54 protein-coding genes and 4 tRNA genes (1 of these 58 only partly in view) are annotated in these 49,782 nt (G+C 60.3%); 55 read left to right on the top strand and 3 right to left on the bottom strand.

The window, feature by feature from the left end:
- Window positions 1–171: 171 nt before the first annotated feature.
- The 50 genes from AWB75_RS22010 to dsbD all read left to right on the top strand — a co-directional run bounded on the left by AWB75_RS22010 (window position 172) and on the right by dsbD (window position 40,477).
- Window positions 172–257: transfer RNA gene (locus AWB75_RS22010), tRNA-Tyr, on the top strand.
- Between the two features lie 30 nt (window positions 258–287).
- A tRNA-Gly gene (locus AWB75_RS22005) sits at window positions 288–361 on the top strand.
- 16 nt (window positions 362–377) lie between these two features.
- Window positions 378–452: transfer RNA gene (locus AWB75_RS22000), tRNA-Thr, on the top strand.
- A gap of 62 nt (window positions 453–514) precedes the next feature.
- Window positions 515–1,705 (top strand): elongation factor Tu, encoded by a 1,191-nt coding sequence (gene tuf, locus AWB75_RS21995; RefSeq protein ID WP_061126160.1) that lies wholly within the window; start codon window positions 515–517, stop codon window positions 1,703–1,705.
- 67 nt (window positions 1,706–1,772) lie between these two features.
- Window positions 1,773–1,848 (top strand) — tRNA-Trp (locus AWB75_RS21990).
- 36 nt (window positions 1,849–1,884) lie between these two features.
- Window positions 1,885–2,265 carry a preprotein translocase subunit SecE gene (secE, locus tag AWB75_RS21985; protein ID WP_008343790.1) on the top strand — a complete coding sequence of 127 codons (381 nt, stop codon included), beginning with the start codon at window positions 1,885–1,887 and terminating at the stop codon, window positions 2,263–2,265.
- 1 nt (window position 2,266) lies between these two features.
- Window positions 2,267–2,824, top strand: a complete 558-nt coding sequence (gene nusG / locus AWB75_RS21980; RefSeq protein ID WP_035970531.1) for a transcription termination/antitermination protein NusG — start codon at window positions 2,267–2,269, stop codon at window positions 2,822–2,824.
- 147 nt (window positions 2,825–2,971) lie between these two features.
- Window positions 2,972–3,403, top strand: coding sequence for a 50S ribosomal protein L11 (gene rplK, locus AWB75_RS21975; RefSeq protein WP_008343796.1), 432 nt, complete (start codon window positions 2,972–2,974; stop codon window positions 3,401–3,403).
- Complete coding sequence (rplA, locus tag AWB75_RS21970) at window positions 3,404–4,102, top strand: 50S ribosomal protein L1 (RefSeq protein ID WP_061126166.1); 699 nt, start codon at window positions 3,404–3,406, stop codon at window positions 4,100–4,102.
- Window positions 4,103–4,405: 303 nt separating this feature from the next.
- The gene (rplJ, locus tag AWB75_RS21965; protein ID WP_061126176.1) at window positions 4,406–4,903 is read left to right on the top strand and encodes a 50S ribosomal protein L10; all 498 of its coding nucleotides are present in this window, start codon (window positions 4,406–4,408) and stop codon (window positions 4,901–4,903) included.
- 83 nt (window positions 4,904–4,986) lie between these two features.
- Window positions 4,987–5,361 (top strand): 50S ribosomal protein L7/L12, encoded by a 375-nt coding sequence (gene rplL, locus AWB75_RS21960; RefSeq protein ID WP_061126165.1) that lies wholly within the window; start codon window positions 4,987–4,989, stop codon window positions 5,359–5,361.
- Between the two features lie 368 nt (window positions 5,362–5,729).
- Window positions 5,730–9,836: a DNA-directed RNA polymerase subunit beta gene (rpoB, locus tag AWB75_RS21955; protein ID WP_061126164.1), complete on the top strand. Its 4,107-nt coding sequence runs from the start codon at window positions 5,730–5,732 to the stop codon at window positions 9,834–9,836.
- Window positions 9,837–9,857: 21 nt separating this feature from the next.
- Window positions 9,858–14,105 carry a DNA-directed RNA polymerase subunit beta' gene (gene rpoC / locus AWB75_RS21950; RefSeq protein WP_061126163.1) on the top strand — a complete coding sequence of 1,416 codons (4,248 nt, stop codon included), beginning with the start codon at window positions 9,858–9,860 and terminating at the stop codon, window positions 14,103–14,105.
- Between the two features lie 564 nt (window positions 14,106–14,669).
- A complete protein-coding gene (locus AWB75_RS21945) occupies window positions 14,670–16,523 on the top strand; it encodes a Kelch repeat-containing protein (protein WP_159462797.1) in 1,854 nt (617 codons plus the stop codon).
- A gap of 277 nt (window positions 16,524–16,800) precedes the next feature.
- Window positions 16,801–18,648: a DNA helicase RecQ gene (gene recQ / locus AWB75_RS21940; RefSeq protein ID WP_061126161.1), complete on the top strand. Its 1,848-nt coding sequence runs from the start codon at window positions 16,801–16,803 to the stop codon at window positions 18,646–18,648.
- A gap of 216 nt (window positions 18,649–18,864) precedes the next feature.
- Window positions 18,865–19,245 (top strand): 30S ribosomal protein S12, encoded by a 381-nt coding sequence (rpsL, locus tag AWB75_RS21935; protein ID WP_006053290.1) that lies wholly within the window; start codon window positions 18,865–18,867, stop codon window positions 19,243–19,245.
- Window positions 19,246–19,430: 185 nt separating this feature from the next.
- On the top strand, window positions 19,431–19,901 hold the full coding sequence (rpsG, locus tag AWB75_RS21930; RefSeq protein WP_006053291.1) for a 30S ribosomal protein S7: 471 nt from the start codon (window positions 19,431–19,433) through the stop codon (window positions 19,899–19,901).
- A 119-nt stretch (window positions 19,902–20,020) separates the two neighbouring features.
- Entirely contained in the window at window positions 20,021–22,123 is a 2,103-nt protein-coding gene (gene fusA, locus AWB75_RS21925) for an elongation factor G (RefSeq protein ID WP_061126175.1), read from the top strand.
- A 54-nt stretch (window positions 22,124–22,177) separates the two neighbouring features.
- On the top strand, window positions 22,178–23,368 hold the full coding sequence (gene tuf, locus AWB75_RS21920; protein WP_061126160.1) for an elongation factor Tu: 1,191 nt from the start codon (window positions 22,178–22,180) through the stop codon (window positions 23,366–23,368).
- Window positions 23,369–23,501: 133 nt separating this feature from the next.
- A complete protein-coding gene (gene rpsJ / locus AWB75_RS21915) occupies window positions 23,502–23,813 on the top strand; it encodes a 30S ribosomal protein S10 (RefSeq protein ID WP_006998489.1) in 312 nt (103 codons plus the stop codon).
- Window positions 23,814–24,021: 208 nt separating this feature from the next.
- On the top strand, window positions 24,022–24,681 hold the full coding sequence (gene rplC, locus AWB75_RS21910; RefSeq protein WP_061126174.1) for a 50S ribosomal protein L3: 660 nt from the start codon (window positions 24,022–24,024) through the stop codon (window positions 24,679–24,681).
- Window positions 24,681–25,301 (top strand): 50S ribosomal protein L4, encoded by a 621-nt coding sequence (gene rplD / locus AWB75_RS21905; RefSeq protein ID WP_061126159.1) that lies wholly within the window; start codon window positions 24,681–24,683, stop codon window positions 25,299–25,301. The genes rplC and rplD overlap by 1 nt, the downstream gene beginning before the upstream one ends.
- Window positions 25,298–25,612, top strand: coding sequence for a 50S ribosomal protein L23 (rplW, locus tag AWB75_RS21900; protein ID WP_035967599.1), 315 nt, complete (start codon window positions 25,298–25,300; stop codon window positions 25,610–25,612). Before rplD ends, rplW begins: the two co-directional genes overlap by 4 nt.
- Window positions 25,613–25,614: 2 nt before the next feature.
- Window positions 25,615–26,442 carry a 50S ribosomal protein L2 gene (rplB, locus tag AWB75_RS21895; RefSeq protein WP_061126158.1) on the top strand — a complete coding sequence of 276 codons (828 nt, stop codon included), beginning with the start codon at window positions 25,615–25,617 and terminating at the stop codon, window positions 26,440–26,442.
- Between the two features lie 10 nt (window positions 26,443–26,452).
- Window positions 26,453–26,728 (top strand): 30S ribosomal protein S19, encoded by a 276-nt coding sequence (rpsS, locus tag AWB75_RS21890; RefSeq protein ID WP_008343850.1) that lies wholly within the window; start codon window positions 26,453–26,455, stop codon window positions 26,726–26,728.
- Window positions 26,729–26,740: 12 nt separating this feature from the next.
- Window positions 26,741–27,070: a 50S ribosomal protein L22 gene (gene rplV, locus AWB75_RS21885; protein ID WP_007730533.1), complete on the top strand. Its 330-nt coding sequence runs from the start codon at window positions 26,741–26,743 to the stop codon at window positions 27,068–27,070.
- A gap of 11 nt (window positions 27,071–27,081) precedes the next feature.
- Window positions 27,082–27,876, top strand: coding sequence for a 30S ribosomal protein S3 (gene rpsC, locus AWB75_RS21880; protein ID WP_014192478.1), 795 nt, complete (start codon window positions 27,082–27,084; stop codon window positions 27,874–27,876).
- A gap of 2 nt (window positions 27,877–27,878) precedes the next feature.
- A complete protein-coding gene (rplP, locus tag AWB75_RS21875; protein ID WP_035967605.1) occupies window positions 27,879–28,295 on the top strand; it encodes a 50S ribosomal protein L16 in 417 nt (138 codons plus the stop codon).
- Window positions 28,296–28,305: 10 nt separating this feature from the next.
- The gene (gene rpmC, locus AWB75_RS21870; RefSeq protein WP_061126173.1) at window positions 28,306–28,500 is read left to right on the top strand and encodes a 50S ribosomal protein L29; all 195 of its coding nucleotides are present in this window, start codon (window positions 28,306–28,308) and stop codon (window positions 28,498–28,500) included.
- Window positions 28,497–28,769: a 30S ribosomal protein S17 gene (gene rpsQ, locus AWB75_RS21865; RefSeq protein WP_008343854.1), complete on the top strand. Its 273-nt coding sequence runs from the start codon at window positions 28,497–28,499 to the stop codon at window positions 28,767–28,769. The genes rpmC and rpsQ overlap by 4 nt, the downstream gene beginning before the upstream one ends.
- A 302-nt stretch (window positions 28,770–29,071) precedes the next feature.
- The gene (rplN, locus tag AWB75_RS21860; protein WP_006998478.1) at window positions 29,072–29,440 is read left to right on the top strand and encodes a 50S ribosomal protein L14; all 369 of its coding nucleotides are present in this window, start codon (window positions 29,072–29,074) and stop codon (window positions 29,438–29,440) included.
- Between the two features lie 9 nt (window positions 29,441–29,449).
- Entirely contained in the window at window positions 29,450–29,758 is a 309-nt protein-coding gene (rplX, locus tag AWB75_RS21855; protein ID WP_061126157.1) for a 50S ribosomal protein L24, read from the top strand.
- A gap of 14 nt (window positions 29,759–29,772) precedes the next feature.
- On the top strand, window positions 29,773–30,312 hold the full coding sequence (gene rplE / locus AWB75_RS21850; protein ID WP_014192474.1) for a 50S ribosomal protein L5: 540 nt from the start codon (window positions 29,773–29,775) through the stop codon (window positions 30,310–30,312).
- A 7-nt stretch (window positions 30,313–30,319) separates the two neighbouring features.
- The gene (gene rpsN / locus AWB75_RS21845) at window positions 30,320–30,625 is read left to right on the top strand and encodes a 30S ribosomal protein S14 (RefSeq protein WP_061126156.1); all 306 of its coding nucleotides are present in this window, start codon (window positions 30,320–30,322) and stop codon (window positions 30,623–30,625) included.
- Window positions 30,626–30,639: 14 nt separating this feature from the next.
- A complete protein-coding gene (rpsH, locus tag AWB75_RS21840) occupies window positions 30,640–31,035 on the top strand; it encodes a 30S ribosomal protein S8 (protein ID WP_061126155.1) in 396 nt (131 codons plus the stop codon).
- An 18-nt stretch (window positions 31,036–31,053) separates the two neighbouring features.
- On the top strand, window positions 31,054–31,587 hold the full coding sequence (gene rplF / locus AWB75_RS21835) for a 50S ribosomal protein L6 (RefSeq protein ID WP_061126154.1): 534 nt from the start codon (window positions 31,054–31,056) through the stop codon (window positions 31,585–31,587).
- Window positions 31,588–31,599: 12 nt separating this feature from the next.
- Window positions 31,600–31,965: a 50S ribosomal protein L18 gene (gene rplR / locus AWB75_RS21830; RefSeq protein ID WP_061126153.1), complete on the top strand. Its 366-nt coding sequence runs from the start codon at window positions 31,600–31,602 to the stop codon at window positions 31,963–31,965.
- Window positions 31,966–31,979: 14 nt separating this feature from the next.
- Window positions 31,980–32,498: a 30S ribosomal protein S5 gene (rpsE, locus tag AWB75_RS21825; protein ID WP_008343875.1), complete on the top strand. Its 519-nt coding sequence runs from the start codon at window positions 31,980–31,982 to the stop codon at window positions 32,496–32,498.
- Window positions 32,499–32,508: 10 nt separating this feature from the next.
- Window positions 32,509–32,691: a 50S ribosomal protein L30 gene (gene rpmD, locus AWB75_RS21820; RefSeq protein ID WP_006400644.1), complete on the top strand. Its 183-nt coding sequence runs from the start codon at window positions 32,509–32,511 to the stop codon at window positions 32,689–32,691.
- Between the two features lie 30 nt (window positions 32,692–32,721).
- Window positions 32,722–33,156 carry a 50S ribosomal protein L15 gene (rplO, locus tag AWB75_RS21815; RefSeq protein ID WP_061126152.1) on the top strand — a complete coding sequence of 145 codons (435 nt, stop codon included), beginning with the start codon at window positions 32,722–32,724 and terminating at the stop codon, window positions 33,154–33,156.
- A 42-nt stretch (window positions 33,157–33,198) separates the two neighbouring features.
- On the top strand, window positions 33,199–34,545 hold the full coding sequence (gene secY / locus AWB75_RS21810; protein ID WP_008343935.1) for a preprotein translocase subunit SecY: 1,347 nt from the start codon (window positions 33,199–33,201) through the stop codon (window positions 34,543–34,545).
- A 5-nt stretch (window positions 34,546–34,550) separates the two neighbouring features.
- Window positions 34,551–34,769: a translation initiation factor IF-1 gene (infA, locus tag AWB75_RS21805; protein ID WP_004521905.1), complete on the top strand. Its 219-nt coding sequence runs from the start codon at window positions 34,551–34,553 to the stop codon at window positions 34,767–34,769.
- Window positions 34,770–34,789: 20 nt separating this feature from the next.
- Window positions 34,790–34,906, top strand: a complete 117-nt coding sequence (gene rpmJ / locus AWB75_RS21800) for a 50S ribosomal protein L36 (RefSeq protein WP_004199844.1) — start codon at window positions 34,790–34,792, stop codon at window positions 34,904–34,906.
- A 41-nt stretch (window positions 34,907–34,947) separates the two neighbouring features.
- Window positions 34,948–35,313, top strand: a complete 366-nt coding sequence (gene rpsM / locus AWB75_RS21795; protein ID WP_008344037.1) for a 30S ribosomal protein S13 — start codon at window positions 34,948–34,950, stop codon at window positions 35,311–35,313.
- 28 nt (window positions 35,314–35,341) lie between these two features.
- On the top strand, window positions 35,342–35,746 hold the full coding sequence (rpsK, locus tag AWB75_RS21790) for a 30S ribosomal protein S11 (protein ID WP_035506748.1): 405 nt from the start codon (window positions 35,342–35,344) through the stop codon (window positions 35,744–35,746).
- Window positions 35,747–35,895: 149 nt separating this feature from the next.
- Window positions 35,896–36,519, top strand: coding sequence for a 30S ribosomal protein S4 (gene rpsD / locus AWB75_RS21785; RefSeq protein ID WP_061126151.1), 624 nt, complete (start codon window positions 35,896–35,898; stop codon window positions 36,517–36,519).
- A gap of 134 nt (window positions 36,520–36,653) precedes the next feature.
- On the top strand, window positions 36,654–37,631 hold the full coding sequence (locus AWB75_RS21780; RefSeq protein ID WP_061126150.1) for a DNA-directed RNA polymerase subunit alpha: 978 nt from the start codon (window positions 36,654–36,656) through the stop codon (window positions 37,629–37,631).
- A gap of 140 nt (window positions 37,632–37,771) precedes the next feature.
- Window positions 37,772–38,167, top strand: coding sequence for a 50S ribosomal protein L17 (gene rplQ, locus AWB75_RS21775; protein WP_008344047.1), 396 nt, complete (start codon window positions 37,772–37,774; stop codon window positions 38,165–38,167).
- A gap of 155 nt (window positions 38,168–38,322) precedes the next feature.
- A complete protein-coding gene (gene cutA / locus AWB75_RS21770; RefSeq protein WP_061126149.1) occupies window positions 38,323–38,655 on the top strand; it encodes a divalent-cation tolerance protein CutA in 333 nt (110 codons plus the stop codon).
- On the top strand, window positions 38,648–40,477 hold the full coding sequence (gene dsbD, locus AWB75_RS21765; RefSeq protein ID WP_061126148.1) for a protein-disulfide reductase DsbD: 1,830 nt from the start codon (window positions 38,648–38,650) through the stop codon (window positions 40,475–40,477). Before cutA ends, dsbD begins: the two co-directional genes overlap by 8 nt.
- A gap of 38 nt (window positions 40,478–40,515) precedes the next feature.
- Here dsbD and hemB read toward each other — a convergent pair whose 3' ends face one another.
- Entirely contained in the window at window positions 40,516–41,511 is a 996-nt protein-coding gene (hemB, locus tag AWB75_RS21760; RefSeq protein ID WP_061126147.1) for a porphobilinogen synthase, read from the bottom strand.
- Between the two features lie 256 nt (window positions 41,512–41,767).
- Window positions 41,768–42,430 carry a ribosome biogenesis GTP-binding protein YihA/YsxC gene (gene yihA, locus AWB75_RS21755; RefSeq protein ID WP_061126146.1) on the bottom strand — a complete coding sequence of 221 codons (663 nt, stop codon included), beginning with the start codon at window positions 42,428–42,430 and terminating at the stop codon, window positions 41,768–41,770.
- Between the two features lie 362 nt (window positions 42,431–42,792).
- On the opposite strand from yihA, the gene AWB75_RS21750 reads away from it, so the two are divergent.
- The 5 genes from AWB75_RS21750 (at window position 42,793) to msrQ (ending at window position 48,824) form a co-directional block, all read left to right on the top strand.
- On the top strand, window positions 42,793–43,455 hold the full coding sequence (locus AWB75_RS21750) for a c-type cytochrome (RefSeq protein WP_061126172.1): 663 nt from the start codon (window positions 42,793–42,795) through the stop codon (window positions 43,453–43,455).
- A 173-nt stretch (window positions 43,456–43,628) separates the two neighbouring features.
- On the top strand, window positions 43,629–45,863 hold the full coding sequence (locus AWB75_RS21745) for a cytochrome c biogenesis protein ResB (RefSeq protein WP_061126145.1): 2,235 nt from the start codon (window positions 43,629–43,631) through the stop codon (window positions 45,861–45,863).
- A 4-nt stretch (window positions 45,864–45,867) separates the two neighbouring features.
- Entirely contained in the window at window positions 45,868–47,073 is a 1,206-nt protein-coding gene (gene ccsB, locus AWB75_RS21740; protein ID WP_061126144.1) for a c-type cytochrome biogenesis protein CcsB, read from the top strand.
- Between the two features lie 122 nt (window positions 47,074–47,195).
- On the top strand, window positions 47,196–48,176 hold the full coding sequence (gene msrP / locus AWB75_RS21735) for a protein-methionine-sulfoxide reductase catalytic subunit MsrP (protein WP_061126143.1): 981 nt from the start codon (window positions 47,196–47,198) through the stop codon (window positions 48,174–48,176).
- 3 nt (window positions 48,177–48,179) lie between these two features.
- Window positions 48,180–48,824: a protein-methionine-sulfoxide reductase heme-binding subunit MsrQ gene (msrQ, locus tag AWB75_RS21730; protein WP_061126142.1), complete on the top strand. Its 645-nt coding sequence runs from the start codon at window positions 48,180–48,182 to the stop codon at window positions 48,822–48,824.
- A gap of 61 nt (window positions 48,825–48,885) precedes the next feature.
- On the opposite strand, the gene lysA is transcribed toward msrQ, so the two are convergent.
- Window positions 48,886–49,782, bottom strand: partial view of a diaminopimelate decarboxylase gene (gene lysA / locus AWB75_RS21725; RefSeq protein ID WP_061126141.1) — the 3' portion only. Its footprint extends 366 nt past the window's final position; only the last 897 of its 1,263 coding nucleotides appear in the window; its start codon lies off the right edge, out of view; it ends in the stop codon at window positions 48,886–48,888.

Genomic DNA, 49,782 nt, shown 5'->3' with positions numbered 1-49,782 from the left:
TGTGAAAGTAGGTAATCGTCAGGCTCCTCATGCCCTAACGCCAAAACCCCACCCCGCAAAGGTGGGGTTTTTGCGTTTCAGCTCTCTCTAATAGTGAGAGCCTCGATTGTTTCGGTCGTAAGAAACGCTTGACAATGGCGTGTTGTTACCCCATAATCGATAGTTCTCTGCGGAGGGGTGCCCGAGTGGCTAAAGGGGGCAGACTGTAAATCTGTTGGCTTACGCCTACGTTGGTTCGAATCCAACCTCCTCCACCAGAATTTAAGCGGTAAGGGAATCCAACCCTCGCGGGTGTAGCTCAATGGTAGAGCAGAAGCCTTCCAAGCTTATGACGAGGGTTCGATTCCCTTCACCCGCTCCAGTGTCGGTTTTGTAGTGCCCATGTGGCTCAGTGGTAGAGCACTCCCTTGGTAAGGGAGAGGTCGGCAGTTCGATCCTGCCCATGGGCACCAGTTGTATCAGTCTAGTAAGTTGCGCGCGGCGCAAGGTGCGAAAATCCTGTTAGGAGTCGAAAATGGCCAAAGGTAAATTCGAGCGGACCAAGCCGCACGTGAACGTGGGCACGATCGGTCACGTTGACCACGGCAAGACCACGCTGACGGCAGCAATCACGACGGTGCTGACCAAGAAGTTCGGCGGCGAAGCCAAGGCGTACGACCAGATCGACGCAGCGCCGGAAGAAAAGGCGCGTGGTATCACGATCAACACCGCGCACGTCGAGTACGAAACGGCTAACCGCCACTACGCACACGTCGATTGCCCGGGCCACGCCGACTACGTGAAGAACATGATCACGGGCGCCGCGCAGATGGACGGCGCGATTCTGGTGTGTTCGGCCGCTGACGGCCCGATGCCGCAAACGCGTGAGCACATCCTGCTGGCCCGCCAGGTCGGTGTGCCGTACATCATCGTGTTCCTGAACAAGTGCGACATGGTGGACGATGCCGAGCTGCTCGAGCTCGTCGAAATGGAAGTGCGCGAACTTCTGTCGAAGTACGACTTCCCGGGCGACGACACCCCGATCATCAAGGGTTCGGCAAAGCTCGCGCTGGAAGGCGACACGGGCGAGCTGGGCGAAGTGGCGATCATGAGCCTGGCCGACGCACTGGACACGTACATCCCGACGCCGGAACGCGCGGTTGACGGCTCGTTCCTGATGCCGGTGGAAGACGTGTTCTCGATCTCGGGTCGCGGCACGGTGGTGACGGGTCGTATCGAGCGTGGCGTCGTGAAGGTTGGCGAGGAAATCGAAATCGTCGGTATCAAGACGACGGTGAAGACGACCTGCACGGGCGTGGAAATGTTCCGCAAGCTGCTCGACCAGGGTCAGGCGGGCGACAACGTCGGTATCCTGCTGCGCGGCACGAAGCGTGAAGACGTGGAACGCGGCCAGGTTCTGGCCAAGCCGGGTTCGATCACGCCGCACACGCACTTCACCGCTGAAGTGTACGTGCTGAGCAAGGACGAAGGCGGCCGTCACACGCCGTTCTTCAACAACTACCGTCCGCAGTTCTACTTCCGTACGACGGACGTGACGGGCTCGATCGAGCTGCCGAAGGACAAGGAAATGGTGATGCCGGGCGACAACGTGTCGATCACGGTGAAGCTGATCGCCCCGATCGCCATGGAAGAAGGTCTGCGCTTCGCCATCCGCGAAGGCGGCCGTACCGTCGGCGCCGGTGTCGTTGCGAAGATTATCGAGTAAGAGCCAGGAATCTTCTCGGTAGTTAGTGGTTTCGGGGTTGGCGAAGTCCGCCGGCCCCAAATGGTTTAGGGGTATAGCTCAACTGGCAGAGCGTCGGTCTCCAAAACCGAAGGTTGGGGGTTCGATTCCCTCTGCCCCTGCCAAATTCTTGCGCCACGTGGCGCTGTGTTTAAGGTGTTATGGCGAATCCTTCCGTCGAAACTGTAAATACTTCCGGCGACAAGTTGATGTTGGTGGCGGGCGTATTGTTGGTGTTGGCCGGGTTCGTTGGATTCTTCTGGCTCTCTGGCCAAGAATGGTACGTCCGCGGCGCAGCGCTTGCTGTCGGTGTCATCGCGGGCGTCGCGGTCGGTCTTCTCTCTGCGCCGGGCAAGGGGTTTATCGCCTTCGCCAAAGACTCCTACAAAGAAGTCCGTAAGGTTGTTTGGCCGACTCGCAAAGAGGCCACGCAAACGACGCTGGTGGTCTTCGCGTTTGTTTTGATCATGGCCATTTTTCTTTGGCTTAGCGATAAGTCGATCGAATGGGTGATTTTCTCGGCGATTCTGGGGTGGAAATGATATGAGCGATACTCCGACATCCCCGAGTGGAAAGCGTTGGTACGTGGTGCACGCCTACTCCGGCATGGAGAAGAGCGTGCAACGTGCGCTTCAGGAGCGCATTGAACGAGCAGGTATGCAGGATCAATTCGGTCAGATTCTCGTTCCGACCGAAGAAGTCGTTGAAGTGAAAGGTGGTCATAAGTCGGTCACCGAGCGTCGTTTCTTCCCGGGTTACGTCCTGGTTGAAATGGAAATGACGGACGAGACGTGGCACTTGGTCAAGAACACGGCCAAGGTCACCGGTTTCATCGGCGGCACGCGCAATCGGCCCAGCCCGATCTCGCCGCGTGAAGTCGAAAAAATCATGTCGCAGATGCAGGAAGGTGTCGAGAAGCCGCGGCCGAAGACGCTTTTCGAAGTGGGCGAAATGGTACGCGTGAAGGAAGGTCCCTTCACCGACTTCAACGGCAACGTCGAAGAAGTGAACTACGAGAAGTCCAAAGTTCGTGTATCCGTCACGATCTTCGGCAGATCGACGCCGGTCGAACTCGAATTCGGCCAGGTCGAAAAGACTTAATCGAATACATCGCGCGTAGCCCTATGGCTATCGCGCGATTCGCGCTTACGGTCCGCGTCATGACCGTTGAGGAGCGTCAGTAGCCGGCAACGTCGAACGCGCGCTATCACTCACCGAACGCTCACGCGTTCAGCAGAGGTTTTCAACATGGCAAAGAAAATCATCGGCTTTATCAAGCTGCAGATTCCTGCAGGTAAAGCCAACCCGTCGCCGCCGGTCGGTCCGGCACTGGGCCAGCGCGGCCTGAACATCATGGAGTTCTGCAAGGCGTTCAACGCGCAGACTCAAGGCATGGAGCCGGGTCTGCCGGTGCCGGTTGTCATTACGGCATTCGCGGACAAGAGCTTCACGTTCATCATGAAGACGCCGCCGGCTACCGTTCTGATCAAGAAGGCAGCCGCTGTGCAGAAGGGTTCGAGCAAGCCGCATACCGACAAGGTCGGCAACATCACCCGCGCTCAAGCGGAAGAAATCGCGAAGACCAAGATGCCGGATCTTACGGCAGCTGATCTGGACGCAGCCGTGCGCACGATCGCCGGCAGCGCGCGTTCGATGGGCATCACTGTGGAGGGCGTGTAAATGGCTAAGGTTTCCAAGCGCCTCCAGGCATTCGCAAGCAAGGTCGATCGTCAGAAGCTGTACGCGATTGATGAAGCACTCAGCCTCGTGAAGGAATGCGCGAGCGCGAAGTTCGACGAGTCGATCGACGTGGCAGTGCAACTCGGCATCGATGCGAAGAAGTCGGACCAGGTGGTTCGCGGTTCCGTAGTTCTCCCGGCTGGCACGGGCAAGTCGGTTCGCGTGGCGGTGTTCGCGCAAGGCGACAAGGCTGAACAAGCTCGCGCAGCTGGTGCGGACGTAGTCGGCATGGAAGATCTGGCCGAGCAAGTCAAGGCCGGCAACCTGAACTTCGACGTCGTGATCGCATCGCCGGACACGATGCGTGTCGTCGGTACGCTGGGCCAGATCCTCGGCCCCCGCGGCCTGATGCCGAATCCGAAGGTCGGCACCGTGACGCCGGACGTCGCGCAAGCGGTCAAGAACGCGAAGGCTGGTCAGGTCCAATTCCGCGTCGACAAAGCCGGTATCATCCACGGTACGATCGGTCGTGCGTCGTTTGAGTCGGCGTCGCTTCGCCAGAACTTGTCCGCGCTGATCGAAGCGCTGCAAAAGGCGAAGCCGGCGACGAGCAAGGGCGTGTACCTGCGCAAGATCGCCGTGTCGAGCACGATGGGTGTCGGCGTTCGCGTGGATCAAGCCACGCTCGCGCAGCAGTAAAAATTCCGGGCGCGATCCGATGATCGCGTCTCTAAAAGGGCTTTGGGCGGTTGCAAGATTGCAGTTTGGTCGAGCAACCGGTTGTCAAAGACCGTTGGTGGTGGTGCAGCAGGCAGGCATTGCCTTAATTCAAGCCAACGCAGATGGCGAACCCGAAACAGTTTTGTAGTGGTTGAAGTCGGTTGTCGAGCGTCGTGAGACGGATCACCAATCGATCGAGATACTCCTAACAGTCGGACGCCGTTGTTGAACGTGGTGCATCAGGGTTTGTGGCCCGAATGCATCGAATCTGGAGGTTTAACCGTGCCACTGAACAAAGAAGATAAGCAGGCAGTCGTCGCTGAAGTCGCCGCGCAAGTCGCGAATGCTCAGACGATGGTGCTCGCTGAGTATCGTGGGATCACGGTTGGCGATCTGACCAAGCTGCGCGCGAAAGCGCGTGAGCAACAGGTGTATCTGCGCGTTCTGAAGAACACGCTGGCGCGTCGCGCCGTCGAAGGTACCCCGTTCGCTCCGCTGGCTGAGCAGATGACCGGTCCTCTGATCTACGGCATCTCGGAAGATGCCATTGCCGCCGCCAAGGTCGTCAACGACTTCGGTAAGGGCAATGATAAGTTGATCATCAAGGCTGGTTCCTACGAAGGCAAAGTGATGGACAAGGCAGGCGTGCAAGCGCTGGCCAACATCCCGAGCCGCGAAGAACTGCTCTCCAAGCTGCTGTTCGTCATGCAGGCGCCTGTTTCTGGCTTTGCGCGCGCTCTGGCCGCGCTGGCCGAAAAGAAGCAGAGCGAAGCTGCGTAACGACCGCGCTTGGGCGCTAGTCGCTTAACGTAGGCAAAGCTAGATCGCTAGCTCGATCCGAATTCAATCTAGGAGTATTTCACATGGCAATCGCAAAAGAAGACATCCTCGAAGCCGTTGGCTCGATGTCCGTTCTGGAACTGAACGAGCTGGTCAAGGCGTTCGAAGAGAAGTTCGGCGTGTCCGCAGCTGCTGTTGCAGTTGCTGGCCCGGCAGGTGGCGGCGCTGCAGCTGCTGTCGAAGAGCAAACCGAGTTCACCGTGAACCTGCTCGAAACAGGCGCGAACAAGGTTTCCGTCATCAAGGCTGTTCGTGAACTGACGGGTCTCGGCCTGAAGGAAGCGAAGGACCTGGTCGACGGCGCACCGAAGCCCATCAAGGAAGCGGTGCCCAAGGCTGCTGCTGAAGAAGCCAAGAAGAAGCTGGAAGACGCTGGCGCGAAGGCTGAAATCAAGTAAGTCCCGTTGCGCTGCGCGAAGGCTGGCGGTTTTTCACCGCCGGCCTTTTTGTGCTTTGTGGGGATGCAGTTTTGGTGCTTGTAAGAAAGCATAAACGTCCCTGCAGAAGTCAAAGAGAACGGTCGTGTCGGTATGAATTTCCGGCTGTTCTCTTTGTCTTCTGAAGCGACTGCAGAAGGCAAGTTTGGTCGGGTAGCGGGAAACACAGGCATCCGCTGCCGTCAGCCAGCGGTTGGTAGAGGCCAACCACCAAGCTTCTAGACTCGCGCGTCCTCCCGGGACACGTGCGCGGGTCTCAGTCGGTGAACACCGGGTCGTGACATCGAGGTATCCCGCCTCGGTAACGCCCGCCGTGATTCGGAGATCGTATGCAATATTCCTTCACCGAGAAGAAGCGTATTCGCAAGAGTTTCGCGAAGCGCCCCATCGTTCACCAAGTTCCCTTTTTGCTGGCGACCCAGCTTGAATCATTCCAGACGTTTCTGCAAGCAGACACGTCGTCGTCGCAGCGCAAGGCGGAAGGCCTGCAAGCTGCGTTCACCTCTGTTTTCCCGATTGTCTCGCACAACGGTTTCGCGCGGCTCGAGTTCGTCAGCTACATGCTGTCGTCGCCCGCATTCAACATCAAGGAATGCCAGCAGCGCGGCCTGACGTACTGCTCGGCGTTGCGTGCAAAAGTGCGCCTGGTACTGCTCGATAAGGAGTCGCCGAGCAAGCCGGTCGTCAAGGAAGTGAAAGAACAGGAAGTGTACATGGGCGAGATTCCGCTCATGACGCCGACAGGTTCGTTCGTCATCAACGGAACGGAGCGCGTGATCGTGTCGCAGCTCCACCGTTCGCCTGGCGTGTTTTTCGAGCACGACAAGGGCAAGACGCACAGCTCCGGCAAGCTGCTGTTCTCGGCGCGCATCATTCCTTACCGCGGCTCGTGGCTCGATTTCGAATTCGATCCGAAGGACGTGCTGTACTTCCGCGTCGACCGTCGCCGCAAGATGCCGGTCACGATCCTGCTGAAGGCAATCGGCATGTCGCCGGAGCAGATCCTCGCGAACTTCTTCGTGTTCGACAACTTCGGCCTGATGAGCGAAGGCGCGCAGATGGAATTCGTTCCGGAGCGTCTGCGCGGTGAAGTCGCGCGCTTCGACATCAACGACCGCGACGGCAACCTCGTCGTCGCGAAGGATAAGCGCGTCAACGCCAAGCACATTCGCGATCTCGAAAACGCGAAGACGAAGTTCATCTCGGTGCCGGAAGACTATCTGCTCGGCCGCGTGCTGGCGAAGAACGTGATCGATCCGGAAACGGGCGAAGTGATCGCGAACGCCAACGAAGAAATCACGGAAACGGTTCTCGAAAAGCTGCGCGAAGCGAAGGTCAAGGACATCCAGACGCTGTACACGAACGATCTGGATCAAGGCCCGTATATCTCGTCGACGCTGCGTATCGACGAAACCGCCGACAAGATGGCCGCGCGCATCGCGATCTACCGCATGATGCGACCGGGCGAGCCGCCGACCGAAGAAGCGGTCGAGGCGCTGTTCAACCGTCTGTTCTACAGCGAAGACGCCTACGACCTGTCGAAGGTCGGCCGTATGAAGTTCAACCGCCGCGTCGGCCGTGACGAAATCGTCGGCCCGATGACGCTGCAGGACGACGACATCCTCGCGACCATCAAGATTCTCGTCGAGCTGCGTAACGGCAAGGGCGAAGTGGACGATATCGACCACCTCGGCAATCGTCGTGTGCGCTGCGTTGGCGAACTCGCGGAGAACCAGTTCCGCGCCGGTCTCGTGCGCGTCGAACGCGCGGTGAAGGAACGCCTCGGCCAGGCCGAAAGCGAAAACCTGATGCCGCACGACCTGATCAACTCGAAGCCGATTTCGTCGGCGATTCGCGAGTTCTTCGGTTCGTCGCAGCTCTCGCAGTTCATGGACCAGACCAACCCGCTGTCGGAAATCACGCATAAGCGCCGTGTTTCCGCACTGGGACCGGGCGGTCTGACGCGCGAGCGCGCGGGCTTCGAAGTCCGCGACGTGCATCCGACGCACTATGGCCGCGTGTGCCCGATCGAAACGCCGGAAGGTCCGAACATCGGTCTGATCAACTCGCTGGCTCTGTACGCGCACCTGAACGAGTACGGCTTCCTCGAAACGCCGTACCGCAAGGTCGTGGACAGCAAAGTGACCGATCAGATCGACTATCTGTCGGCGATCGAAGAAGGCCGTTACGTGATCGCTCAGGCGAACGCGGCAGTGGCCGAAGACGGCACGCTGACCGACGAACTCGTGTCGTCGCGTGAAGCGGGCGAAACGCTGATGGTCACGCCGGACCGCATCCAGTATATGGACGTGGCGCCGTCGCAGATCGTGTCGGTGGCGGCATCGCTGATTCCGTTCCTCGAGCACGACGACGCGAACCGCGCGTTGATGGGCTCGAACATGCAGCGTCAGGCCGTGCCGTGTCTGCGCCCGGAAAAGCCGGTCGTCGGTACGGGCATCGAGCGCACGGTGGCTGTCGACTCGGGTACGACGGTTCAGGCGCTGCGTGGCGGTGTCGTGGATTACGTCGACGCGGGCCGTATCGTGATTCGCGTGAATGACGATGAAGCCGTGGCCGGCGATGTCGGCGTGGACATCTACAACCTGATCAAGTACACGCGTTCGAACCAGAACACGAACATCAACCAGCGCCCGATCGCGAAGGTCGGCGACAAGGTTGCGCGCGGCGACGTGCTGGCTGACGGCGCATCCACCGATCTGGGCGAGCTCGCGCTCGGTCAGAACATGCTGGTCGCGTTCATGCCGTGGAACGGCTACAACTTCGAAGACTCGATCCTGATCTCGGAAAAGGTCGTGGCCGACGACCGTTACACGTCGATCCACATCGAAGAGCTGAACGTCGTTGCTCGCGACACGAAGCTCGGACCGGAAGAAATCACGCGCGATATTTCGAACCTCGCCGAAGTGCAGCTTGGCCGTCTCGACGAGTCGGGCATCGTGTACATCGGCGCGGAAGTCGAAGCTGGCGATGTGCTCGTCGGCAAGGTCACGCCCAAGGGCGAAACCCAGCTGACGCCGGAAGAAAAGCTGCTGCGCGCGATCTTCGGTGAGAAGGCGTCGGACGTGAAGGACACGTCGCTGCGCGTGCCGTCGGGCATGAGCGGCACGGTCATCGACGTGCAAGTGTTCACGCGAGAAGGCATCACGCGTGACAAGCGCGCGCAACAGATCATCGACGACGAACTGAAGCGCTATCGGCTCGACCTGAACGACCAGCTGCGCATCGTGGAAGGCGACGCGTTCTCGCGTCTCGCCCGCATGCTGAACGGCAAGGTCGCGAATGGTGGCCCGAAGAAGCTCGCCAAGGGCACGGCGATCGACCTCGCGTACCTCGAAGATCTCGACCACTATCACTGGTTCGACATCCGCCTCGCGGACGAAGAAGCGGCGGCGCAGCTGGAAGCGATCAAGGACTCGATCGAGCAGAAGCGTCACCAGTTCGACCTCGCGTTCGAAGAGAAGCGCAAGAAGCTCACGCAAGGCGACGAACTGCCGCCGGGCGTGCTGAAGATGGTCAAGGTGTACCTCGCCGTGAAGCGTCGTCTGCAGCCTGGCGACAAGATGGCGGGCCGTCACGGTAACAAGGGTGTCGTGTCGAAGATCGTGCCGATCGAAGACATGCCGTACATGGCCGATGGCCGTCCGGCCGACGTCGTGCTGAATCCGCTCGGCGTGCCGTCGCGGATGAACGTGGGTCAGATTCTCGAAGTGCACCTGGGCTGGGCCGCGAAGGGTCTGGGCTGGCGCATCGGCGAAATGCTGGCGCGTCAGACGAAGATCGAGGAACTGCGCCAGTTCCTGACGAAGATCTACAACGAATCGGGCCGCAAGGAAGAGCTGGAAAGCTTCTCCGATGACGAAATCTTCGAACTCGCGAAGAACCTGCGCGAAGGCGTGCCGTTCGCAACGCCGGTGTTCGATGGCGCAACCGAAGAGGAAATGGGGCGTGCGCTCGATCTGGCGTATCCGGACGACATCGCCACGAACCTCGGCATGAACTCGTCGAAGAATCAGGTTCAGTTGCACGATGGTCGCACCGGCGAGCCGTTTGAGCGCAAGGTCACGGTCGGTTACATGCACTATCTGAAGCTGCACCACCTGGTCGACGACAAGATGCACGCACGTTCGACCGGTCCGTACTCGCTCGTCACGCAGCAGCCGCTGGGTGGTAAGGCGCAGTTTGGTGGTCAGCGCTTCGGTGAGATGGAAGTGTGGGCACTGGAAGCGTACGGCGCGTCGTATGTGCTGCAGGAAATGCTGACGGTCAAGTCGGACGACGTGACGGGCCGGACGAAGGTTTATGAGAACCTCGTCAAGGGCGACCACGTGATCGACGCGGGCATGCCGGAATCCTTCAACGTGTTGGTGAAGGAAATCCGCTCGCTCGGTATTGATATCGATCTGGACCGCAATTAATCGGACTACGGAGAGAAAGCAATGAAAGCTCTGCTCGATCTATTCAAGCAAGTCCAACAAGAAGAAGTTTTTGATGCGATCAAGATCGGCCTCGCGTCGCCCGACAAGATTCGTTCTTGGTCGTTCGGCGAAGTGAAGAAGCCGGAGACCATCAATTACCGCACGTTCAAGCCGGAGCGGGATGGTCTGTTCTGCGCGAAGATTTTTGGTCCGATCAAGGACTACGAATGTCTGTGCGGCAAGTACAAGCGCCTCAAGCATCGTGGCGTCATTTGTGAAAAGTGCGGCGTCGAAGTGACGCTGGCGAAGGTGCGTCGTGAGCGGATGGGGCACATCGAGCTCGCGTCGCCGGTCGCGCACATCTGGTTCCTGAAGTCGCTGCCGTCGCGTCTGGGCATGGTGCTCGACATGACGCTGCGCGACATCGAGCGCGTGCTGTACTTCGAAGCGTATGTGGTCATCGATCCGGGCATGACGCCGCTGAAAGCGCGGCAGATCATGACCGAAGAGGATTACTACAACAAGGTCGAAGAGTACGGTGACGAGTTCCGCGCCGAGATGGGCGCGGAAGGCGTGCGCGAGCTGCTGCGCGCGATCAACATCGACGAACAGGTCGAGATGCTGCGCACCGAACTCAAGAACACGGGTTCGGAAGCGAAGATCAAGAAGTATGCGAAGCGCCTGAAAGTGCTCGAGGCGTTCCAGCGTTCGGGCATCAAGCCGGACTGGATGGTGCTGGAAGTGCTGCCGGTGCTGCCGCCGGAACTGCGTCCGCTCGTGCCGCTCGACGGCGGCCGTTTCGCGACGTCGGACCTGAACGACCTGTATCGCCGCGTGATCAACCGTAACAACCGGTTGAAGCGTCTGCTCGAGCTGAAGGCGCCTGAAATCATCGTCCGCAACGAAAAGCGGATGCTGCAGGAAGCCGTCGACTCGCTGCTCGACAACGGCCGTCGCGGCAAGGCGATGACCGGCGCGAACAAGCGTCCGCTGAAGTCGCTCGCTGACATGATCAAGGGTAAGGGCGGTCGTTTCCGTCAGAACCTGTTGGGTAAGCGCGTCGACTACTCGGGCCGTTCGGTGATCGTGGTCGGCCCGACGCTCAAGCTGCATCAGTGCGGTCTGCCGAAGCTGATGGCGCTCGAACTGTTCAAGCCGTTCATCTTCAACAAGCTGGAAGTGATGGGCGTCGCGACGACCATCAAGGCTGCGAAGAAGGAAGTCGAGAACCAGACGCCCGTAGTGTGGGACATTCTCGAAGAAGTCATTCGTGAACATCCGGTCATGCTGAACCGTGCGCCGACGCTGCACCGTCTCGGCATCCAGGCTTTCGAGCCGGTGCTGATCGAAGGCAAGGCGATTCAGTTGCACCCGCTCGTCTGCGCGGCGTTCAACGCCGACTTCGACGGTGACCAGATGGCCGTTCACGTGCCGCTGTCGCTCGAAGCGCAGATGGAAGCGCGCACGCTGATGCTGGCGTCGAACAACGTCCTGTTCCCGGCCAACGGCGATCCGTCGATCGTGCCGTCGCAGGATATCGTGCTGGGCCTTTACTACGCGTCGCGTGAAGCGGTGAACGGCAAGGGCGAGGGCATGACGTTCACGGGCGTGTCGGAAGTGATCCGCGCGTACGAGAACAAGGAAGTCGAACTGGCTTCGCGCGTCAACGTGCGTATCACCGAGATGGTGGCGAACGAAGACCAAAGCGAAGGCGCGCCGAAGTTCGTGCCGAAGATCTCGCTGTTCGCGACGACCGTCGGCCGTTCGATCCTGTCGGAGATTCTGCCGCCGGGGCTGCCGTTCACGGTGCTGAACAAGCCGCTGAAGAAGAAGGAAATCTCGCGCCTGATCAACACGGCGTTCCGCAAGTGCGGTCTGCGCGAGACGGTGATCTTCGCCGACCAGCTGATGCAGATGGGCTTCCGTCTCGCGACGCGCGCCGGCATCTCGATCTGCGTGGACGACATGCTCGTGCCGCCGCAGAAAGAGACGATCGTCGGCGACGCCGCGAAGAAGGTGAAGGAGTACGACCGTCAGTACATGTCGGGTCTCGTCACCGCGCAAGAGCGCTACAACAACGTGGTCGACATCTGGTCGGCGACGTCGGAAGCGGTCGGCAAGGCGATGATGGAGCAGCTCGCGACGGAACCCGTCATCGACCGCGACGGCAACGAGACGAAGCAGGAGTCGTTCAACTCCATCTACATGATGGCCGACTCGGGTGCGCGTGGTTCCGCGGTGCAGATTCGTCAGCTCGCCGGTATGCGCGGCCTGATGGCGAAGCCGGACGGCTCGATCATCGAGACGCCGATTACCGCGAACTTCCGCGAAGGCCTGAACGTGTTGCAGTACTTCATCTCGACGCACGGTGCTCGTAAGGGTCTGGCGGATACGGCGTTGAAGACCGCGAACTCGGGTTACCTGACCCGTCGTCTCGTCGACGTGACGCAGGATCTGGTCGTCGTCGAAGATGATTGCGGCACGTCGAACGGCGTGGCGATGAAGGCGCTGGTCGAAGGCGGTGAAGTCGTCGAAGCGCTGCGCGACCGTATCCTCGGCCGCGTCGCGGTGGCGGACGTCGTCAATCCTGAAACGCAGGAAACGCTGTACGCGTCGGGCGATCTGCTCGACGAGGACGCGGTCGAAAAGATCGAAAGCCTCGGCATCGACGAAGTGCGCGTGCGCACGCCGCTCACCTGCGAGACGCGCTATGGCCTGTGCGCCGCGTGCTACGGCCGCGACCTCGGCCGCGGTTCGCGCGTGAACGTCGGCGAAGCGGTGGGCGTGATTGCCGCTCAGTCGATCGGTGAGCCGGGCACGCAGCTGACGATGCGTACGTTCCACATCGGTGGTGCGGCATCGCGTGCGGCGGTTGCTTCGACGGTCGAAGCGAAGAGCAACGGTACGGTGCGCTTCACGGCCACGATGCGTTACGTCACCAACGCGAAGGGCGAGCAGGTCGTCATCTCGCGTTCGGGCGAAGCGATCATCGCGGACGACTTCGGTCGCGAGCGTGAGCGTCACAAAGTGCCGTACGGCGCGACGCTGCTGCAACTCGACGGCGCGCAGATCAAGGCCGGTGCGCAACTGGCTCAATGGGATCCGCTGACGCGGCCGATCATCACCGAGTGGGGCGGTACGGTGAAGTTCGAAAACGTCGAGGAAGGCGTGACGGTCGCGAAGCAGATCGACGACGTGACCGGTCTTTCGACCCTAGTCGTGATCGATGCGAAGCGCCGTGGCTCGCAGGCCGGCAAGAGCGTGCGTCCGCAGGTGAAACTGCTCGACGCGAACGGCGAGGAAGTAAAGATCCCGAACACCGAGCATTCGGTGCAGATCGGCTTCCAGGTCGGCGCACTGATCACCGTGAAGGATGGTCAGCAAGTGCAGGTCGGTGAAGTGCTGGCGCGTATCCCGGTCGAAGCGCAGAAGACGCGTGACATTACCGGTGGTCTGCCGCGCGTGGCCGAACTGTTCGAAGCGCGCTCGCCGAAGGACGCGGGTATTCTCGCGGAAGTCACGGGCACGACGTCGTTCGGCAAGGACACGAAGGGCAAGCAGCGTCTCGTCATCACGGACCTCGAAGGCAATCAGCACGAGTTCCTGATCGCGAAGGAAAAGCAAGTGCTGGTGCACGATGGTCAGGTCGTCAACAAGGGCGAAATGATCGTCGACGGCCCTGCCGATCCGCACGACATCCTGCGTCTGCAGGGTATCGAGGCGCTGTCGCGCTATATCGTGGACGAAGTGCAGGATGTGTACCGTCTGCAGGGCGTGAAGATCAACGACAAGCACATCGAAGTGATCGTGCGTCAGATGCTGCGTCGTGTGCAGATCGTCGACAACGGCGATACGCGCTTCATTCCGGGCGAGCAGGTCGAGCGTTCGGACATGCTGGACGAGAACGACAGCATGATCGCGGACGACAAGCGGCCGGCGACGTACGAAAACGTGCTGCTCGGTATCACGAAGGCATCGCTGTCGACCGACTCGTTCATCTCGGCGGCGTCGTTCCAGGAAACGACCCGCGTGCTGACCGAAGCGGCGATCATGGGCAAGCGCGACGATCTGCGTGGCCTGAAGGAAAACGTGATCGTTGGCCGTCTGATTCCGGCCGGTACGGGTCTCGCGTTCCACAAGGCGCGCAAGGCGAAGGAATCGTCGGATCGCGAACGCTTCGACCAGATCGCTGCCGAAGAGGCATTCGACTTTGGTACGCCGGAAGCCCCGGCAGCGGAGCCGCAGCAGCAACCGCATACGAACGAGTAAGCGTCCTTCGCTCGTAGCACCATCGAACCGCCCAGCTTCGGCTGGGCGGTTTTTTTTCGTCTGTACGTTTTGCTCGCTGACGCGTAACGCGTATGCGTAGGCGGTGGAACAGATCGCCTTGGAACTCGACGTCGCATGATTTCTTTTGGATATCCGTAAGTGCGCGGCTTAACGGCGTCAGTGGTGCCTTGATGCGGACTTGATTCGCTTTGCCTACAAAACAAATCACGGTTTTAAAGCGAGGATTTTGCGCCCGGGATATGAGCACGAAATGGCGCATTTTTTTACTATTTTATTTCGATTTGCTTACCATTATCTCGTTACAATTCGCCGCGTTCAGTTATCCGCGTCGACTAAATCGTTCTGGTTAAATCCAGCGATAACTCGGCTAGTTCGTCTGAAATCGGGGAAGAAATGATGAGACTTGGCGTAAGAGTTAGAGAGCACCTGTGTGTACTACTCATTGCCTGCCTGGCAGCATGCGGTGGAGGGGGTGGAGGTGGAGGTGGAGGCGGAGGCGGAGGCGGAGGTGATTCCAGTGGAACGAGCAGTCCTGGCGGAGCCGTGATCGATCAGAGTGGCGCCGGCGCTCCCTCGGGCTTGGCATACGCCATTCCTTCGGCCATCTACACGGTTGGAACACCGATCGTACGGAACGCTCCTTCAAGCAGTGGCGGCGCGATTACCCATTACAGCATTTCGCCAGCGCTGCCAGCGGGGCTTTCATTAGATGGCACGTCGGGAGTGATTGACGGTGCGCCTTCGGCAGTGTCTACGGCGGCGACCTACACGATCAGTGCTTTCAACGATAAAGGCGAAGCGACGGCGCGTGTTCAAATCGAGGTCAAGGCCGCTGCGACTGCGCCAGAGTCATTGATTTATCAAAATGTCGATGCAGTGTATTTCACAGGCCAGCCGATCGCTCGCAACGTCCCCCTTACAACAGGTGGTGCCGTTTCGCTTTTCACTATTTCGCCGGCATTACCCGCGGGACTCGCATTGGATCCTGCAACCGGTGCGCTCGGCGGTACGCCTACGACCGTAACGCCACCGGCCGAATATACGATCACGGCTGCAAATACAGCGGGATCCGTCAAAGCGACTGTTCGCCTGGAAGTGCGTGCAGCCACCTCGGCGCCCTCCACACTTCGGTATGCAACCGTCGAGCCGGTGTACGTCGCCGGACAGGTAATCGGCGCGAATCTTCCGGTGGTGACGGGCGGTGAGATCAAGACATTCAGCGTATCGCCAGCTCTGCCAGACGGCCTGAGTTTGAATGGTCAGACGGGGGCGATCACCGGCACGCCGAAATCAAGTACGGCGCAAGCGGATTACGTGATCACCGGAAGCAACGCCGCCGGCGCGATTCAGACGCACGTAAAAATCACCGTCGTGGCAATACCCGAAGGTGCTTGGCAACCTACCGGCAGTCTTGAGCGTGCAAACGCCAATCACGAGGCGATTCTTCTTTCGTCGGGCAAGGTGCTCGTGATTGGCGGCACGAGCGCTTCGGAACTATACGATCCGGCTCGCGGTGCCTGGACGCTGGTTGCGACGATGCTTCCGTCCCGAGCTCGCTTCACGGCGACCTTGCTCTCGAACGGCAAACTGTTGGTCGCCGGCGGTCGGTCCGGTGACGATGGAGAGGCGACCGCGTGGGCAACGGTTTTCGATCCCGCCACGGGAGCATGGTCGTACACAGGGAAAATGAATCATCCGCGCGCAGCGGCCTCGGCTACTTTGCTTCCCAATGGAAAGGTTCTGGTTGCCGGTGGCTATGATTACGACGTCTACCAGAACAAAACAACCTATGTTGCTGAAGCCGAGCTGTACGATCCGGTCAGTGGAACGTGGACCGTCACGGGAAGCTTGAAGAACCCTCGCGCGTATCATGCGGCGGCGCTGATTGCCGGAAACAAGGTGTTGGTGGCCGGTGGCAAGGTAGCCTCGACAACGACGATCACCGCCGAGACCTACGATGTCGCGTCCGGCGTGTGGACCTCCACGGATGAAATGAAAGCGGCCCGGTCCTCGCCGACCATGACAGTACTCGGGAACGGCAAGATCTTGGTTGCGGGTGGAAGCGATTCAAAGTCTGCTGAACTGTTCGACCCGTCTTCCGGTCAGTGGACGCTGACTCCTCCGATGGTGACGAGACGCATTGGTTCGCGAGCTGTGCTCTTACCGAACGGCCGCGTGCTGGTCACAGGCACGCTTGCCACAGTTGGCGACGGTACGTCAACGGAGATTTACGATCCGGCGAGCGGAGCATGGGTAGCGGCAGCGCATACCAGCGTCGAGCGCTATGGACATTCCGCGACGCTGCTGCCTGACGGTTCGGTTCTTGTCGCCGGCAGTGCAACCGGGGGAATCAACGACATTTTCCTACTGTCGTCGTCGGCAGAGCTCTTTCGCTAGACGTAGGCGTGGCCGAAGAGGCGGCTGAGTCCGATATGCCGGAAGCCTCGGCTGCCGAACAGCGGCAGCGGCCGCATACGACTGGCGAGCTGTCGTCGCGTAGGTCGTAGCAAGTCGCATCGAACCGCCCAGCTTCGGCTGGGCGGTTTTTTTTCGTCTGCCGATTCGCGCACGTCAACCTCGGCCATTCGGCCAACGATGCGGTGACGCGCGTCGCCGCGCGCGGATGCGTTGGTAGAATTCGTTATCTATCACGTCGCAGTGCGCGCTTTCATTCATGTCCCGGTCGCTCGAAATACTCAACGAAATCTTCGGCTATCCCGCATTTCGCGGACAACAGGCGGAGATCGTCGAGCATGTGGCGAACGGCGGTGATTCACTCGTCTTGATGCCGACGGGCGGCGGCAAGTCGCTGTGCTATCAGATTCCGTCGCTCGTGCGGCGTGAGGCCGGGCTTGGCGCGGGCATCGTCGTGTCGCCGCTGATCGCGCTGATGCAGGATCAGGTCGCCGCGATGACGGAAGTCGGCGTGCGAGCCGCATATCTCAATTCGACACTCTCAGGCGCCGAAGCCGCCGCGACCGAACGCGCGTTACGCAGCGGCGAGATCGATTTGTTGTACGTCGCGCCGGAGCGCCTGATGACGCCGCGCTTCCTCGATCTGCTCGAAAGCTCCCCGGTCGGGCTCTTCGCGATCGACGAAGCACATTGCGTGTCTCAGTGGGGCCACGATTTCCGCCCTGAGTACATTCAGCTTTCGGTGCTGCACGAGCGCTTTCCGAACGTGCCGCGCATCGCGCTCACCGCAACCGCGGATGCAATCACGCGCGACGAGATCGTGCATCGCCTTGCGCTCGACGACGCGCGCATCTTCGTCTCCAGCTTCGACCGGCCGAACATCCGCTATCGGATCGTCGAGAAGGACAACGCGCGCTCGCAACTGCTCGACTTCATCCGCGCGGAACATACGAACAAGGACGGCACGACCGATGCGGGCGTCGTCTATTGCCTGTCACGCCGCAAGGTCGAGGAAACCGCGGACTGGCTGAAGGGGCAGGGCGTTCGCGCGCTGCCTTATCACGCGGGCATGGAGTTCGAGACGCGTCAGAAGCACCAGGAGATGTTCCAACGAGAGGAAGGCATCGTCATGTGCGCGACGATCGCCTTTGGCATGGGCATCGACAAGCCGGACGTGCGCTTCGTCGCGCATCTGGATTTGCCGAAGAGCGTCGAGGGCTACTATCAGGAAACCGGGCGCGCAGGCCGTGACGGTCTGCCAGCGAACGCGTGGATGGCCTACGGATTGGGCGACGTCGTTCAGCAGCGCAAGATGATCGACGAGTCCGAAGCCGACGACGCCCACAAGCGCGTACAGACCGGCAAGCTCGACGCGCTGCTCGGCCTGTGCGAAGTGGCGTCATGCCGCCGCGTGCGCCTGCTCGCGTACTTTGGCGAGACGAGCAAGCCGTGCGGCAATTGCGATACCTGTCTCGAACCGCCTGCTTCCTTCGATGCCACGCGCGAAGCGCAGATGGCGCTGTCGTGCGTGTACCGCGCGCAGAGGGCGAGCGGGTTTCATTTCGGCGCCGGGCATCTCATCGATATCCTTCGCGGCACGCGCAGCGAAAAAGTGCTGCAACGCGGCCACGAAAAGATTTCCACCTTTGGCGTCGGCGCGGCGCTGTCAGAACCCGAATGGCGTGCGGTGTTCCGGCAACTTGTCGCGTTCGGTTACCTCGCCGTCGACCACGACGGCTTCGGCGCGCTCGTGCTAACCGACGCCAGCAAGCCCGTGCTCAAAGGCGAGGAACACGTCACGCTGCGCAAGTACGTGAAGCCCACGCGGGCTCGGCAGTCTTCGAGCCGCGCTGGCGAACGCGCCGATCCGACCGCCGGCATGTCAGCGCGCGAGAAGGCACGCTGGGAACGGCTGCGCGCCTGGCGCGCCGAGACCGCGAAAAGCGACGGCGTGCCGGCATACGTCATCTTCCACGATGCCACCCTCGCCGAGATTGCGCGAAGCGATCCCGATACCATCGATGATCTGCGCCATATTCCCGGCATCGGCGTGCGCAAGCTCGAACGCTTCGGCGATGAATTGCTCGATGTCGTCGGTTCGGATTGACGCCGGGCGCGGAAAAGTCGCTGAAATCATCGCAACGTATTGACCCGATTGCGATTTTCAGAATATCATGCTTGGTTCTCGTTCTTGGTCCGCCTTCGGATCCGGCTTAGCGTCGGGCGTGGATAGCGGAATTCATCATCGAGATCGTCAAACGCGCAGTTCTTTTCGCTTTGCCCGAAAAAACGCGCGGAATCTGTTCAATTTCAGGAATAAACGATGCCAACCATCAATCAACTGGTTCGCAAAGGCCGCACGTCGGAAACGACGAAGAGCAAGTCGCCGGCCCTGCAGGACTGCCCGCAGCGTCGCGGCGTGTGCACCCGCGTGTACACGACGACGCCGAAGAAGCCGAACTCGGCGCTCCGTAAGGTCGCCAAGGTGCGCCTGACCAACGGCTTCGAAGTCATTTCGTACATCGGTGGTGAAGGCCACAACCTGCAAGAGCACTCGGTCGTGCTGATCCGCGGCGGCCGTGTGAAGGACTTGCCGGGTGTGCGCTACCACATGGTTCGCGGCTCGCTGGATACGCAAGGCGTCAAGGACCGTAAGCAGGCTCGCTCGAAGTACGGTGCGAAGCGTGCCAAGGCTGGCAAGTAAGTCGCCAGTCTGCTGCAAAAGAAACAGGTCGCCGCAAGGCGCTTAAGGCGGTGGTGCCGGAAGTGCCGGTGCTGTCGAGTAAGTGGTCACCCGGCCAAGCTGGTTTAGTCGAATAGATGTGGATCGGGTTAGTTGGTGGCCGCGGAGCAGAACGAAGCTCCAACTGAAAAAGTAAAGGAAGAATCATGCCGCGTCGTCGCGAAGTCCCCAAGCGGGAAGTGTTGCCGGATCCGAAGTTCGGCAACGTAGATGTAGCCAAGTTCATGAACGTGCTGATGCTCTCCGGCAAGAAGTCGGTTGCCGAGCGTATCGTGTACGGCGCTTTTGAACAGATCCAGACCAAGGGTGGCAAGGACCCGCTGGAAGTGTTCACGGTTGCGCTCAACAACGTGAAGCCGGTGGTCGAAGTGAAGAGCCGTCGCGTTGGTGGTGCCAACTATCAGGTTCCGGTCGAAGTGCGTCCCTCGCGTCGTATGGCATTGGCGATGCGTTGGTTGCGTGAAGCCGCGAAGAAGCGCAGCGAAAAGTCGATGGCCCTGCGTCTCGCAGGTGAACTCTCCGAAGCGGCCGAAGGCCGTGGTGGCGCAATGAAGAAGCGCGACGAAGTTCACCGCATGGCAGAAGCCAACAAGGCATTCTCGCACTTCCGTTTCTAAGCTCCCGCTCACCGGGCAAACGGAAATTCAGGGCGGGTGCGCTAGTTTCGGCGCCTCGCCCGTTTGTGTTAGGGCGCGGCCGGCAGTCCGCCGGCGCGTCGACCGAAAAAGGATCCAAAGTGGCTCGCAAGACACCTATCGAGCGCTACCGCAATATCGGTATCAGCGCTCACATCGACGCCGGCAAAACGACGACGACCGAGCGCATCCTGTTCTACACGGGCGTGAACCACAAGATCGGTGAAGTTCACGACGGCGCAGCAACGATGGACTGGATGGAGCAGGAGCAGGAGCGCGGCATCACCATCACGTCGGCTGCTACCACTGCCTTCTGGAAGGGCATGGGCGGCAACTATCCCGAGCACCGCATCAACATCATCGACACCCCGGGACACGTGGACTTCACGATCGAAGTGGAGCGCTCGATGCGCGTCCTCGACGGCGCGTGCATGGTCTACTGTGCAGTGGGCGGCGTGCAGCCGCAGTCGGAAACGGTGTGGCGTCAGGCGAACAAGTACAAGGTTCCCCGTCTCGCGTTCGTCAACAAGATGGACCGTACCGGCGCGAACTTCTTCAAGGTCTACGACCAGCTGAAGAACCGTCTCAAGGCGAACCCGGTTCCCGTCGTCGTGCCGATCGGCGCGGAAGAGAACTTCAAGGGCGTCGTCGATCTGCTGAAGATGAAAGCGATCATTTGGGACGAAGCGTCGCAAGGCACGAAGTTCGACTACGTCGACATTCCCGCAGAACTCGTTGATACGTGCAACGAGTGGCGGGAAAAGATGATCGAATCGGCCGCTGAAGCCAGCGAAGAGCTGATGGAAAAGTACCTCGGCGGCGAAGATCTGACCGAAGCGGAAATCATCAAGGCGATCCGCGACCGGACCATCGCGTGCGAAATCCAGCCGATGCTGTGCGGCACCGCGTTCAAGAACAAGGGCGTGCAGCGCATGCTCGACGCCGTGATCGACTTCCTGCCGTCGCCGGTCGACATTCCCCCGGTCACGGGCGAACTCGAAAGCGGTGAAAAGGGTGAGCGTCGCGCGGCTGACGACGAAAAGTTCGCGGCGCTGGCGTTCAAGATCATGACCGACCCGTTCGTCGGCCAGTTGATCTTCTTCCGCGTGTACTCGGGTATCGTGAATTCGGGCGACACAATCCTGAACGCGACCAAGGACAAGAAGGAACGTCTGGGTCGTATTCTGCAGATGCACGCGAACCAGCGCGAGGAAATCAAGGAAGTGCGCGCGGGTGACATCGCTGCGGCTGTTGGCCTGAAGGAAGCGACCACGGGCGATACGCTGTGCGATCCGCAAAGCCCGATCGTGCTCGAGCGCATGATTTTCCCGGAGCCGGTGATTTCGCAGGCTGTTGAGCCGAAGACGAAGCCCGACCAGGAAAAGATGGGTCTCGCGCTGAATCGTCTGGCACAGGAAGATCCGTCGTTCCGCGTTCAAACGGACGAAGAATCGGGCCAAACCATCATTTCGGGTATGGGCGAGCTCCACCTCGAAATTCTGGTTGACCGCATGAAGCGCGAATTCGGCGTGGAAGCAACGGTCGGCAAGCCGCAGGTTGCTTACCGTGAAACGATCCGCGGCACGGCGGCGGACGTCGACGGCAAGTTCGTCAAGCAGTCGGGTGGTCGCGGCCAGTACGGTCACGCGGTCATCACGCTCGAGCCGAACGAGCAGGGCAAGGGCTACGAGTTCCTGGACGAGATCAAGGGCGGCGTGATTCCGCGCGAATACATCCCGGCCGTGGACAAGGGTATCCAGGAAACGCTGAAGTCGGGCGTGCTGGCCGGCTTCCCGGTTGTGGACGTGAAGGTTCACCTGACGTTCGGTTCGTACCACGACGTGGACTCGAACGAAAACGCGTTCCGCATGGCCGGCTCGATGGCCTTCAAGGAAGCAATGCGCAAGGCAAGCCCGGTCATCCTCGAACCGATGATGGCTGTGGAAGTCGAAACGCCGGAAGACTATATGGGCAACGTGATGGGCGATCTGTCCAGCCGTCGCGGTATCGTCCAGGGCATGGAAGACATGATCGGCGGTGGCAAGATCGTCCGTGCGGAAGTTCCGCTGTCGGAAATGTTCGGCTACTCGACGTCGCTGCGTTCGGCAACGCAAGGCCGCGCAACGTACACGATGGAGTTCAAGCACTACGCTGAAGCTCCGCGTAACGTCGCCGAGGCGATCATCAACGCCAAGGGCAAGTAATTCGGCGCAAGCCACAAGCTTTAACCGATAACCAAACTCTGAAAGAAGGTAATCATGGCAAAAGGTAAATTCGAGCGGACCAAGCCGCACGTGAACGTGGGCACGATCGGTCACGTTGACCACGGCAAGACCACGCTGACGGCAGCAATCACGACGGTGCTGACCAAGAAGTTCGGCGGCGAAGCCAAGGCGTACGACCAGATCGACGCAGCGCCGGAAGAAAAGGCGCGTGGTATCACGATCAACACCGCGCACGTCGAGTACGAAACGGCTAACCGCCACTACGCACACGTCGATTGCCCGGGCCACGCCGACTACGTGAAGAACATGATCACGGGCGCCGCGCAGATGGACGGCGCGATTCTGGTGTGTTCGGCCGCTGACGGCCCGATGCCGCAAACGCGTGAGCACATCCTGCTGGCCCGCCAGGTCGGTGTGCCGTACATCATCGTGTTCCTGAACAAGTGCGACATGGTGGACGATGCCGAGCTGCTCGAGCTCGTCGAAATGGAAGTGCGCGAACTTCTGTCGAAGTACGACTTCCCGGGCGACGACACCCCGATCATCAAGGGTTCGGCAAAGCTCGCGCTGGAAGGCGACACGGGCGAGCTGGGCGAAGTGGCGATCATGAGCCTGGCCGACGCACTGGACACGTACATCCCGACGCCGGAACGCGCGGTTGACGGCTCGTTCCTGATGCCGGTGGAAGACGTGTTCTCGATCTCGGGTCGCGGCACGGTGGTGACGGGTCGTATCGAGCGTGGCGTCGTGAAGGTTGGCGAGGAAATCGAAATCGTCGGTATCAAGACGACGGTGAAGACGACCTGCACGGGCGTGGAAATGTTCCGCAAGCTGCTCGACCAGGGTCAGGCGGGCGACAACGTCGGTATCCTGCTGCGCGGCACGAAGCGTGAAGACGTGGAACGCGGCCAGGTTCTGGCCAAGCCGGGTTCGATCACGCCGCACACGCACTTCACCGCTGAAGTGTACGTGCTGAGCAAGGACGAAGGCGGCCGTCACACGCCGTTCTTCAACAACTACCGTCCGCAGTTCTACTTCCGTACGACGGACGTGACGGGCTCGATCGAGCTGCCGAAGGACAAGGAAATGGTGATGCCGGGCGACAACGTGTCGATCACGGTGAAGCTGATCGCCCCGATCGCCATGGAAGAAGGTCTGCGCTTCGCCATCCGCGAAGGCGGCCGTACCGTCGGCGCCGGTGTCGTTGCGAAGATTATCGAGTAAAATCTCGGATTCGCTCGATCTGAAGTAGAAGTACCCGACCGGGTTCGGGCGTGCGCTCTCCGCAAACGCCCGAACCCACGCTCTTTTGCAAAATCGGCGGTGCAAGACCGCCTCGCTCTTTTAAGGAATCGTCATGCAGAACCAGAAAATCCGTATTCGCCTTAAGGCTTTCGACTATCGTCTGATCGATCAATCGGCAGCCGAAATCGTCGACACCGCGAAGCGGACTGGCGCGATCGTTCGTGGCCCGGTGCCGCTGCCGACGCGTATTCAGCGTTTTGACATCCTGCGTTCGCCGCACGTCAACAAGACGTCGCGCGACCAGCTCGAAATCCGCACGCATCAACGCCTGATGGACATCGTCGATCCGACGGACAAGACGGTCGACGCGCTGATGAAGCTCGATCTGCCGGCTGGCGTGGACGTCGAGATCAAGCTGCAGTAAGTCTGAAAAGCTCCGCTGACGGCGGCAAAACCGTCTAACGGAGCTAAGTCTTTGATTGCTTGCATGATTCGAAAAGCCTTGTTATACTCCAAGGCTTTTCGCGCCTACGTGCACGAAAAAGACGCAAGAAAGCCGGCCCAGTTTTTCGTAACGAAGCCGGCATTTGTAAATCAGCCCCGACCAATCGCAGTTGGGAATGGAGAAAACGATGAGCCTTGGACTCGTAGGTCGCAAGGTTGGCATGACCCGTATCTTCACGCCTGAAGGGGATTCGATCCCCGTCACCGTGCTGGACGTGTCGGACAACCGCGTGACGCAGATCAAGACCGTTGAAACGGATGGTTATACCGCCGTTCAGGTTGCATTCGGTGCTCGCCGCGCATCGCGCGTGACGAAGCCGCTGGCGGGTCACCTCGCCAAAGCCGGCGTTCAAGCTGGCGAAATCCTCAAGGAATTCCATATCGATGCAGCCAAGGCAGGTGAACTGTCGAACGGCGCTGTCATCGCTACGGATATTTTCGAAGTCGGCCAGAAAGTCGACGTGCAAGGCACGTCGATCGGTAAGGGCTACGCCGGTACCATCAAGCGCTACAACTTCGCTTCGGGCCGCGCATCGCACGGTAACTCGCGTTCGCACAACGTTCCGGGCTCGATCGGTATGGCGCAGGATCCGGGTCGTGTTTTCCCGGGCAAGCGCATGACGGGTCACCTCGGCGACGAAACCGTTACGGTTCAAAACCTCGAAATCGCCCGCATCGACGCTGAGCGCAATCTGCTGCTCGTCCGCGGTGCAGTTCCGGGTGCGAAGGGCGGCAAGGTCTTCGTGACCCCGGCCGTCAAGACGCGTGCTGTGAAAGGAGCGAAATAATGGAACTTAAGCTCCTGAATGCCAATGGTCAGGAAGGCGCTGGCGTGAATGCATCGGACGTCGTGTTCGGTCGCGATTACAACGAAGCCCTGATTCACCAGATCGTCGTCGCTTATCAGGCGAACGCACGTAGCGGCAACCGCGCGCAGAAGGACCGCGAGCAGGTCAAGCACACCACCAAGAAGCCGTGGCGTCAGAAGGGTACGGGCCGTGCTCGTGCCGGTATGTCGTCGAGCCCGTTGTGGCGTGGCGGTGGTCGCATCTTCCCGAATTCGCCGGAAGAAAACTTCTCGCACAAGGTCAACAAGAAGATGCATCGCGCAGGCCTCTGCTCGATCTTCTCGCAACTGGCTCGTGAAGGCCGCATCGCCGTGGTCGAAGACCTCGCGCTCGAAGCCCCGAAGACCAAGCTGCTGGCCGATAAATTCAAGGCGATGGGTCTCGACTCCGTGTTGGTCATCACCGATACGGTCGACGAAAACCTGTACCTCGCGTCGCGCAACCTGGCCCACGTGGCGGTTGTCGAGCCGCGTTACGCCGACCCGCTCTCGCTGATCTACTTCAAGAAGATCCTGATCACGAAGGCTGCGGTCGCTCAGATCGAGGAGTTGCTGTCATGAGCGAAGTTCGCAAAAACGATCATCGTTTGATGCAAGTTCTGCTCGCGCCGGTGATCTCCGAAAAGGCGACGCTGGTTGCCGACAAGAACGAACAAGTCGTGTTCGAAGTCGCGCCGGACGCCACGAAGCAGGAAGTGAAGGCTGCTGTCGAGCTGCTGTTCAAGGTCGAAGTCAATTCCGTCAACGTGCTCGTCACGAAGGGCAAAGCCAAGCGCTTTGGCCGCTTCAACGGCAAGCGCAAGGACGTGAAGAAGGCGTACGTCTGCCTGAAGCCCGGCCAGGAAATCAACTTTGAAGCGGAGGCCAAGTAATCATGGCAATCGTGAAAGTTAAGCCGACCTCGCCGGGTCGCCGCGCGATGGTCAAGATCGTCAACAAGGATCTGCACAAGGGCAAGCCGCACGCAGCGCTGCTCGACTCGCAATCCAAGTCGGCGGGCCGTAACAACAACGGCCGTATCACCACGCGTCACCAGGGTGGTGGTCACAAGCAGCACTATCGTATCGTCGATTTCCGTCGCAACAAGGACGGCATTCCGGCAAAGGTCGAGCGTCTCGAGTACGACCCGAACCGTAGCGCGAACATCGCGCTGGTTCTGTACGCAGACGGCGAGCGTCGCTACATCATCGCGCCGAAGGGCGTGGCGGTCGGCGCGCAGCTGATGTCCGGTTCGGAAGCGCCGATCCGCGCAGGCAACGCCCTGCCGATCCGCAACATCCCGGTCGGTACGACGATCCACTGCATCGAAATGCTGCCGGGCAAGGGCGCGCAAATGGCGCGTTCGGCTGGCACGTCGGCGATGCTGCTGGCGCGCGAAGGCGTCTACGCTCAGGTGCGTCTGCGGTCGGGTGAAATCCGCCGCGTGCACGTCGAGTGCCGCGCGACGATCGGCGAAGTGGGCAACGAAGAGCACAGCCTCCGTCAAATCGGTAAGGCCGGCGCGAACCGCTGGCGCGGTATCCGCCCGACGGTGCGCGGCGTTGCAATGAACCCGGTCGATCACCCGCACGGCGGTGGTGAAGGTAAGACGGCAGCAGGTCGCGATCCGGTGAGCCCGTGGGGCACGCCGACGAAGGGCTATCGCACCCGCAGCAATAAGCGCACGACGACGATGATCGTCCAGCGCCGTCACAAGCGTTAAGGAGTAGGCAATGACACGTTCTGCTAAAAAAGGTCCGTTCTGCGACGCTCATTTGCTGAAGAAGGTTGAGGCGGCTGCATCGACGCGTGACAAGAAGCCGATCAAGACCTGGTCGCGTCGTTCGACGATTCTGCCGGACTTCATCGGTCTGACGATCGCTGTTCACAACGGCCGTCAGCACGTTCCGGTGTACGTCACGGAAAACATGGTCGGCCACAAGCTTGGCGAGTTCGCACTGACCCGTACGTTCAAGGGTCACGCGGCCGACAAGAAGGCCAAGAAATAAGGGGCAATCAAGATGGAAGTGAAAGCAATTCATCGCGGTGCCCGCATCTCGGCGCAGAAAACGCGCCTTGTGGCTGACCAGATCCGTGGTCTGCCGGTCGACAAGGCGCTGAACGTCCTGACGTTCTCGCCGAAGAAGGCGGCGGGTATCGTCAAGAAGGTCGTGTTATCTGCGATCGCGAATGCGGAGCACAACGAAGGCGCGGATATCGACGAGCTCAAGATCACGAGCATCTACGTCGACAAGGCTGCTTCGCTGAAGCGTTTCACCGCACGCGCAAAGGGTCGCGGTAACCGCATCGAGAAGCAATCCTGTCACATCACTGTGACGGTCGGGAATTAAGGAGCCATACGATGGGACAGAAAATTCATCCGACTGGCTTCCGTTTGGCCGTCAGCCGCAATTGGGCTTCGCGTTGGTACGCGAACAACAACAATTTCGCGGCGATGTTGCAGGAAGACATCGGTGTTCGTGAATACCTGAAGAAGAAGCTGAAGAACGCTTCGGTCGGTCGCGTCGTTATCGAGCGTCCGGCGAAGAACGCGCGCATCACGATTTACAGCTCGCGTCCGGGCGTCGTCATCGGCAAGAAGGGTGAAGACATCGAACTGCTGAAGTCCGAGCTGCAAAAGCGCATGGGCGTTCCGGTTCACGTCAACATCGAAGAAATCCGCAAGCCGGAAACCGATGCTCAGCTGATCGCTGACTCCATCACGCAGCAGCTCGAGCGCCGGATCATGTTCCGCCGCGCGATGAAGCGTGCGATGCAGAACGCGATGCGTCTTGGCGCCCAAGGCATCAAGATCATGAGCGCGGGCCGTCTGAACGGTATCGAAATCGCTCGTACCGAGTGGTATCGCGAAGGTCGCGTGCCCCTCCATACGCTGCGTGCCGATATCGACTACGCGACCTCGGAAGCGAAGACGACGTACGGCATCATCGGCGTGAAGGTGTGGGTCTACAAGGGCGACACCCTCGGCCGCAACGAAGCGCCGGTCGTGGAAGAAGTAGCGGAAGAAAAGCGTCCGCGCCGTAACGCGCGTCCGGGTGGCGATCGCCGTCCGCGTCGCGATGGCGAAGGCGGCGGTCCGGCAGGCGCACGCCGTGGCGGCCCCCGTCGTGGCGGTGACGCGAAGACTGGAGAATAACGATGCTGCAACCGAAACGCAGAAAGTATCGCAAAGAGCAGAAAGGTCGTAACACCGGCAAGGCGACGCGCGGCAACGCAGTGTCGTTCGGTGAATACGGTCTGAAGGCCATCGGTCGCGGCCGTTTGACCGCGCGTCAGATCGAAGCGGCGCGTCGTGCAATGACGCGTCACATCAAGCGTGGCGGCCGTATCTGGATCCGTATCTTCCCGGACAAGCCGATTTCGCAAAAGCCGGCCGAAGTGCGTATGGGTAACGGTAAGGGTAACCCTGAGTACTACGTCGCTGAAATTCAACCGGGCAAGATGCTGTACGAAATGGACGGTGTCTCCGAAGAACTGGCGCGCGAAGCGTTCCGTCTTGCTGCAGCCAAGCTGCCGCTCAAGACGAACTTCGTCATCCGTCAGCTCGGCGCCTAAGGAGTAAATGATGAAGGCAACTGAACTTCGCCAGCAAGACCAGGCCGCGCTCAACAAGGAGCTGTCGGACCTGCTCAAGGCGCAATTTGGCTTGCGTATGCAGCTCGCGACCCAGCAACTCACGAACACGAGCCAGCTGAAGAAGGTCCGTCGCGACATCGCACGTGTGCGCACCGTCATGACCGAGAAGGCGAACCAGAAATGAACGATAGCGTAAAAACCTCGCTCAAGCGGACGCTGGTCGGCAAGGTCGTCAGCAACAAGATGGACAAGACGGTCACCGTGCTGGTCGAGCACCGCGTGAAGCATCCGATCTACGGCAAGTACGTCGTGCGCTCGAAGAAGTACCACGCGCATGACGACGCGAACACGTACAACGAGGGTGACCTCGTTGAAATCCAGGAAACTCGTCCGATTTCGAAGACGAAGGCCTGGGTTGTGTCGAAGCTGGTCGAAGCAGCTCGCGTGATCTGAAGCTGAAGCAGTACGCGATGCGGTAACCAGTAGTGTCATACGCAGTAAGTTTCGCTTGCAAGACCGAGATTATTTGTTATAATCTCGGTCTTCCCTCTTTGTGGGAGCCCCGTCGCGGGCGAAACTGGTGGGGGAAGCCGGTTCAGGCGCCAGCCTGAGTCGACAGATTCACCGGATTGCGATGGCGGGTTTCGTCTGCCATTGCTGCCTGTTCTAACCCAAGCAGCCATTTGGCTGACGGGACCAAGACTGACCGGTTGTGCCATGGTGGTGCAATCGGATTAAGTTGGGAAAGATAAACCATGATCCAGACCGAAACTCGGCTTGAAGTGGCCGACAACACGGGTGCGCGTGAAGTCATGTGCATCAAGGTGCTCGGCGGCTCGAAGCGTCGTTACGCAAGCATTGGCGACATCATCAAGGTGACCGTCAAGGAAGCGACGCCGCGCGGACGCGTGAAAAAGGGCGAAATCTATAACGCCGTGGTCGTTCGTACGGCCAAGGGCGTGCGTCGCCAAGATGGCTCGCTCATCAAGTTCGACGGCAATGCCGCCGTTCTGCTCAATACGAAGCTCGAGCCCATCGGCACGCGTATTTTCGGGCCGGTGACGCGTGAACTGCGTAGCGAACGATTTATGAAGATCGTTTCGCTCGCGCCGGAAGTGCTGTAAGGAGTCGCGATGAACAAGATTCGCAAGGGTGACGAAGTCATCGTCATCACCGGCAAGGACAAGGGCAAGCGCGGCACCGTGCTGGTCGTTGATGGCGAGCGTGTCACCGTCGAGGGTATCAACCTCGTCAAGAAGCACGTGAAGCCGAACCCGATGAAGGGTACGACGGGCGGTGTGGAAGCCAAAACGATGCCGCTGCATATTTCGAACGTCGCGCTCGTCGACGCGAGTGGCAAGGCATCGCGTGTGGGCATCAAGGTCGAAGACGGAAAGAAGGTTCGTTTCCTGAAGTCGACCGGCGCCACGCTTAACGCCTGATGCGGAGTTAAAAAATGGCTCGTCTGCAAGAGATTTACAAAGAAAAGGTTGTGCCGCAACTGGTCGAAAAGTTCGGTTACAAGTCGGTCATGGAAGTGCCGCGCCTCACCAAGATCACCCTGAATATGGGTCTTGGCGAAGCCGTCGCTGACAAAAAGGTTCTTGAGCACGCCGTTGGCGACCTCACGAAGATCGCCGGCCAGAAGCCGGTTATCACCAAGTCGCGTAAGGCAATCGCCGGTTTCAAGATCCGCGAAGGCTACCCGATTGGCACGATGGTTACCCTGCGTGGCAATGCCATGTACGAATTCCTGGACCGTTTCGTGACGGTTGCGCTGCCCCGCGTGCGCGACTTCCGTGGCGTGTCGGGCAAGGCGTTCGACGGCCGTGGTAACTACAACATCGGTGTGAAAGAGCAGATCATTTTCCCCGAAATCGACTACGACAAGATCGACGCGCTGCGTGGGCTGAACATCAGCATCACGACGACTGCGAAGACCGACGAAGAAGCAAAGGCGCTGCTCGCCGGCTTCAAGTTCCCGTTCAGAAACTGAGGTTACCGTGGCTAAACTGGCACTGATCGAACGTGAAAAGAAGCGCGCGCGCCTGGCAGCCAAGTACGCTCCGAAGCGTGCTGAGCTGAAGGCTGTGATCGACGACGCAAGCAAGTCCGACGAAGAGCGTTACTTCGCACGTCTGGCGCTGCAACAACTGCCGCGTAACTCGAACCCCACTCGCAAGCGTAACCGCTGCGCGATCACGGGTCGTCCGCGTGGCACGTTCCGCAAGTTCGGACTCGCGCGTAACAAGATTCGTGAAATCGCGTTCCGCGGCGAAATCCCTGGCCTCACCAAGGCGAGCTGGTAATAGGAGAAACATAAATGAGCATGAGTGATCCTATCGCCGATATGCTGACTCGCATCCGCAATGCGCAGATGGTCGAGAAGGTTTCGGTGACTATGCCCTCGTCGAAAGTCAAGGTTGCGATTGCGCAGGTTTTGAAGGACGAAGGTTATATCGACGACTTCGCGGTCAAGTCTGAAGGCGCGAAGACGGAATTGAACATCGCGTTGAAGTACTACGCTGGCCGTCCGGTCATCGAGCGCCTCGAGCGCGTCTCGAAGCCCGGTCTGCGCGTGTACCGCGGTCGCAACGACATCCCGCAGGTCATGAACGGCCTGGGCGTTGCAATCGTGTCGACGCCGAAGGGTGTGATGACCGACCGCAAGGCGCGCCAGAACGGCGTCGGTGGCGAAGTCATCTGCTACGTCGCTTAACGCCTAAGGAGAAGAAACATGTCTCGAGTAGGTAAAAGCCCGATCGCGCTGCCGCAAGGCGCGGAAGTGGCCATCAAGGGCGACGTCATCACCGTGAAAGGTCCGCTCGGCACGATCTCGCAACCGGCTAACAAGCTGGTCGCCGTGACGAACGAGAACGGCACGTTGAAGCTGGCTCCGACCGATGAAAGCCGCGAAGCGAACGCGATGTCCGGCACGATGCGCGCCCTGGTGGCGAACATGGTGCAGGGCGTCACCAAGGGTTTCGAGCGCAAGCTGACGCTGGTTGGCGTCGGTTATCGTGCGCAAGCGCAAGGCGACAAGCTGAACCTGTCGCTGGGTTTCTCGCACCCCGTGGTGCACCAGATGCCGGAAGGCGTCAAGGCTGAAACTCCGTCGCAGACCGAAATCGTGATCAAGGGGATCGACAAGCAGAAAGTCGGACAGACCGCAGCAGAAGTGCGCGGCTATCGTCCGCCTGAGCCGTACAAGGGCAAGGGCGTGCGTTATTCCGACGAGGTCGTGATCCTCAAAGAAACGAAGAAGAAGTAAGGGTGCGCAATCATGGATAAGACTCAATCTCGCCTGCGCCGCGCTCGTCAGACGCGTATCAAGATCGCTGAGCTGCAGGTTCCGCGTCTCGCCGTGCATCGCACGAATACGCATATCTACGCGCAAGTGTTCTCGGCATGTGGCACGAAGGTCGTGGCAAGCGCCTCGACGCTGGAAGCCGAAGTGCGCGCTGAACTGGCCGACAAGTCTGGCAAGGGCGGCAACGTCAACGCCGCGACCTTGGTCGGCAAGCGTATCGCCGAAAAGGCCAAGGCTGCCGGCATCGAATCCGTCGCCTTTGACCGCTCGGGTTTCCGCTACCACGGCCGCGTGAAGGCGCTGGCTGATGCGGCGCGTGAAGCCGGGCTCAAGTTCTAAGGGAAGAATTCGTCATGGCAAAGATGCAAGCGAAAGTTCAGGCTGACGAACGCGACGACGGCCTGCGCGAAAAGATGATTTCGGTCAACCGTGTGACCAAGGTCGTGAAGGGTGGCCGTATTCTCGGCTTCGCCGCACTGACCGTGGTTGGCGACGGTGATGGCCGAATCGGCATGGGCAAGGGCAAGGCGAAGGAAGTTCCGGTCGCCGTTCAGAAGGCAATGGAACAAGCCCGCCGCAACATGTTCAAGGTGCCCCTTAAGAACGGCACGCTGCAACACGAAGTGCACGGCAAGCACGGCGCATCGGCGGTCCTCCTCGCTCCGGCGAAGGACGGTACCGGCGTGATCGCTGGCGGCCCGATGCGCGCAGTGTTCGACGTGATGGGCGTGCAAAACGTCGTGGCCAAGAGCCACGGTTCGACGAACCCGTACAACCTCGTTCGTGCGACGCTGGACGGCCTGCGCAAGCAGTCGACCCCGGCTGACATCGCGGCGAAGCGTGGCAAGTCCGTCGAAGACATTCTGGGCTAAGGTGGTCACCATGTCTGAAAAAACTGTCAAGGTTCAGCTCGTCAAGAGCCTGATCGGGACCCGCGAATCGCACCGCGCAACGGTGCGTGGCCTCGGCCTGCGTCGCCTGAACTCGGTATCCGAGCTGCAGGACACGCCGGCAGTGCGCGGGATGATCAACAAGGTCTCGTACCTCGTTAAGGTCATCGCCTAAGCGGCCGACCACGGATCCAAGGAGTTGAACATGGAATTGAATAACCTGAAGCCGGCAGAAGGCGCGAAGCATGCAAAGCGTCGCGTCGGTCGCGGTATCGGTTCGGGCCTCGGCAAGACCGCTGGCCGCGGCCACAAGGGTCAGAAATCGCGTTCGGGCGGCTTTCACAAAGTCGGCTTCGAAGGCGGTCAGATGCCTCTGCAGCGTCGTCTGCCGAAGCGCGGCTTTACCTCGCTGACGAAGGAATTCGTCGGTGAAGTGCGCCTGGCTGATCTCGAAAAGCTGCCGGTCGACGAAATCGATCTGTTGGCGCTGAAGCAAGCGGGTCTGGTCGGCGAGCTCATCAAGAGCGTGAAGATCATCAAGACCGGCGAGATCACGCGCAAGGTCACGGTGAAGGGCCTGACGGCAACGAAGGGCGCCCGCGAGGCAATCGAAGCCGCTGGCGGCTCGTTCGCCGAGTAACGCGCTCAACGCCGTTACTAGCACTAGCATCGGAGAAGGTACTTGGCTAACAGCCCGAGTCTCGCAAAAACCGGTCGAAGCGCGGCGAAATTCGGCGATCTGCGCCGGCGTGCAGTGTTTCTGCTGCTGGCGCTGATCGTCTACCGCATTGGTGCGCATATTCCGGTACCCGGCATCGATCCGGATCAACTGGCGAAGCTGTTTCAAAGCCAGTCGGGCGGCATCCTGGGCATGTTCAACATGTTCTCGGGTGGCGCGCTGTCACGGTTCACCATCTTTGCGCTGGGCATCATGCCTTACATTTCGGCGTCGATCATCATGCAGTTGCTGTCGATCGTGTCGCCGCAGATGGAAGCGTTGAAGAAGGAAGGGCAGGCGGGCCAGCGGAAGATCACGCAGTACACGCGTATCTTCACGGTGGTTCTGGCGACCTTTCAGGCGTTCGGTATCGCGGTCGCGCTGGAAAACCAGCCGGCTCTGGTGCTGGATCCCGGCATGGTGTTCCGGCTGACGACGGTCGTCACGCTTGTGACGGGCACGATGTTCCTGATGTGGCTAGGTGAGCAGATCACGGAGCGCGGTCTCGGCAACGGCATCTCGATCATCATCTTCGGTGGTATCGCGGCGGGTTTCCCGAACGCAATCGGCGGTCTGTTCGAGCTGGTTCGCACCGGGTCGATGAGCATCATCTCGGCGATCATCATCGTCGTGCTGATCGCGGCGGTCACGTATCTGGTCGTGTTCATCGAACGCGGTCAGCGCAAGATCCTCGTGAACTATGCGAAGCGCCAGGTCGGCAACAAGATTTACGGTGGACAGTCGTCTCATCTGCCGCTGAAGTTGAACATGTCGGGTGTGATTCCGCCGATCTTCGCGTCGTCGATCATCCTCTTCCCGGCAACCATCCTGAACTGGTTCAGTTCGGGTACGCGCACCAACTGGTTCGCGAACACGCTGCACAACGTGGCCGAGGCGCTGAAGCCGGGCCAACCTGTGTACGTGTTGCTGTACGCGTTGGCGATTGTTTTCTTCTGCTTCTTCTACACCGCACTGGTGTTCAACAGCCGGGAAACAGCCGACAACTTGAAGAAGAGCGGTGCTTTCGTTCCGGGTATCCGTCCGGGCGATCAGACTGCACGATATATCGACCGCATCCTCACGCGTCTTACGCTGGCCGGTGCGATCTACATCGTATTCGTGTGCCTGCTGCCTGAGTTTCTGGTGTTGCGCTGGAACGTGCCGTTTTATTTTGGTGGAACGTCGCTGCTGATCATTGTCGTCGTCACGATGGACTTCATGGCTCAGGTGCAGTCGTACGTTATGTCGCAACAATATGAATCGCTGCTCAAGAAGGCAAACTTCAAGGGTGGCAACGTCCCGATGCGTTAAGGACCATGGCCAAAGACGATGTTATCCAGATGCAGGGTGAGGTCATCGAAAACCTGCCCAACGCTACTTTCCGGGTGAAATTGGAAAACGGCCATGTCGTCCTGGGACATATCTCCGGAAAGATGCGGATGCACTATATCCGCATTCTGCCGGGCGACAAGGTCACGGTTGAATTGACGCCTTACGATCTGTCTCGTGCGCGGATCGTGTTCCGGGCGAAGTGATTTGAAAAAAGGGTAATATCATGAAAGTGATGGCATCGGTTAAGCGCATTTGCCGCAATTGCAAGATCATCAAGCGCAAGGGCGTTGTGCGCGTGATTTGCAGCTCTGATCCGCGCCACAAACAGCGTCAAGGCTGAACGCCGCGCTTTTGCTTGCGCTTTTTGTTTGAGGAAAAACAATGGCTCGTATCGCAGGGGTTAACATCCCGAATCACCAGCATACCGAGATCGGCCTGACGGCAATCTTCGGCATCGGACGCACGCGCTCGCGCGGCATTTGCACCGCTGCTGGTGTCGAATTTTCGAAGAAGGTCAAGGACCTCACCGACGCAGACCTCGAAAAGCTGCGTGACGAAGTGGGCAAGTTCATCGTCGAAGGCGACCTGCGCCGTGAAGTCACGATGAACATCAAGCGCCTGATGGACTTGGGTTGCTACCGCGGCATGCGCCATCGCAAGGGTCTGCCCCTGCGCGGCCAGCGTACGCGCACGAATGCCCGTACCCGCAAGGGTCCGCGTCGTGCAGCGCAATCGCTGAAGAAGTAAGCGGAACTGACAGTTACAGGAAAACGTAATGGCTAAGGCTTCGAACAACTCCGCGGCGCAACGCGTTCGCAAGAAGGTCAAGAAGAACGTCGCCGAGGGCGTGGTTCACGTTCACGCGTCGTTCAACAACACCATCATCACGATCACCGATCGTCAAGGCAACGCGCTGGCATGGGCGACCTCGGGCGGTCAGGGCTTCAAGGGCTCGCGTAAGTCGACGCCGTTTGCGGCTCAGGTCGCAGCCGAATCGGCTGGCCGTGTGGCGTTGGAATACGGCGTGAAGAACCTCGAAGTGCGGATCAAGGGCCCCGGCCCTGGCCGTGAATCGGCGGTGCGCGCGCTGCATGGTCTTGGCATCAAGATCACCGCGATCTCCGACGTGACGCCGGTCCCGCACAACGGCTGCCGTCCGCCGAAGCGCCGTCGTATCTAATACGACGATGCGACCGCATGTTTCCTGTCGATGCGCAAGTATCGGCGGGTTTCGTGCGTTATGAAGTTTTGACTAAGCCCACCGTTCGGCCCAGAGGGTTCGAACTAGCGCATACGAGAGTTTGCGTGATCAATATTTAAGGATGCAAAGTGGCACGCTATACCGGTCCCAAAGCAAAGCTGTCCCGCCGTGAAGGCACTGACCTCTTCCTGAAGAGCGCACGCCGCTCGCTCGCCGACAAGTGCAAGCTCGACAGCAAGCCCGGCCAACATGGCCGTACCTCGGGCGCGCGTACGTCCGACTACGGTACCCAGTTGCGCGAAAAGCAGAAAGTGAAGCGTATCTACGGTGTGCTGGAGCGTCAGTTCCGCCGCTACTTCGCTGAAGCCGACCGCCGCAAGGGCCCGACGGGCGAAAACCTGCTGCAATTGCTCGAGTCGCGTCTCGACAACGTCGTGTATCGCATGGGGTTCGGCTCGACGCGCGCCGAAGCGCGTCAGCTCGTGAGCCACAAGTCGATCCTCGTGAACGGCCAGGTCGCGAATATCCCGTCGCTGCAGGTGAAGTCGGGCGATGTCGTGTCCGTGCGCGAACAGTCGCGCAAGCAGGCTCGTATCGTCGAGGCCCTGTCGCTGGCCGAGCAAGGCGGCATGGCGAGCTGGGTGTCCGTCGACGCGAAGAAGTTCGAAGGAACGTTCAAGTCGATGCCCGAGCGCAGCGACATCGCCGGCGACATCAACGAAAGCCTGATCGTCGAATTGTATTCGCGTTAATCGCGGCGGTAATGGATGGACAGCCGGGGAGCCTGATTGCTCGTGGCAAGAGGTGGCCTCGGCTGTTCATTTTCAGGTTGTCACCGGTCAGCCTTATCGGCGTAACGAGCCGAGGGTATTGAAAAGGAAAACCTATGCAAACCAGTTTGTTGAAGCCCAAGATCATTGCAGTTGAATCGCTTGGTGAAAACCACGCGAAAGTGGTTATGGAGCCGTTCGAACGCGGCTATGGCCACACCTTGGGTAACGCGCTTCGGCGCGTACTGCTGTCGTCGATGATCGGCTACGCGCCGACCGAAGTGACGATCGCAGGCGTCGTGCACGAATACTCGACGCTCGATGGTGTGCAAGAGGATGTGGTCAACCTGCTGTTGAACCTGAAGGGTGTCGTCTTCAAGCTGCACAACCGCGACGAAGTCACGGTGACGTTGCGCAAGGAAGGCGAGGGCGTCGTCACGGCCGGCGATATCGAACTCGCGCACGACTGCGAGGTCATCAATCCGGAACACGTGATCGCTCACCTGTCGAAGGGCGGCAAGCTCGACGTTCAGATCAAGATCGAGAAAGGCCGTGGTTATGTGCCGGGCAACGTGCGTCGTTACGGCGAAGATTCGGCGAAGATCATCGGCCGCATCGTGCTGGACGCGTCGTTCTCGCCGGTTCGCCGCGTGAGCTATGCCGTCGAAAGCGCGCGTGTCGAACAGCGTACCGACCTCGACAAGCTCGTGATGAACATCGAAACCAATGGCGTGATTTCGCCGGAAGAAGCGATCCGCCAGTCGGCTCGCATTCTGGTCGATCAGTTGTCGGTGTTCGCAGCGCTGGAAGGCACCGAAGCGGCAGCGGAAGCGCCGTCGCGTGCGCCGCAAATCGATCCGATCCTGCTGCGTCCGGTGGACGACCTCGAACTCACGGTTCGTTCCGCGAACTGCCTGAAGGCCGAAAACATCTACTACATCGGCGATTTGATCCAGCGCACGGAAAACGAACTGCTCAAGACGCCGAACCTGGGCCGCAAGTCGCTGAACGAAATCAAGGAAGTCTTGGCTTCGCGTGGTCTGACGCTCGGTATGAAGCTCGAAAACTGGCCGCCGGCTGGTCTGGACAAGTAATACGGCAGGTCAAAAGCGTTACTGGCAAAGACGCGGGTTTTCCTTTAAAATCCGCGTCTTGCTTTTTCTCCGACCGGCCCGTGCCCCAAATCAGGGGCAATAGAAGAGCTGGCTCTAAACTCGTTATAGGAAGCTGAAAAATGCGTCATAAGCATGGTCTGCGGAAACTGAACCGCACGAGCAGCCATCGTCTGGCAATGCTCCGCAATATGTCGAATTCGCTCATCGAGCACGAAGTCATCAAGACGACGCTGCCGAAGGCCAAGGAACTGCGCAAGGTTGTCGAGCCCCTCATCACGCTGGGCAAGAAGCCGTCGCTCGCGAACCGTCGTCTGGCCTTCAACCGCCTGCGCGATCGTGATTCCGTCGCGAAGCTGTTCGACGTCCTCGGCCCGCGCTACGCGAACCGTCCGGGTGGCTACCTGAGCATCCTGAAGTTCGGCTTCCGCGTCGGCGACAACGCTCCGATGGCGCTGGTCCAGCTCATGGATCGCCCGGAAGTCGAAGAGACGGAAGAAGTTCAAGAAGCGGAATAAATTCCGATTTAAGTTGTTAGCAGAAAGGCCAGGCTCGAAGCTTGGCCTTTTTGCTTTGTGACTGCGACGTTTCAGCGCGCCGAGGCGTAAAAGTGCGTGCCAGCCGCCGATGCTACGATATGGACCTAGCCTGTCGCGCTTTTCTGGAGTACCGAGTGAACATCCCCGTCGTCTTGATGCTGTCCACGCTGCCCGACGCCGCAGCAGCGGATGCGCTCGCGCAGGCGTCGCTTGAAGCGCGGCTGGCCGCGTGCGTGACGAAGCTGGGCGCGGTGTCATCGCGGTATCACTGGAAAGGGGCGCTGGAGTCGTCTCAGGAAGTGCAGTTGCTGTTCAAGACGAGCGTCGCGCGCTGCGAGGAGTTGCAGCGTTTCGTCGAGGCTCGGCATCCCTATGAAACACCCGAAATGCTCGTCTGGCAGGTGGACGCATCGCCTGGCTACGGTCAGTGGGTCAACGCAGAAACGCAGCGCCCTCTTCATGTTTGAGCTTTCTCGTCTCGTCGCGCGACGATTCTTCGGCGCATTTTTGTTTCTGACGGCGTTCGCGCTGCTGTCGGGCGCCGCGCGCGCAGCCGACGATTTCCTCGATCCCGACGTCGCGTTCAAATTCAGCGCCACCGAAAAGCCCGGCGAAGTGGACGTGCGCTACAAGATCGCCGACGGCTACTACATGTATCGCGAGCGTTTTGCGTTCGCGGTGAAGAGCGGCGACGCCACCATCGGCGCCGCGCAGTTGCCGGCGGGGAAAGTGCACTTCGATCAGACGTTCAACAAGGACGTGGAAACCTATCGCGGCGAGTTGCTCATCCGCATTCCAGTGACGAAGGCCAGTGGGCCGTTCCAGCTCGCCGTGACGTCGCAAGGCTGTGCGGATGGCGGCATCTGCTATCCGCCGATGGAGAAAACGTACCGCGTGCGCGGCGAGGCGCTTCAACCGGCGGGAGCCGCACCCAGTGCGCCGGCGCACGAATCGCAAGGTCCCTGGTTCGAACGGGTGACGAGCGCGGATTACGCGCAATCGATGCTCGAAGGCGGTGGATTCTTCACCGTCGTCGGACTGTATTTCCTGGCGGGCATGGTATTGAGCCTTTTGCCGTGCTCTTATCCGATGATCCCGATTCTTTCCGCGATCATCGTCGGGGAGGGCGCACGCGTGACACGCACGCGCGGATTCGCGTTGTCGGTGTCCTACGTGATCGGCATGGCGCTCGTGTACACCGCGCTCGGAATCGCGGCGGCGCTGATCGGACAGAGCCTCGGCGCATGGCTGCAGAATCCATGGGTGCTCGGCGCGTTCGGCGTTCTGCTGGCGGCGTTCGCCATCACGCTCGTTTCGGGTGCCGATATCGCGTTGCCCGAGCGCTGGCAAAGCGGTGTCAACGAGGTGTCGCAAAAGCGCAGCGGCGGCAAGTTCGCGGCAGTCGCGGTGATGGGGGCGCTTTCCGCGCTCGTCGTCGGTGCGTGCATGACCGCGCCGCTTTTTGCGGTGCTCGCGTTCATCGCGCATACCGGTAATGCCGTTCTCGGCGGAGCAGCGCTCTTTGCAATGGGCATCGGGCTCGGCGTGCCGCTGCTCGTCATCGGATTGGGTGCGGGCTCGGTGCTGCCGCGCGCCGGCGCGTGGATGGACGGCGTGAAGGTGTTCTTCGGCGTGATCCTGCTTGCGGCGGCGCTGTGGATCGTGTGGCCGGTCATCGGCGGCGTCGCGCAGATGTTGCTCGCGGCGTTGTGGCTGTTGATCGCGGCGGCATCGCTTGGTTTGTTCTCGTCGGGCGCGGCTCAGCCGATCGGCATGTGGAAGCGCGTCGCACGCGGAATCGGCGCCGCGTTCGCGGTCTGGGCGGCGACATTGCTCGTCGGGCTGGCCGCGGGTTCGACCGATCCGCTGCGTCCGCTCGCGTTGCTGTCCGCGCGCGGCGGATCGCAAGCTGCCACTGCACAGAACGAGGGACCGACATTCGCGCGGGTGCGCTCATCGGCGGAACTGGATTCGGCGGTCAAAGCCGCCGCGCGTCCCGCGATGCTCGACTTCTACGCCGACTGGTGCGTATCCTGCAAGGAGATGGAGAAGCTGACGTTCGCCGATAGCCGCGTGCAAGCCCGCCTCGCGCAACTCAGTCTCTTGCGCGCCGACGTGACCGCCAACAACGCCGACGATCAGGCGCTTCTCAAGCGCTTCAGGCTGTTCGGCCCGCCGGGCATCATCTTCTTCGATGCGCAGGGCAACGAGGTGGCGCGCGTGGTCGGCTATGAATCGGCCGATACGTTTCTGAAGAGCCTCGACAGAGTCGGCCCTTCGAACGGATAAAAAAGAGCGATGCCCTGAAGCATCGCTTTCGAACCGACTCAGGAAGCCCGCAGAATCCGCGCGGCATCCAGCGCGAAGTACGTCAGCACGCCATCCGCGCCCGCGCGCTTGAACGCGAGCAGCGCTTCCATCATGACCTTGTCGTGGTCGATCCAGCCGTTTTGCGCGGCAGCCTTGATCATCGCGTACTCGCCGCTCACCTGATACGCATACGTCGGGAAGCGGAACTCGTCTTTCACGCGACGCACGATATCCAGATAAGGCATGCCCGGCTTGACCATTACCATGTCCGCCCCTTCCTCGATGTCCATGCGCACTTCGCGCATCGCTTCATCGGAGTTGGCCGGGTCCATCTGATACGTCATCTTGTTGCTCTTGCCGAGATTCGCGGCCGAGCCGACGGCATCGCGGAACGGGCCATAAAACGCTGACGCGTACTTCGCCGCGTATGCCATGATGCGCGTGTGAATATGGCTTTCGCTTTCGAGCATCTCGCGGATCGCGCCGATGCGCCCGTCCATCATGTCCGACGGCGCGACGATATCCACGCCCGCTTCGGCCTGCGTGCGCGCCTGCTCGACGAGGATCTCGCTCGTTTCGTCGTTCTTCACGTAGCCATCTTCGTCGAGCACGCCGTCCTGGCCGTGGCTCGTGTACGGATCGAGCGCCACGTCGGTAAGCACGCCGAGCATCGGGAAGTTCTTCTTCAACTCGCGCACCGCGCGCGGAATCAGACCTTCGGGATTGGTCGCCTCACGGCCATCGGGCGTTTTGAGCGACGGTTCGATCGCCGGAAACAGCGAAATCACCGGCACGCCGAGTTCGACGCATTGCTCGGCGACCTTCATCAGCAGATCGACCGATGTGCGCTCGACGCCGGGCATCGACGGCACGCTCTGGCGCACATTCGTCCCTTCGACGATGAACACCGGATAAATGAGGTCGTTCGTGGTGAGGATGTTTTCGCGCATCAGACGGCGAGAGAAGTCATCGCGGCGCATGCGGCGCGGGCGATGGTGAGGATAGAAGCTCATGTCTTGACTCGGATTTGAGTGGTCTTCCAGGGGACGTCGAAAACGGCTTCCGAAACGCATAAAGCCTTGCCGAACAAGCACTTGGCTGTGTCTGAAACCGTTTTGAGACAATGGTATATCATTCCGATCGAGCGAGGCGCTTGCCGCCGGACTCCCCGCTTCTCCTCCCTGAGCGGGTGCCTGTCGATATTCGATTAGGCTGTTAACCCGCCGTCATGCGGCGGGTTTTTTTATGCCGGAGACCCGGCGCAACGACTCACTCCGTAATGTTTTCCTGCACGTTCCCGCCCGCTTCGCCGGGCATTAGCCAGCTTTCGATCAGTTCGTGCGCTTCGTCGATGCCCGTGCGCTTGAGCGCGGAAAAGAGCTGAACGGTCAACTCGCCGCGATAGCCCGCGTCCTTGTATTCCGCGAAGGATTTCTTCGTCGCGCGCAAGGCGTTGGTCATCTCCTGTCGCGTCAATTTGTCGCATTTGGTGAGCAGCGTGTGGATCGGCTTACCGGTCGGCGCGAACCAGTCGATCATGATGCGATCGAGGTCGGTCAAGGGCCGGCGCGAATCCATCATCAGGATCATGCCGCGAAGTTGCGCGCGGCTTTGCAGATACGTGGAGAGCAGCCGTTGCCAATGCTCTTTCGCGGCGCCCGGGACTTCGGCGTAACCGTAGCCCGGAAGATCGACGAGATAGCCGACCGGCTCGTCCTGCGGCCCGACCGAGAAGTAGTTGATGTGCTGCGTGCGGCCCGGCGTCTTGCTCGCGAAAGCAAGCCGTTTCTGATTGCAGAGGATGTTGATCGCCGTCGATTTTCCCGCGTTCGAGCGCCCGCCGAAAGCGATTTCGGGCTGCGGCGTGGGCGGCAGATCGCGCAGATGGTTGACTGTGGTGAAGAAGCGGGACTGGTGAAGCAGGAATGACATGGGCGGGCCCAATCGGAAGAACTGCGGAAAGCGCTGCGAAACCTGAAGCCTTGAGAACCCGGCAGATACTGGGCATGCCCCGACTGGCGTCTTTGCGTGTAGCGGGTTATTGTACAATACGACGGATTTTTAAAGATCAGCGCGGGCACGCAAGACCCAAGCCGCAGGCGGCACCACTGCTCTGCATGGGATCAGAGTAAGCCGCTAAAGCGGCAACTCTGATCGACAGGGACGAGACAGTTTTCAGAGGCATATTTTGGGCCTCTTCGTTCAGAAGGTCAGGGTATCTTGCGGCGATGTTCGATCGCCGTCGTTTTTTGCAGAACCTCACATTCTCACAAGACGAAAAACAGGGTACGCGAATGATCCGACTGTACAGGTCTCTGGTGGTGATTCGGGCAGCGGCGGCTTTCGGTGTAACAGCGGTATCAGTAACAGTGAACGCGGCGGAGCCCGCGCAACCGGCCAAACCGGATGTGGCAAGAGGGCAGGCCATCGCGACTCAGGTGTGCGCGGCGTGTCACGCAGCGGACGGCAACAGCGCCGGCGCGGCATTCCCGAAACTGGCGGGTCAGCACGCCGAGTACATCGTCAAGCAGTTGAAGGATTACAAGACGCAGCCGGGCGCGAAGGCGCCGGCGCGCAACAATCCGATCATGGCGGGCATCGCGGGCGCGCTGTCGGATCAGGACATGGTGAATGTCGCGGCGTATTTCGCGTCGCAGAAGACCAAACAGGGCTACGCGCGCGACAAGAACGACGTCGCGCTAGGCCAGAAGATTTATCGCGGCGGCATCGCGGACAAGGGCGTGCCGGCGTGCGCCGCCTGCCACGGCGCAACGGGCATGGGCATTCCGGTGCAGTATCCGCGGCTGTCGTGGCAGTGGGGCGATTACACGGTGGCGCAGTTGAACGCCTTCGCATCGGGACAACGCGCCAACAGCGAGCCGATGCACGCCGTCTCTTCCCGCATGAACGAAGCGGAGATGAAGGCGGTGGCGGATTACATCGCCGGGTTGCACTAACGCAGCAGTCAGCGTCTAGCGGTTTCCGGCGTCGAATGCGGGAATCGCCCATACTACGAAGCCGGTCCCGGGAACATCCGAGAAGACCGGCGCAAAAACAAGAAAAGGGTGGGACGTCGGTCGATCAGACCGCCAGCGTCTCCACCCTTTTTTGCTGTCCAGCCGGAGTTTGAATGAGCGTCACCACATCGGGTTTGCAGTCGAAGTCGAGCCGCCGCGCCGTCAGGCATTTCATCGAGCTCGTCAGTTCGATGCGCTTCGCCATCGCATTGCTGGTCATTCTGGCGATCGCGAGCATCATCGGCACGGTGCTCACGCAAGAGGATCCGTATCCTAACTACGTGAACCAGTTCGGCCCGTTCTGGGCGGACATCTTCCGCGGCGTGAGCCTCTACAACGTGTACAGCGCGTGGTGGTTCATGCTGATCCTGATTTTCCTCGTGATTTCGGTGTCGCTGTGCGTCATCCGCAACAGCCCGAAGATGATCGCGGATATCAAGAGCTGGAAGGATCGCGTGCATGAAGGCGGCCTGCGCGCGTTTCATCACAAGGGCGAGTTCACGGTTGCGACGAACCGGTCGCAAACGGCCGCAACGCTCGAGCGCCTTGCCGCGAAGATGGGTTATCGCACCGTCACGCGCCAGACCGACAACGGCGCGACGCTCATCGCGGGCAAGCGCGGCGCAATGACGAAGATCGGCTATATCTCGGCGCACGTCGCGATCGTGGTGATCTGTATCGGCGGGCTACTCGACAGCAATCTGCCCATCAAACTGCAGATGTGGATGTTCAACAAGACGCCGGTGAGCAGCAACGCCGTCATCAATGACATTCCGCCTGAGCATCGGCTCTCGACGTCGAACCCGACGTTCCGCGGCTACGCGTGGGTGCCCGAAGGCCAGTTTGTCGGCACCGCGATTCTGAACCAGCAGGACGGCTCGATCATCCAGGACCTGCCGTTCTCGATTCAGTTGAACAAGTTCATCGTCGATTACTACTCGACCGGCATGCCAAAGCTCTTCGCGAGCGACATCGTCGTGATCGATCACAAGGCGGGCAAGCGTATTCCGGCGCGCGTCGAGGTCAACAAGCCGTTCACATACGACGGCATCTCGATCTATCAATCGAGTTTTCAGGATGGCGGCTCGAAGCTCGACATGACCGCCTGGCCGATGACCGGCGGCAGCGCGAAGGCTGCGCCCTTCAGCGGCACGATCGGCGGCACGGCGCCCATCGGCACGCAGTTCACGGGCGCGCAGGGGGAAACCGTCGAATTCACCGATTTCCGCGCAATCAACGTCGAAAACATGACTGATGGCAGCGGTACGCCGGATGCGCGCGGCGTCGGCAAGAAGGAAACGCTGCGCGACGCGTTCGACGAGCGTCTCGGCTCCGGGGCGAAAACATCGAAGCCGACCGATCTGCGCAATATCGGACCGTCGGTGCAATACAAGGTGCGCGGCACGGACGGCCAGGCGCGCGAGTACAGCAACTACATGCTCCCGGTCGATGTCAGCGGCCAGCGCATGTTCCTCGCCGGCATGCGCGTGAGCCCGAACGATTCGTTCCGCTATCTGCGCATCCCCGCCGACGAACAAGGCACCGTCAGGCAATGGATGGATTTGCGCGCCGCGCTCGCCACGCCGGCCACGCGCGCGGAAGCCGCGCATCGGTTTGCACTGCGTTCGGTGCCGGCGGAAAACGCCGAGTTGCAAAAGCATCTGGAAGAAAGCGCGATCCGCGTGCTGAATCTCTTCGCGGGCGTCGACGAAACCGGCAAGCCCATCGCGAATGCTCAGATGAATGGCGGCTTCCAGGGCATCGCGATGTTCATCGACAAATCGGTGCCGAAGGGCGAGCAGGAAAAGGCGGCGGGTTTGCTGATGCGCATGCTCGAAGGCGCGATGTGGGACGTATGGCAGATTTCCCGAGAGCAAAACGGTCTTCCGGAAGCTAAAGTGGATGAAAAGAACTCCGCGTTCGTGCAGTCGTCCATCAACGCGCTTTCCGACAGCTTTCTGTACGGTTCGCCGGTCTTCCTGCAACTGGACAACTTCAAGCAGGTGCAAGCTTCGGTATTCCAGTTGACGCGCGCGCCGGGTAAAAATCTGGTGTATCTTGGCAGCCTTCTGCTGGTGGTCGGTATTTTCGCGATGTTTTACGTGCGCGAACGCCGGCTCTGGTTCTGGCTCAAGGATTCGGAGCGGGGCGGCGCGAGCGTGCTGATGGCGATGTCCACCGCGCGCCGCACGTTCGATTTCGAGAAGGAATTCGTACGCACACGCGCGCAGATTGCGGCGGCGCTCGGCGTGAAGCTGGCCGAACCGGCTGATCCGTCCGCGACCTCAGGCGCATCCTCGGCGCAAACGCAATCCGAAGCCACGGGCTCGGAAGTTTCGACACGGTAAGATCATGGACCTTTCTCAAACCTCCTCTCACGCACCCGCCAAGACGGAACGTCCGGCGCAGGGCGGATTGCCCGATGTCGCCGCGTTCGACGACCGTCCGTTTCTACGCCGCCTGACGCCGGTCGACTGGCTCTTCGCCCTCGCGATGGTCGCGGGCGCGGGCTTCGCGCTCAATCGCTATCACGCGTACATGGACGTGTACGACATGGCTGTGCTGATCGGCGCGGTGCCGACGTTCGTCGTGCTCGGCTGGCGCTGGAAACCGGTGCGCCTTCTGATCGCGATGATCGCGGTGCTCGCGCTGTCGTCGATCCAGCTTTATCAGCACGATCTCGCGCGCGCCGACACCAATTTCTTCCTCAAATACTTCCTGTCCAGCCAGTCCGCGATTCTGTGGATGAGCGCGCTCTTCATCCTCGCGACACTCTTCTACTGGATCGGCCTCGTGACGCGCTCGCAGACCGGCGGCGCGATTGGCTCGCGCATGACGTGGGTCGCGGTGCTGATGGGCTTCACCGGCCTGATGGTGCGCTGGTACGAGTCGTACATGATCGGCACGGACGTCGGCCATATTCCGATTTCGAATCTCTACGAAGTCTTCGTGCTGTTCTGCCTGATCACGTCGCTGTTCTATCTCTACTACGAGCAGCATTACTCGACGCGAGCGATGGGCGCGTTCGTGCTGCTCGTCATCAGCGCGGCGGTCGGCTTCCTGATGTGGTACTCGATCGCCCGCGACGCGCAGCAGATTCAGCCGCTCGTGCCCGCGCTGCAAAGCTGGTGGATGAAGATCCACGTGCCGGCGAACTTCATCGGCTACGGCAGCTTCGCGCTTTCGGCGATGGTTTCCGTCGCGTATCTCGGGAAACAGCGCGGGTTCATGGCGGACCGTCTGCCGTCGCTCGAAGTGCTCGACGACGTCATGTACAAGTCGATCGCTGTCGGCTTCGCGTTCTTCACCATCGCGACCATTCTCGGCGCGCTGTGGGCCGCGGAAGCGTGGGGCGGTTACTGGAGCTGGGACCCGAAGGAAACGTGGGCGCTGATCGTGTGGCTGAATTACGCGGCGTGGCTGCACATGCGCCTGATGAAGGGTTTGCGCGGCGCGGCGGCTGCGTGGTGGGCGCTCACCGGCTTGATCGTGACGACTTTCGCGTTCCTCGGCGTGAACATGTTTCTGTCGGGCTTGCATAGTTACGGCAAGCTTTGATCGGCTGCATCGAACGGGAGAAAACCGCTATGCGTCGCGCTGGCGGTTTTTTTTCGTCAGGCGATGGAATACGGGCATTCAATCTGCTGTTTGTCCGTATATGAAAGAAGGAGCAACGCTTCATGTGGATCAGACGAAATCGCCATCTCTATGGCGATGACATCGCGGGCCATGAAATCACGCCGCGCGACGTGTTCGAGAACCGTCGGCTCATGCTGCGCTCGATCGGCGCGATGGGCATGCTGAGCGCGACGGGCCTCGCGCACGCGACGATGACATCGCCCGATGCGAAAGGCCAGAAGCTGGCCGCGACGACCAATCCGAAGTTCGTCGCGCTCGACAAGGCCACGTCGCTCAAGGACATCACGACCTACAACAACTTCTACGAATTCGGCACCGACAAGGGCGATCCCGCCGAGCATGCTGGCGCATTGCGTCCGCGGCCGTGGAAGGTTTCCGTCGAAGGCGCGATCAAGAATCCGAAGGTCTACGACATCGGCGATCTTCTCAAGCTCGCGCCGCTCGAAGAACGCGTGTACCGGCTGCGCTGCGTCGAAGGCTGGTCGATGGTGATTCCGTGGATCGGCGTGTCCTTGTCCGAGCTCATCAGGCGTGCCGAGCCGACGGGCAACGCGAAGTACGTGCAGTTCATCACGCTCGCGGATGCTTCGCAGATGCCGGGCCTCTCGACGCCGATCCTCGAGTGGCCGTATTCCGAAGGCCTGCGCATGGACGAGGCGATGAACCCGCTTACGCTGCTGACGGTCGGGCTGTATGGCGAAGTCCTGCCGAATCAGAACGGCGCGCCGGTGCGCGTCGTCGTGCCGTGGAAGTACGGCTTCAAGAGCGCGAAGTCGCTCGTGAAAATCCGCTTCGTCGAAAAGCAGCCGCCGACGAGCTGGAACCTGTACGCGCCGAGCGAATACGGCTTCTATTCGAACGTGAATCCGAATGTCGATCATCCGCGCTGGAGTCAGGCGACGGAGCGGCGCATCGGCGAGGACGGTTTCTTCACGCCGAAACGCAAGACGCTCATGTTCAATGGCTACGGCGATCAGGTCGCGTCGCTGTATCAGGGCATGGATCTGAAGAAGAATTTCTGAACGATGTCGTCCGCATCTCAGATCAAAAGCACGCGCGTCGCGACGGGACCGCGATGGATCGTTCCGGTGAAAGTCGCCGTGTTCATCGCGATGCTGTTTCCGCTCGCGCGTCTGATCTTTCTCGGCGCGAATGGCGGATTGGGCGCGAATCCGATCGAGTTCATCACGCGCTCGACCGGGCTCTGGACGCTGGTCTATCTGTGCGTCACGCTCGCGATCACGCCCGTGCGACGCCTGACCGGCGTGACGGCGCTCGCGCGCTTTCGCCGGATGATCGGACTCTTCGCGTTCTTCTTCGCCGTGCTGCATTTCACGACGTACATCTGGTTCGACAAATGGTTCGATGTCGCCGAGATGGTGAAGGACATCGGCAAGCGGCCGTTCATCACGGTGGGCTTCACGGCGTTCGTGTTGCTGATTCCGCTCGCCGTCACGTCGCCCAAGGCGATGGTCCGCAAGCTCGGGCGTCGCTGGCAGACCTTGCATCGCGCGATCTACCTGATCGCCGCACTCGCCATCCTGCATTTCTGGTGGATGAAGGCGGGCAAGCACGATTTCGAACTGCCGAAGATTTATGGTTCGATCGTGATCGTGCTGCTCGGCTGGCGCGTGGTCGCGTGGCTTCGAGGGCGAACCAGACGCGCATGAACCAGCGCATAAAAAAAGCGACGTCTTGCGAGCGTCGCTTGTTTCATCGAAGCGCGAAACGTCAGTCCGGCAGAATCGATTCCCCGGCGAACAACTGCGCAACCGTCTCGCGCTCGCGCACGAGACGCGCGCGTTCGCCATCGACCATGATCTCGGCGGCGCGCGGACGCGTGTTGTAGTTCGAGCTCATCACGAAGCCGTAGGCGCCGGCGGAGCAGATCGCGAGCAGGTCGCCCGGTTCGATGGCCAGATCGCGATCGCGTCCGAGCCAGTCGCCGCTTTCGCACACTGGACCGACGACGTCGTACTTGTGCGCCTTCGCGTTGCGCTTCTCGACCGGGACGATGCGATGAAACGCCTCGTACATCGCGGGGCGCGCGAGGTCGTTCATCGCGGCATCGACGATGGCGAAGTTCTTTTCCTCGCCCGGCTTCAGGAACTCGACGCGTGTGAGCAGCACGCCCGCATTGCCGACCAGCGAGCGCCCCGGCTCGAAATACACTTCGCGCTGGCCGTGGCCGCGCTTCTCGATGTGATCGAGCAGCGTCTTCACGAACACGCCGATATCGGGCGGCGTTTCGTCGTCGTAGGTGATGCCGAGCCCGCCGCCAACGTCAACGTGGCGAATGCGCATGCCGTCGGCTTCGATCTGCTCGACGAGCTCCAGCAGCTTGTCGACCGCATCGAGATACGGGCTGATTTCGGTGATTTGCGAGCCGATATGGCAATCGATGCCGACGACATCGAGATTGGGCATCGCATGCGCTTCGCGGTATGTTGCGCGCGCATCGCTGAACGCGACGCCGAATTTGTTCGACTTCAGGCCGGTGGAAATATAAGGATGCGTTTTCGCATCGACGTCCGGATTCACGCGCAGCGACACGGGCGCTTTCTTGCCGAGCGACTTCGCCACTTCGTTCAGCGCGTGCAGCTCGGGAATCGATTCGACGTTGAAGCA

It is taken from the genome of Caballeronia catudaia, assembly GCF_001544755.2.
Classification (GTDB): domain Bacteria; phylum Pseudomonadota; class Gammaproteobacteria; order Burkholderiales; family Burkholderiaceae; genus Caballeronia; species Caballeronia catudaia.
This window is presented reverse-complemented; position numbering and strand designations above follow the sequence as displayed.

Excerpts from the sequence above, each read along its gene's own strand:
- tuf (WP_061126160.1), top strand. The coding sequence starts at position 515 with ATGGCCAAAGGTAAATTCGAGCGGACCAAGCCGCACGTGAACGTGGGC.
- secE (WP_008343790.1), top strand. The coding sequence starts at position 1,885 with ATGGCGAATCCTTCCGTCGAAACTGTAAATACTTCCGGCGACAAGTTG.
- nusG (WP_035970531.1), top strand. The coding sequence starts at position 2,267 with ATGAGCGATACTCCGACATCCCCGAGTGGAAAGCGTTGGTACGTGGTG.
- rplK (WP_008343796.1), top strand. The coding sequence starts at position 2,972 with ATGGCAAAGAAAATCATCGGCTTTATCAAGCTGCAGATTCCTGCAGGT.
- rplA (WP_061126166.1), top strand. The coding sequence starts at position 3,404 with ATGGCTAAGGTTTCCAAGCGCCTCCAGGCATTCGCAAGCAAGGTCGAT.
- rplL (WP_061126165.1), top strand. The coding sequence starts at position 4,987 with ATGGCAATCGCAAAAGAAGACATCCTCGAAGCCGTTGGCTCGATGTCC.
- rpoB (WP_061126164.1), top strand. The coding sequence starts at position 5,730 with ATGCAATATTCCTTCACCGAGAAGAAGCGTATTCGCAAGAGTTTCGCG.
- rpoC (WP_061126163.1), top strand. The coding sequence starts at position 9,858 with ATGAAAGCTCTGCTCGATCTATTCAAGCAAGTCCAACAAGAAGAAGTT.
- recQ (WP_061126161.1), top strand. The coding sequence starts at position 16,801 with ATGTCCCGGTCGCTCGAAATACTCAACGAAATCTTCGGCTATCCCGCA.
- rpsL (WP_006053290.1), top strand. The coding sequence starts at position 18,865 with ATGCCAACCATCAATCAACTGGTTCGCAAAGGCCGCACGTCGGAAACG.
- rpsG (WP_006053291.1), top strand. The coding sequence starts at position 19,431 with ATGCCGCGTCGTCGCGAAGTCCCCAAGCGGGAAGTGTTGCCGGATCCG.
- tuf (WP_061126160.1), top strand. The coding sequence starts at position 22,178 with ATGGCAAAAGGTAAATTCGAGCGGACCAAGCCGCACGTGAACGTGGGC.
- rpsJ (WP_006998489.1), top strand. The coding sequence starts at position 23,502 with ATGCAGAACCAGAAAATCCGTATTCGCCTTAAGGCTTTCGACTATCGT.
- rplC (WP_061126174.1), top strand. The coding sequence starts at position 24,022 with ATGAGCCTTGGACTCGTAGGTCGCAAGGTTGGCATGACCCGTATCTTC.
- rplD (WP_061126159.1), top strand. The coding sequence starts at position 24,681 with ATGGAACTTAAGCTCCTGAATGCCAATGGTCAGGAAGGCGCTGGCGTG.
- rplW (WP_035967599.1), top strand. The coding sequence starts at position 25,298 with ATGAGCGAAGTTCGCAAAAACGATCATCGTTTGATGCAAGTTCTGCTC.
- rplB (WP_061126158.1), top strand. The coding sequence starts at position 25,615 with ATGGCAATCGTGAAAGTTAAGCCGACCTCGCCGGGTCGCCGCGCGATG.
- rpsS (WP_008343850.1), top strand. The coding sequence starts at position 26,453 with ATGACACGTTCTGCTAAAAAAGGTCCGTTCTGCGACGCTCATTTGCTG.
- rplV (WP_007730533.1), top strand. The coding sequence starts at position 26,741 with ATGGAAGTGAAAGCAATTCATCGCGGTGCCCGCATCTCGGCGCAGAAA.
- rpsC (WP_014192478.1), top strand. The coding sequence starts at position 27,082 with ATGGGACAGAAAATTCATCCGACTGGCTTCCGTTTGGCCGTCAGCCGC.
- rplP (WP_035967605.1), top strand. The coding sequence starts at position 27,879 with ATGCTGCAACCGAAACGCAGAAAGTATCGCAAAGAGCAGAAAGGTCGT.
- rpmC (WP_061126173.1), top strand. The coding sequence starts at position 28,306 with ATGAAGGCAACTGAACTTCGCCAGCAAGACCAGGCCGCGCTCAACAAG.
- rpsQ (WP_008343854.1), top strand. The coding sequence starts at position 28,497 with ATGAACGATAGCGTAAAAACCTCGCTCAAGCGGACGCTGGTCGGCAAG.
- rplN (WP_006998478.1), top strand. The coding sequence starts at position 29,072 with ATGATCCAGACCGAAACTCGGCTTGAAGTGGCCGACAACACGGGTGCG.
- rplX (WP_061126157.1), top strand. The coding sequence starts at position 29,450 with ATGAACAAGATTCGCAAGGGTGACGAAGTCATCGTCATCACCGGCAAG.
- rplE (WP_014192474.1), top strand. The coding sequence starts at position 29,773 with ATGGCTCGTCTGCAAGAGATTTACAAAGAAAAGGTTGTGCCGCAACTG.
- rpsH (WP_061126155.1), top strand. The coding sequence starts at position 30,640 with ATGAGCATGAGTGATCCTATCGCCGATATGCTGACTCGCATCCGCAAT.
- rplF (WP_061126154.1), top strand. The coding sequence starts at position 31,054 with ATGTCTCGAGTAGGTAAAAGCCCGATCGCGCTGCCGCAAGGCGCGGAA.
- rplR (WP_061126153.1), top strand. The coding sequence starts at position 31,600 with ATGGATAAGACTCAATCTCGCCTGCGCCGCGCTCGTCAGACGCGTATC.
- rpsE (WP_008343875.1), top strand. The coding sequence starts at position 31,980 with ATGGCAAAGATGCAAGCGAAAGTTCAGGCTGACGAACGCGACGACGGC.
- rpmD (WP_006400644.1), top strand. The coding sequence starts at position 32,509 with ATGTCTGAAAAAACTGTCAAGGTTCAGCTCGTCAAGAGCCTGATCGGG.
- rplO (WP_061126152.1), top strand. The coding sequence starts at position 32,722 with ATGGAATTGAATAACCTGAAGCCGGCAGAAGGCGCGAAGCATGCAAAG.
- infA (WP_004521905.1), top strand. The coding sequence starts at position 34,551 with ATGGCCAAAGACGATGTTATCCAGATGCAGGGTGAGGTCATCGAAAAC.
- rpmJ (WP_004199844.1), top strand. The coding sequence starts at position 34,790 with ATGAAAGTGATGGCATCGGTTAAGCGCATTTGCCGCAATTGCAAGATC.
- rpsM (WP_008344037.1), top strand. The coding sequence starts at position 34,948 with ATGGCTCGTATCGCAGGGGTTAACATCCCGAATCACCAGCATACCGAG.
- rpsK (WP_035506748.1), top strand. The coding sequence starts at position 35,342 with ATGGCTAAGGCTTCGAACAACTCCGCGGCGCAACGCGTTCGCAAGAAG.
- AWB75_RS21780 (WP_061126150.1), top strand. The coding sequence starts at position 36,654 with ATGCAAACCAGTTTGTTGAAGCCCAAGATCATTGCAGTTGAATCGCTT.
- rplQ (WP_008344047.1), top strand. The coding sequence starts at position 37,772 with ATGCGTCATAAGCATGGTCTGCGGAAACTGAACCGCACGAGCAGCCAT.
- dsbD (WP_061126148.1), top strand. The coding sequence starts at position 38,648 with ATGTTTGAGCTTTCTCGTCTCGTCGCGCGACGATTCTTCGGCGCATTT.
- hemB (WP_061126147.1), bottom strand. The coding sequence starts at position 41,511 with ATGAGCTTCTATCCTCACCATCGCCCGCGCCGCATGCGCCGCGATGAC.
- yihA (WP_061126146.1), bottom strand. The coding sequence starts at position 42,430 with ATGTCATTCCTGCTTCACCAGTCCCGCTTCTTCACCACAGTCAACCAT.
- AWB75_RS21750 (WP_061126172.1), top strand. The coding sequence starts at position 42,793 with ATGATCCGACTGTACAGGTCTCTGGTGGTGATTCGGGCAGCGGCGGCT.
- AWB75_RS21745 (WP_061126145.1), top strand. The coding sequence starts at position 43,629 with ATGAGCGTCACCACATCGGGTTTGCAGTCGAAGTCGAGCCGCCGCGCC.
- ccsB (WP_061126144.1), top strand. The coding sequence starts at position 45,868 with ATGGACCTTTCTCAAACCTCCTCTCACGCACCCGCCAAGACGGAACGT.
- msrP (WP_061126143.1), top strand. The coding sequence starts at position 47,196 with ATGTGGATCAGACGAAATCGCCATCTCTATGGCGATGACATCGCGGGC.
- msrQ (WP_061126142.1), top strand. The coding sequence starts at position 48,180 with ATGTCGTCCGCATCTCAGATCAAAAGCACGCGCGTCGCGACGGGACCG.